We start from the raw sequence: 56,072 nt of genomic DNA on the forward strand, positions 1-56,072 counted from the left end.
ATGTGCGCGCCGATATTTTTGTAGCGGTGGCCACGGTCAATACCTATCTGCCGGTGGTCGATCTCACTATCAAGCCGCGCAAACTGCGGGGTGTGCCCTCCGAGGGGATGATCTGCTCCCTGGCGGAACTGGGGCTGGCCAAGGATTCTGAAGGCATTCACATTTTTGAGGCCGAGGGGCTGGAGCTGGGGCAGGACGTGCGCCCGCTGCTGGGACTGGATGACGTGGTTTTAGATGTCACCTCTACCGCCAACCGGGCCGACGCCCTTAGCATGGTGGGGATTGCCCGTGAAGTGGCGGCGATCACCGGAGCGACCCTGCGTCTGCCTGGGACTGAGGCGACCAAAATTCCCCACGGCAGCACCGCGCCCGCCATTGCCCTGACCGATGAAAAAGCCTGCCCGATCTACATTGGCACGGTGCTGGAGCGGATTGCCCTGGGGCCGTCCCCCCAGTGGCTGCAGCAGCGCCTGATGGCTGCGGGCACTCGACCTATCAATAATGTGGTGGATATCACCAACTATGTGCTGCTGGAGTGGGGGCAGCCGCTGCACGCCTTCGATCGCGATCGCCTGCTGACCACGGGTGATGGGCTGACCCTGGGCGTCCGCTACGCCCAGCCTGGCGAGACCCTGGTCACCCTCGACAGTCAGACGCGGCAGCTCCAGCCCGAGACACTGCTGATTACCGCCAACGATCAGCCCGTAGCCCTAGCCGGGGTGATGGGCGGCGAAGCCACCGAGGTGCACGATGGCACCCAGGCCATTTTGCTGGAGGCGGCTTGCTTTGATGCGGCGGCAATTCGCAAGTCGGCCCGGAGCCAGGGGTTACGCACCGAGGCCTCGGCCCGCTACGAGCGCGGCGTCAACCCGGCGGAGCTGGGGCTGGCCTGCGATCGCGCCCTCCAGTTGCTGCAGGAGCTGACCGGGGCTACTGTGGTGGCCCAAACCGTGGGCACGACCGCCCTCGGGGCCGCCATTCCCGAGCGGGTGCTGACTCTGCGCCTGGCCCGGGTGACCCAGCTGCTGGGCCAGGTGGTCAATCTGGGGGACACCCCCCAGGCGTTGCCGCCCGACACCATTCAGCAGCTGCTGGTAACCCTGGGCTGCCGGGTGGCCCCCACCGACGATCCGGGGGTGTGGGCCGTGACGGTGCCCGCCTTCCGCTACCGCGACCTGGAGCGCGAGGTCGATCTCATCGAAGAAATTGCCCGCCTCTACGGCTACAATCACTTTGCCGACACCCTGCCCCAGAAGGCGGTGGGCGGCTATCTGTCGGTGGAGGCCGCCCTGCGCCGCCGCCTGCGGGAGGCCTGTCGCGCGGCGGGGCTGACCGAGCTGCTGCACTACTCGCTGACCAAACCTATCAGCGATCGTCAGGTCACTCTGGCCAACCCCCTTTTCCCAGAATACTCAGCCCTGCGGCAGGACCTGATCGACGGGCTGATCGATGCCTATGCGTTTAACCTCAACCAGGGCAATGGCCCCCTCCACGGCTTTGAGACCGGCCACATTTTCTGGCAGGACGAGGACGGCATCCACGAAGCCGAAGCGGTGGGCGGCATTGTCGGCGGCGACGGGAGATCGAGCCAGTGGGTGACCAGCGGTCAGCCCCAGCCGCTCACCTGGTACGAAGCCAAGGGAATTTTAGATAGCGTGTTCCATCGGCTGGGGCTGGCGGTGGACTACCGCGCCGATCGTACCGACCCGCGCTTTCACCCCGGCCGCACGGCGTCGCTGTGGGTGCGGGGGCGGCTGGAGCTGGGTCGCTTTGGTCAGCTCCATCCCCAGCTGCGCCAGCAGCGTCAGCTGCCCGCCGAGGTGTATGTATTTCAGCTCAACTGGTTGGCCCTGGCCACCTGCCTGGTGCCGGTGTTGCAAAAGTCGGTCAGGTTTGCCCCCTACTCGACCTTCCCGGCCAGCGATCGCGACCTGGCCTTCTACGCTCCCCTGGCGGTGTCGGTGGCCGACCTGACCACCGCCATGACCAAAGCCGGGGGCAAGCTGCTGGAGTCGGTGGCCCTGTTTGATGAGTACCGGGGCACATCCGTCCCCGAGGGCCAGCGCAGTCTCGCCTTTCGCCTGATCTATCGCTCCCAGGAGCAGACCCTCACCGACGATGCCGTCGATCCGGTCCACCAGAAGGTGCGGGCCGCCCTGGAGAAGCAGTTTGGCGTCACCCTGCGCAGTTAGGCAGGCAGCACGGTTTCCAGCAGCGCCGTGGCCAGAAACGCAGCACCAATGCCGCAGATCACCAGACCAGCGGGCTGGATGGAAACGGCACTGGTTCGCTGGGTGAGCTGTCGCCCAACCCAAAAGGCCGCGATCGCGATCGCCAGCTGAATTGCTGTAAAGCCGATTAAATAGGCCACCAGCGGCATGGTCTGAGCCCCAAAAATGGCCTCGCCGTAGGCAAAGCCGTGGAAAAGCCCCGCGATCGCCGCCAGCCCCGCCAGCCCAGCACTCTGGGGCCGGTCTTTGCGAGCCAGCAGCAGACCAAAGCCCAGCACCGACCCGGCGATGATGGGTTCAGCCATCGGTAGGGTGATCTCAGCCAGGTGCAGGCCCGTGCCCACCATGGCGGTCAGCACAAAAACCACGGGGATGGCGATGCCCCAGGCGCTGACCGCCGCCAGCAGCCCCAGCGCCACCACAAAGGCCAGGTGGTCAAAGCCAATTACCGGGTGCCCCAACCCTGACAGAAACCCCTCGACAGCGGTGGTGGGCACCTGCCCCCCGGTTGGGTGGTGGGCCAGACCGGGCCGCGGCAGCAGCAGCAGGGCGGCGATCCCACCCACCAGGCCCTGACCGATCAGCGGTGAGCGGAAGGCAGCCCTGATGAACCCCAGGGCAGACATGCAATTATTCATCCGTACCTCGCAGACGAAACTAGAACTACAGCGGCGATCGGCGGGCATTCTGGCTCGGTCAACTTTGGATTGGTGATTTTGGATTTTGGCGCAGTAGTTTGTCAGCCAAAATCGACCATCTAAAAGCCAAAATTTCCTCACAGCTGCGGGACAGCGGCAGGCTTGCACTGCACTTTCCCCGTTACCTCCGGTGGCTGATCCCCACCGGAACCGACAGCGCCCAAGCATCATAACACCGGGGGAAGGTCGCCCCGCCGTTGGTTTATCAATAGTGACCTTGGGCGAATTGAGGGGATGGTGCGGCTCGAACCGCCCTATCGACGGACAAAGCCTTAACGGGATTGCGTTAGCATCAATCTGTCCAGGGACGCACAAGGCCAGGGACGCACAAGGCCAGGGACGCACAAGGGACGAAGCCTTAATGGGATTGCGTTAGCATCGATCTATCGGTATCTCGGTTAACAATGGTTTCATCGTCTCGTTTGGCCCGGCAAAGAGAAATTGTCGAAGTCGTGCTGAGCCACGGCTGGGACTACATGCGACGGCTGCTGGTCGGCGGCCAGGCCGATGAGCCCGAGCTACCGCCCCCGGCCGTGCTGCGCAACATTTTGACTGACCTGGGGCCGGTGTACGTCAAGCTGGGGCAGCTGTTGAGCACCCGCCCCGACCTCATGCCCCCGGCCTACATTGAGGAACTCAGCAGCCTCCAGAGCACAGTTCCAGCTGTAGACCCCAAAGAAATCGAAATTCACATTCGCCAGTCCCTCGCGGCTGCCCCAGAGGAGCTGTTTGAGCGGCTTGAGTACCACGCGATCGCCGCAGGTTCGATCGCCCAAACCCACAAGGCGGTGCTCAAGGATGGTCGCCAGGTAGCGCTCAAGGTGCAACGCCCCGGCATTGAGCGCCAGGTCGATCGCGACATGACGTTGATTCGCGACATTGCCAGGCTGGTGTCGGCTACCCAGTTTGGCCAGCGCTACAACGTAGTCGAACTGGCCGAAGAATTTGCCGATGCCCTCAACGCCGAACTCGACTTCACCACCGAGGCTACCTATACCGATCAGCTGCGGCTCAACCTATCCAAAAGCGCCTGGTACGATGCTGGAAAGCTCATCGTGCCGGAGATCTACTGGGAACTCACCAACTCCAAAATTATGGCGATGGAGTGGCTGGAGGGCACTCCCCTGCTCAAGGCCGACCTGCGGGCCGAAGATGTCCACAGCAACAGCCTGGGACTACGAGCCCAGGCCACAACGTTGCTGTTTCGAGCCTTCTTTAAGCAGTATTTCGTCGATGGCTTCTTTCACGCCGACCCTCACCCCGGCAACATTTTTTACTTAGAAGACGGTCGCTTGGCCCTGCTGGACTGCGGCATGATGGGCCATATGGATCCACGTACCCGCACAACCATGACGGAGATGGTGCTGGCCATTGTCAATTGCGACGCCCAGCGCTGTGCCCAGCTCACTTTGCAGCTGGCCGAACCTCTCAAGCCCGTGAACCTGGCTCGGCTGGAGAGCGACTACACTCGCCTGCTGGGTCGCTATTACGGCCTCAGCCTAGAGCAGATCAACACCGCCGAAATTTTTGGCGAAATTTTGGCGGCAGGCATTCGCAACAACCTGCGCTGGCCTGCCAATGTGGGGCTATTTACCAAATCGCTGGCCAACCTGGAGGGGGCGGCTCGCCAGTTTAACCCCGGTGTGAACCTGATCGACGAAGTGCGCCCGCTGATGGCTGATTTGTTCCGGCAGCAGCTGGTCGGTGACGATCCGCTGCTGGCGCTGCTGCGCACGGGGTTAGAGTTTCGCAACCTGTCGCTCAGTTCACCGCGCCAGGTGGGCTTTTTGCTCGATCGCCTCAGCTCTGAGCAGCTCACCCTAAACCTCAAGATTCAGGGGGTGGACGACCTGCGGCGCAGCCTCGATGAGGCCTCTACGCGGCAGTCGTTTAGCATTGTGGTGGCCGCTTTAATCGTGGGAGCGGCGATCGTGGCTACGGGCCGCCAGTCGCCCCAGGGGCAGATTCTCAGCATTGTTTTATTCGCGGCGGCTAGCTTCTTTGGCCTGTGGTTGCTGTTTAGCATTGTGCGCCCCAGGCGGCGACGGTAGCGATCGCCGCTGTTTAGAGTTTTGTATCTACTAGCTGACGCGGATCGGTCGATGGAGGATGCCATCCAGCCTGCACCCACAGGGCACGAGCTTCTAGAATGGGGCGATCGCCAGTGTAGCGATTATCGTTGACGTCGAGGCGATCGCAGGTCGCCCTACCAACCGCTGTGACTCCGTAAATTTGGATGCCATCCGCGCTCCAAATAAAATGGTCAGCCCAGTTTTGCTGGCGGGGATGAAACAGAGGCAGCATAGCCAAGGTTTCGCGATCGCGTCCCACAATGAAGTTATAGCGGCGTTGGTTGCAGCGGCTACAGGCTAACGCCAGGTTATGTAAATCATCTGAACCACCCAGTGATCGGGGATAGATGTGGTCAATGGTGAAACGGGCAGTACTAATTTTTTCGGGAGAGTGGCAGTACTCACAAAGGCGGTTAGCCCGCTGGCGCACCTGTTGTTTGAGCGCTGACGAGATGGGCATTACTGAGCCAGCAGCAGGGAGTTAAGGTAAGTGAATAAACGATCAAGCTCGTTGATAGAGGCAAGTTCGTTCGCCTCTTCAGTGGTGAGAACACCCAACTTATTTCTCTCAAGCAAATCTTCTAGCCGATTTTGAAGGGCATCGGTGAACCTAAAGAATCGCAAGTTATCGACGGTTTCTACCGTAATGCCGGTTTCCAGAACTGATTGAGGACTAACGACAACTTGGATCATAGGTGGGTAAACGCAGAAATATTGACTCGATCTGAGTTTTGCCTTTGTTCTATCTTAGCCAGGGTAGAGAGTTTAAAGTTTGGAGGCAAAAAGCCGGTTAAACCCTTTCCCTAGCCCTTCTGGGCTTTGTACTTATCCTTAAACAGGGCCTGCTGGGTTTTGTGGTCGACAATGGGGGCTGGGTAGTCGCCGCGATCGCCCGCCGCAATCTTCCCTGTCACGAGGGCTCCGGTATCTAATGACCTGAGTTCGGGCACCCACTGGCGAATGTATTCGGCCTCCGCGTCATACTTTTGGGCCTGGCTGGCGGGGTTAAAAATGCGCAGCGGTTTGGGGTCCATGCCGCTGGAGGCGCTCCACTGCCAGCCGCCGTTGTTGGCCGACAGATCGCCATCCACCAGGTGCTGCATGAAGTACTTCTCGCCCCACTGCCAGTTGACGATCAGGTCCTTGGTCAAAAAGCTGGCCACAATCATGCGGCAGCGGTTGTGCATCCAGCCAATCTCGTTGAGCTGACGCATGGCGGCATCGACGATGGGGTAGCCGGTGCGGCCCTCGCACCAGGCGGCAAAGTGGTCTTCGTTGTTGACCCAGGGAAAGTCTTTGAGGGGCGATCGGTAGGGACCATCGGCCAGCTCCGGGAAGAAATACATCACGTGCTGATAAAACTCTCGCCAGGCCAGTTCCTGCTGCCAGGTTTGCACGTTGTCGCGGGTTTCGTCGCTGCGGCAGCGACCGTAGGCGGCATCGGCGGCTGCCCACACGGTGCGAATGCCCACCGCCCCAAATTTGAGCGCCGCGCTGAGGCGTGAGGTGCCATCTACAAAGGGAAAGTCGCGCTGCTCATCGTAGGCGGCAATGGCGCGATCGTCATCGCAAAAGGCCTCCAGCCGCTCCAGTGCCCCCTGCTCCCCAGGCTCTACCGGAAACCCATTCTGCCAGCTAAAGCCCAGATTGGCGGCGTTGGGCAACTCGATGCAGCCAACCGCCGCCGCCGCTTTTTTTTGCCTGGCGTTCAGGGGTTGCAGCCCTTTGGGCTCCGGCAGTGGAGCCGCCTTAGCCCGCTTGATCCAGTTGCGCCAGAAGGGCGTGTAGACGGTGTAGGGATCCCCCGCCCCGGTGCGGACATCCCCCGGTGCGTGCAGCAGCTGATCCCAAAAAGTGGTGTGAAATTCAATACCGGCTTCCTTGAGCGCCTGGGCCACACAGGTATCCCGTTGGCGCGAGTAAGGCTCTACATCGCGGTTCCAGTAGATGGCATCGGCTTCCAGGGCCAGGGCCAGGGCCGGAACTTTTTGGCGTGGGTCGCCCTGGAGAATCAACAGCTGCCCGCCCGCCTCGGCATAGGCGGTCCGGAGCGCCTCCAGGCAGCCCACCATGTAGGCCACCCGGGCTGGGGCCACATCACCGTTTTGCAGAATGCCGGGATCTAGACAGAAGACGCCCACCACCTGAGGGGTGCGATCGCGCGCCGTCGTCAGACCCACATTATCGCCCAGGCGCAGATCGCGGCGGTGCCAGAACAACACTAAGTCGGCCATAGATGCAGCCCCAACAACCCCACACAAACGGCTCTAGTCAACGAATATTCAGTATAACGACATTGGCAATTGGGGTTGGGCAGCTTCTATCATGGGGCTGATTCTGTCCGCCAGTCGAGCTTATTGAGGAGAACAACCATGCTGCAAAACAAGCAAATCATCATGCGCACCTTCAACGGCTACCTGGACTTTTTAGCCGAAAGCCAGCCCTCAATCGCTCCCGAAACTGCCTGCCAGGTAGCCGCAATGCTGACCCAGGCCGAATTTAACCTTCAGCTCGCCGAAAACAGCCGCAAGGCCTAGGGACGTCATGCCCCTCTGTATTAAGCAACGTCAAAAATCGTTGCTGGAGCGATCGCCCCCCTTGAGAACCAAATTTTCACAAACTAAACTGTAAATATAGCTACAGTTTGCTCAGCAAGTTTGCCAATTTTCGTGCAACCAGGCTGAGGGTAGCGTCGCAGACGTATCGATACCCTTGACGTGGAGTTTGTGTTATGAAGCTGTCCTACCGTGGTGCCCAGTACGAAATGCAGCTGCCCCAGGTGCAAAGCGATAGTGTAGAAACCGTTGGCACCTATCGAGGGGCCCCGGCAACCTGGCGTCACCTGAACCGCCACAGGAGCCATCACCATGAGGTGGAAATGACTTACCGTGGCGTGAAATATAGCCAATCGGTCTAGGGCCTGTCATCCATTCTGGCCAATACCCCATTGTCATGGTCAATAGGGATGATTGATGACAGCCCCTGAGGCGATTCCTTTGCTATCTCCGCTGGGGGCGAGCTGACTGTCAGCCCGCCCTTTTTTGGGGCTGGAAAAAGTTGCCCCAGGAGGTCGCTCAGGCGAGAAAATACCTGGGCCGCCGCCTGAAGAGAGCGTTTGAGTCAAATTACTACGCAGCGACCATACCTGTGGCTACTACCTATCGTTTAGGATCCTGAAACCCATAAGCAAACCAATCCAATACCAATCGGTTTGATTACGAATCCCGTTCAGCCAAGCCGCAAAAAGGCAAGACAGGCTTCAGGTTTTCCCGTAGTATCAAGATTGTGTTAGATCTACTCACGGCAAGTCCTGGAAACCTTATCCCAAGGCTGTTCCGTGGGTTATAGATCGACGTAGAATCTGTATTTGACGAGAGGATAGCACCATGGCAACCTATAAGGTTACGCTGATCAACGAGGCTGAAGGGCTCAACCAAACCATCGACGTTGACGACGATACCTATATTCTTGACGCCGCCGAAGAACAGGGCCTCGACCTGCCCTACTCCTGCCGGGCTGGGGCTTGCTCCACCTGCGCCGGTAAAATCACCGCTGGTACTGTCGATCAATCCGATCAGTCCTTCCTGGATGACGATCAGATTGGTGCCGGGTACGTGTTGACCTGTGTTGCCTACCCCACCTCTGACTGCACCATCTTGACCCACCAGGAAGAAGAACTCTACTAAATCGTTGGCTGTTCCTGCTGCGGGCCACACCGTTCGTCGACACCCAGCGGGAATAGGTTTCTAACCTGAGTTTTTCCAGCAAAAAGGGCGATGCTTAAACCAAAAGCATCGCCCTTTTTTAGTGCTTTGAGTTGGCAGGTGACGCCGGGAGTCGCTGCGCTACTTAGCTGCAGCGACGCACTGTTCGACCAGGGCCGCTACTTTATCGACATTTTGCCAGCCCAGAATCTCAGTCACTTTCTTTTCCAGGTTTTTGTAGGAGCGGAAAAATTCGGCAATCTCGTCCAGGCGGTGGGGTGCGACATCATCCAGCGACTTGACGTGGGAGTAGCGGGGGTCCTCAGCGGGTACGCAGAGAATTTTCTCATCGCGATCGCCGCCGTCGATCATTTCCAGCATGCCGATGGGCCGAGCCGCAATCACGCATCCCGGAAAGGTAGGCTCATCCATCAGCACCATGCCATCAAGGGGATCGCCGTCGTCAGCCAGGGTGTTGGGCACAAAGCCATAGTCGTAGGGGTACTTTACCGACGAAAACAGCACCCGATCGAGAATAAATGCGTTTAGCTCTTTGTCGAATTCGTACTTATTTTTGCTGCCGCCAACAATTTCGACCAGCACATTCAGCAGTCCAGGCTCGGGCTGGGCTGGAATCCGGGATAGGTCCACAACGATACTCCAAGGAATAGTAAATTGACATTACAGAGTAGGCTACATGGCTGGAGCACTATTGCATACCAGGGCGTACCAAAGGGCACGGCGGCTTGGCTCCAGCAGGTGCCCTTCCGACATAGTATTCTACGGGGCAGCGACCCCTTTTCCGCAAGGTTTTGCCCGCTTAGGGCGCGTCATCAACTCTGGCAAACAAGTCTTCACTACCAGCGCCGCCACGCCCGGCCCCAAACCCAGGCAGAGGTTGTAACCCCTGACGCTTACACCTTCAGCGGTTAATGAAACACAGCCCCTGGCCTTTGGGCGGGGGCTGTGTTTTAAGGCACGACTCTAGACAGTCTCAGACCCTGGATAAATTCCTGGGCTCGCTCGTACCCTGGCTGGGGACCACAGCTGCGGATCGGAACTGTCTTAACGCCCTGCCGAAGTCGGAGCTGCAAAGGCAGGCGGCTGTTCTAGGTTGGCTGTAGCTGATGAAAAGTGGGCCACCATAAACAGCGGCAACGTCAGGGTTAGTACCGCAATTAATACGCCCAATACACTGGATGACGGACTGGGAGGTTCCCCCGGAGGGGTGTCAGGTTGACTGGCAGAATCCATACATTAATCACAGAAATCAGCAAGGGATAAACGCTTGAGGTTGGGGCATAGCCGCCAAAGCCCAAACAATCCCACATATCCAACCCTCGGGGCAGACCTCGGCTGAGGCCACCGCTATCGTGCGCTCATCATGGACGAGATTATCGACGACATCGAGGTGGAAAACGGTTCCATCAAAACCTTATGCAAGGTTATAGCAATCAATCCATGACATTGATCATCCCCAGGACTTAACTTGGGATAGTTTTAGCGTACAGGGTTTAAACCAATCCTAAATCTAGCATTCCCGACCGTGGGCAGAAATTACGGATATTACGCTGGGGTGAGGGGATGGGTGGGCGAGTGGATGGGTGGGCGAGTGGATGGGTGGGCGAGGGGATGGGTGGGCGAGTCGGTGAGTTGGTGAGGGGATGAGTTGGCGTACCTGATTATCACTCTCCACAATCACCCGCCTACCCACCTACCCGCCTACCCGCCTACCCACCCGCTTTACTTCCCTTGCCCCTCCAGCAGTGCGCGGATTGCCCGCAGTTCTTGCAGCATCTGCCGCATCAGCTCGTGGGTGAGGGTTTCGGCGGGGGGCTGAACCTGAATAGTGGGATGCAGACCCAGGACTTCTTCGGCAAATCGACGCACCTCCTGGGGCCTGAACTCCAGGGGCGCATCCTTGTCCCGGCGGATTTCGGGGTTGAGCTTGGTTTGGTCGTAGGGGGGGTTGAGAATGTCGGGATGGGTGTTGGCATAGCGGTACACCGAGGCCCGCGATCGATTGAGGAACTTTTGCACCTCATCTACCGACAGCAGCGGGGGGGGCTTGGCTGCCGCTGAGCTACCGGGCGTGGGGTAGGATGATGGGTCGGAGGAGGGATCAGCAAAGCTCGGGTCGGGGGTCATAGGGCCAGGTACAGCAAATCTGTGGCTACTTTATCAGGTTCGTCTGGACTCCAGCGAGGTCTGTAACAGAGCATGCCAAAGGACGATCGGGCTGGGAAAGGTGTGCTAAAACCGTGGCTATATAAATTTTGAGTAGGGCAGGAACTGGGGTGAAGGGCGATCACAAGCGGGCTAAGCGGCACATTCGGTGGCGAAATCTCTCGGGTTTAGCCGCGGTGATGTTTGGGGTAGGGGCCCTGGCCGGGTTGAGTGCGTCCCGCTGGTCGCCCAACCCGTCGCCAGGGGCTGGGGGCGAAATTGCGCCGGCCCTGCGGCTGAGCCAGGTTCCCCAGCCCCTGATGTTTAACGGTCGCCCTCAGCTCAGTCCCCTGCCCCAGTTTGAGGAGGTGTGGGAGTGCCAGGTGGCTGTGGTGGGTGGCTCCCTGGGAGGGGTCGCCGCCGCCGCCCACGCCATGGCCCTGGGTGCCACCACCTGCCTGATTGAAGTGGCCCCCTGGCTGGGGGGCCAGGTCAGCGCCCAGGGGGTGTCGGCCCTGGACGAGTCGCTGAGAATGCGCCAGGCCAACAACCTCTCCCCCAGCTGGCAGCGGTTTCGCCAGCTGATCAAACAGCAGGCGGCTGAGCTGCCTGTCTGGAGCCCCGGCGGCACCTCGCGACCGGTGACCGACATCAACAGCTGCTGGGTTGGGGCCCTGTGCTTTCCGCCCCAGGTCGGGGCCATTGCCTCCGAGCAGTTTCTGGCGTCGACCAACCCCAGTGCCCCCGCCAGCCGTTGGGCCACCATGACCGCCTTTAAAGGGGCCGAGTTCGACGCCACAGGGCGACGGATTACGGCGGTGTACGGGGTTCGTCGGGTGCCCAAAAACCCAAACCACAAACCCCTGGGACGGCTATCTGCGGAGCTGGCCGAATGGTATAGCTGGTCTCCCACGGCCGATTTCGATCGCGTCCCCGTCAAGCTCCAGCCTCCCGCCGGCGAGCGCATGATTGTGATCGATGCCACCGATACCGGCGAGCTGGTGGCCTGGGCTAAGGTGCCCTACCGCCTGGGCTCTGAGTCAAAGGCCACCACCGGCGAGCCCAATGGGGCGGCCTTTGACAATCCCGACTGTACCCAGGCCTTCACCTACCCCTTTGCGATTGGCGTCCACAATGACGGGGGCGACAGCCTGGCGGCGCTGTCGCGGCTGCAGCCCACCTACGCCCTCCACGAATATCACGGCATTTTCGACCTGGAGGGGTTCCCGTTCTTTGCGGGCAAGAGCGTATTTAACTACCGGCGCATCGTCAGTCAGACGCGCAACAACCCCTACACCAGCGCCCCCGCCCCCGGCGATATCTCGATGATTAACTGGAACCGGGGGAACGACTGGAACTGGGTAGACACCCCGCTGGTGCTTAACGCCGCCGCCCTGGAGGCCTCCGGGCAGCACCAGAACTGGTTGGGGGGGCTGTCTCAGTCAGCGCTAAAATTTGGCGAAGAGAATGCCCTGGTCTTTGCCCGCTGGATTCTCGAAACCCAGGCCAACCCAGACTATCCCCTCACTTACCTCTACGGGGACGACAGTCCTATGGGCACGCTGTCCGGGCTCAGCATGGTGCCCTACTTTCGCGAAGGGCGTCGCATTCTGGGCCGCCCGGCCTACGGCCAGGCGGAGTTCATGATTCGTGAAAATGACCTGCGCTACGACTTCCCCGGCCAGCGCAACTTTAGCGCTACCGCCGTGGGCCTGACCCACTACGCGATCGATATCCACGGCTGCCGCTACCGCAACTGGCAACCTTCAGGAGATGCTGTCAGCGCCCCCGCCCAGGAGCCCCGCGTCAGACCCGTACAAATTCCGCTAGAAAGCTTGATTCCCCAGGGGATCGATAACCTGCTGATCGGCGGGAAGGCCATGGCCACCACCCACATTGCCAATGCCTCGACCCGCATTCACTACGGCGAGTGGCAGGCCGGGGCGGCAGCGGGGGTGACCGCTGGTTGGCTGATATCGCCCAATACGCCGGTCAATGACCCGGCAGAGGTGATCCCGGGCGGGTCTATGGGCGTGCTGCAGGATGTGATTGGCCGCCAGGGCATCAGAATTGGCTGGTAGCGGCGGGATGCCACCGCTGCTGGGTAGGCCAGGAAAGCAGCGGGGCTAGCTCATCTCCGGCGAATTGAATAGCGCAAACACCTGTCGGCAGCAGCGACGTAGCCGCTCCCGGCAGGTGGGATCGGGGATGACGTCCCCTGAAAAGGCCCAGTCGTCGATCGTTGAAAGGCCCCAGCGTTTACCGCGATGGTCAAACCCCGCCAGGTCGAGGCCAATCACCCGGCGGGGGGCGGCGCAATCCTTGCGGGAATCGCCTCTGGACCCAGCACTCTGCCCATCCCCCGCCTCGGGATCGCTGTACAGCCGAATTTGCACCAGCAGACTGCGACACTGAAACAGCCGACTGACCCCTGGAAAGTGAAACCCAAGGTCGATGGAATCGGGATCGACCAGATCGCGGGTATCAGGATCGTTGGCCCAGGGCTTGAGATCGGCCCGGAGGTCGGGCAACTCTGCCTTGAAAAGGCCCACCACGGCGGCTATTTTGCTGGCAAATTCGATGCTGTTAGCCTGTTCTGCTGCGTTCACGCGACCTGCAACGATAGTAAAGGAGCTATAAGCATAGACTAGCGCTCCTGGCTGAACCGTCAACTGGATAACCCATGGCCCAGAACATTGGTCCAATCCATGGACCTAAGCCATGGGCATCAGGGGTTGCCCTACCGCTGAGGAGGCAGCACGGCGCGGCAGGTGTCGAGCATGCGGTGGTCGTTGTCGCTGATGGTGTCGATCGCAAAGTAGCCGTTGAGCCCAAAGGGAGCCAGATTTCCGGTGGCGTCACTGCTGGCCACCGCCGACTCCTCAGCCAGCGCCAGGCTGTAGGGATAGGCTTCCTGGTCGTAGCTGTTGACGATGGTCATGGCCAGATCGCTGCCCTCCACCTGACCGTAGAAACAGTCGAAGGAAGAGCTGGGGTAGTACAGGGCACCATACACGCGATCGCCTGTGCGCTCCAGCACCACGTAGCCCTGACCAATTTGATCGGGCTGGGCCACCTGACCAAAGAGGTGTCGGCCTGAGGCGGGCATCGCCGCCGTTTGAGCCACCTGGGCGATCTGCCCCTGGACGACCTCGGACTCAACGCCCATCTCGGCCTGAACCGCAGCGGCAGTGCCCAGGGTCGCGATCGCGGCGGTACCCATCAACAGGTAAGACAGGGGATGGCGACTCGAGTTCCAACCCTGGCTTAAAAAAGGTTTTACCAGGGAGGAAAATAATTTGGATTGCAGCAGTTTGATATCCATTTCCTCATCCCCTTTATCTAATTTTTGGCACTGATTGGCCCTAACCCAACCCGTACAGAAATCACGGCTTGATATTCTCTCAGCGCTCCCAGAACCCATGGCTCTGGACGGTTCAGAGCCTCTGCCCTAGTCTCAATGTAGTAGACCCCGGTAACTCCGCAGATCGCTTTAACGTGAACCGTAACAACTCTTTGTTAGCAGTTAGATTTGAGCTGCGCTTGACCCCGAAAAGCCTAATTTTGCGTTTGCACCCAGGGGCGATCGCGCACAATTACGCAGCCATGCCAATAAGTACAGTTTTAGGCCAATGACCAGAAAGCACATCCTCCCATAGGCCAGATTGGCAACTGGCTAGCGATCGGCCTGTTCCCAGGGCAATGCCCAGATTGGGCTGTAGAGAGCCAGGGACTCGGGGTAAAATTAAGAAACTGGTTTTCAGACTTTTAGGAGACAGTAATGGAGGGTTCCTCCACTTCCTTTGACGATGTCCGAGTGCCCCTCAAGCTGCTGCTATTCATTGACAAGCGGCCCAGTCTGGCCCGGCAGATGCGCCAGATCAAGCAGTATCTGAAAACCCTGGAGGCTCATTTTGAATTCAACCTCGATGTCGTTGACATCGGCGAACAGCCCTACTTGGCCGAGCACTACAAGCTGGTAGCCAGTCCGGCCCTGATTAAAATTGCTCCTGCGCCGCAGCAGATGCTGACCGGCAGCGACATTGTCAATCAGCTGGAGCGATGGTGGCCCAAATGGCAGCAGGAACACCTCGACGCCATTAATCAGGCGGCGTTCACCTCCGACCCCCTCAACGACCCCCTGGCCGAGGAGGATAATTCCCTCAACCATTCTGCCGAGCTAATGAAGCTCTCAGACGAAATCTTTCGCCTCAACCAGACAAGGGAAGAACTGGAGGCTCAGCTGCGCTTCAAGGACCGCATCATCTCGATGATGGCCCACGACCTGCGCAACCCGCTCACCGCTGCCTCAATTGCGATCGAAACCCTGGAACTGGGCTACGCCCCTGACCAGACCCGCGCCCTCACCCTTAAACCCGAGCTGACCGGCCAGCTGCTCAAGCACGCAAAGACCCAGATTCGCGCCATCAACCGCATGATCACCGATATCCTCAAGGCGGCCCGCGGTGCTTCTATGGAGCTGCAGCTGGTGCCCCAGGAGCTTGACCTGTCTCACCTGTGCTTGGAGGTGGTCGATGCGTTTCAAAATCGACTGCGCGAAAAGGACCAGGTGCTGACCACTGAAATTCCCCAGGACCTGCCCTCGGTCTACGCCGATGGCACCCAGGTCAAGCGGGTGATCACTAACCTGCTCGATAATGCCATCAAGTACACTCCCCCCTCGGGCCAAGTCTCAATTGTGGCCCTGCACCGCACCACCCAAAAGGTACAGGTTTCAGTGGCCGACACTGGCCCCGGTATTCCCTCCGAAAACCGCGATCGCATCTTTGAAGAAAGTTACCGTCTCCAGCGGGATGTGACCCAGGAGGGCTACGGGTTGGGGCTGGCCCTTTGCCAGCGGATTGTGCGCGCCCACTACGGTCAAATTTGGGTGGATTCCGCTCCGGGCGAGGGCAGCTCCTTTTATTTCACCCTGCCCGTCTACCGCGCCTAGGGCGTGTCATCAATTGTGGCCAAAAGCCCGGTATATGGAGCCTTGCCACGCCCAACCCAAAAGCCCGGCTAGGGGCTGTAACCCTGGTTTTTTTGAGCGTTTAGCCGCTAATGATGACAGCCCCTAGCCCAGATCTCAATCTCAACCCAGGCTTTTGAGGCCAAAGGCCAAAGCCTGTGGCAAGATAGGGGCCATGATCAAGCGGTTTTTGCACTACCTCAATCCTGCGATGTGGGTCAGATCGTTGTCCATCTACGGCAACGGTCGTCTCTGGCGCGAGGTGTCGCTCCAGGCCGCTCGATCGCGCTGGGCGGAGGTGGCGGCGGCGATTGCCTTTCTGTGGTTGCTGGGGCTGCTAGGGCTGAGCTTTGTGCTGCTGCACCTGGAGCTACGCTACCCGTTGCCGCAGCCGATCCTGCCCCTGGCCCACGGGCTGCGCACCAGCCTGGCGATCGCCATGGTGGATCCCAACGCCGACGGACTAAAGGCCTGGATCCTGGGGCTGGTGGGCATGGGGGCCTGGGGTTGTCTGGTGGGCGGCAGCCAAAAGCTGCTTCAGCTAGTCGCCGTCGCCCCCAGTGGTGCCGTCCGGGTAGTGACCTGGCGCACGCGACTTCTGCCCTGGGGCCTGACGCTTCTGGGTCTGGCGCTGGCGGGCCTAGTCCTGAGCCTGATCGGGGGGACAGTCTCGTCTCAAACCGGCTGGACGGCTGGAATCTGGCGCTTGGGGCGCTGGGCGATCGCCCTTGCCAGCGTTGCTCTGGGCCTGGCGGTGATCTATCGCCTTGCCCCTCGGGCCTGGACCCCAGGGCTGTCCCTCTGGCCCGGCATCCGGCTGGTGCTGCTACTGGGGCTCATGGGTCTGGGGCTACAGCACTGGGGCCTGGCCTGGCTGAACCACCAAACGGTCGCTTACAGGTCGATTCTGGCCCTCGGCCTCCAGCTGGTAACACTCTACGGCCTGATTGTGCTGGTGCCGATGGGGTCACAGGTCAACCTCAGTGCCCTGCGCCACCGCAGACAGGACAGCCGCCCCTGGGGCAGTCCTCCCCTGACCACCCCTCCCCCATCTTTTGAGTCGTTCAAAATCAACCGCCGCCACTGAGAGACCCCGGCCATGGGGGTCACTTCCCCTGTCGCTCACCTTTCCTGAAAAACGTCCTGAAAAACGGGTCTACTGAAACCCTGGTCATCCGTCAGTCAGGTCGCAACCTGCCGGGTGCGGCAACGCTACCGAATTCGCTGCAGACTGCTGACGATGCCAAGGCCAAAGCAGACCAAAATCAGCAGCCAGATCACCACGCCCGGCAAAAAGGCCAGCACTGACAGCCCCCTCAGTATCCATAGGGCAGCCGTTACGCCCAGGGCGATTAAAAACAGCTTGGTGAGCGGTTGCAGCGGATAACGACGGCGGGCCATAACAGCAGTAACTCCGTTTGTAAAGCTTTTCCTGGGCTAGGGGTAAACCTTAGCAGCCTTTGGTAAAAGCGTCGTAATGATCCTACCGATTCTCGACTTCCCCAAGACAGTCTGGCTTTTAATAGGGACAACCGATGGTGCAGCGGTAGCACGGGCTCAGCGCATTAGCTTTTGCGTTGTAACTTTTACTAGGGTAGCGAGCTAGACCGCAAATGGGGCTCGAGGTGTTGTCCCATAGGGAACCCGACCTGAACCATCGGCTTCAGTAGATCGGCCGGCCCAGGCTCTGGCATTGAGATCAGGGCGCGTCTTTAAGAGGAGTAGAGCAGTGGTTGTCAGTGAAGCACAAGAAATCGGCGGGGTCGGTCCGGCAACGGACTGCTTAAATCAGTTTTCGGCTGGGGATCAGGTCGCCCTGCTGCGAGGCGATGTCCTGCTTCAGTCGCAGACCCAGCGGCGGGGCGGAGCGGTAACCGCCTACATATACGTGCCCCTGGCCCGCCCTCAGATCTGGTCCCAGGTGACCAACTACAGCCGCTGGACCCAGTACTTTCCAAACATTACCCACAGCGAAGTGCTGGAGACCGTAAAAACTGCCACCCAGCGGTACCGCCGTCTCTACCAGGTGGGGCGCAAGGGGTTTATGCTGCTGACCGCCCAGGTTGAGATTTACCTCAACGTGGTTGAAACTGCCTGCGAAGCGATTCAGTTTCGCCTGGAGCAGGGCACCTTCTCCCATTTCGCAGCCGATCTGCATCTGCAAGACTTCAACCAGGGCACCCTGCTGAGCTACTCCGTCCAGGCGGCTCCAACCATCCCGGTGCCTGCTTTTCTAATTGAGCAGGCGATCAAGACCGACCTCCCCGGCAACATGAAGCAGATGCGGCAAATTTTGTGTGCGCGCTACGGAAAGGCTTGACCAACGGGGGAAAAGCCCCTAGCTGTAGCGCTCTACAAACGCCCGCCCAGCGGACATGGCGGCACTGCTAGTCGTGTAGAAGGTGCCGTCGCTGAGCACGTCTAAATCGGGGTTGACGATCCAGCACTGGTAGCCCCGGTCTTTGCTGTGGCTGACGCCAATGATCCAACCGGTCATGGCCGAAATTTGCACTACCGAATCTGTGTCCATGGCCATGTTCTCCCCTGGGCCCAAGACCTGGCCTCACCCCGCCCCCAGGCTAGCCGGTCAGAGTGAATGCCTGCGGTGCTATGGTAGGGCAGATTCAGTTTAGCGTTGGCAAAGCCGCTAACTTTCTTCCCATTTGCCTCAGCCCCTTAACCTACTTCTGTGGCGATGAGCAACCAGACCCTCAACCTCGACGATCGCCTCTACCGCTACCTGGTCAGTCACTCGGTGCACGAGCCCGAAGTGCTGGCTGCCCTGCGCCAGGAGACTGCCCAGCACCCCATGGCCCAAATGCAGATCGCCCCAGAACAGGGGCAGTTTATGGCCCTACTGGTGCAGCTGCTGGGGGTGACCAAGGCGCTGGAGGTGGGGGTGTTTACCGGCTACAGCGCGCTGCGGGTGGCGCTGGCGATGCCGCCGGAGGGCAGGCTGGTGGCCTGCGATGTCAGCGAGGAGTACACGGCGATCGCCCGTCGCTACTGGCAGCAGGCGGGAGTGGCCGACAAAATTGACCTGCGGCTTGCCCCCGCCGCCGACACCCTGACTCAGCTGATCGAGGCTGGCGAGGCCAACAGTTTTGACTTTGCCTTCATTGACGCCGACAAGAGCGGCTACCCCACCTACTACGAACTGGCGCTACGGCTGGTGCGCCCCGGCGGCCTGATCGCCGTAGACAATGTGCTGTGGTCGGGCCGGGTGGCTGACCCTGAGGTGAGCGACAGTCGCACCGCCGTCCTGCGCCGCTTCAACGAGGCCCTTTACAGTGACGATCGCGTGGTCACCAGCCTGGTGCCCATTGCCGATGGCCTGACCCTGGCGATGAAGCGGGGCTAGAGACTGTCATCAATGAGTTGCTACCCCCCCCTACTTGCCGATGCAGAAGCGGCTGAAGATTTCGTCGAGCATGGATTCGGTGATCTCGTCGCCGGTAATGCTGCCCAAAGCCGCGATCGCCGTCCGCAGGTCGATCGTCCAAAAGTCGAGGGGCAGCTGGTTGGCAATGGTCTGCTGCACCTGGTCCAGGGCGGTACGGGCCTGGACCAGCGCGGCGGCCTGGCGCTGGTTGACCGTAAATTCCAGGTTGCCGGGGCTGAGGCGATCGGCGTGGATGGCCTGTAAAATAGCCTCCTCCAGGGCCTCAATGCCCCGCTGCTGGGCGGCGGCGGTGGGCACAACGGGCAAGCCTGGCGGCAGTCCCAGGGGCTTTAGCCCCTCCCCCGACACCAGATCGACCTTGTTGAGCACCAAAATCACCGGTCGATAGCCCCGCGGAGTCGGTCCCTGTCCCTCGCACACCGACTCGTAGAGCCGGGCATCGGCGCGGGTCCAGCCAGCGGCCGCATCGACGGTGAAGAGGACCAGGTCTGCCCCCTGGGCCGCCTGGCGCGATCGCGCGATGCCCAGCTGCTCCACCGGGTCGCTGGCCTCGCGAATGCCCGCCGTGTCCAGCACCTGAATGGGAATGCCGCCCACCACCAGCTGCGACTCCACCACGTCGCGGGTGGTGCCGGGCAGGTCGGTGACAATGGCGCGATCGCAGCGGCTCCAGGCGTTGAGTAGGCTCGACTTGCCCACGTTGGGGCGACCCACAATGGCCACCTTCAGCCCGGTGCGCAGCAGTTCCCCCGACTCGGCGGTGGCCAGAATGCGATCGACTTCGCCCAGCGCCTGGTCAACCTGCTGGCGCACCAGGGCCTCCTCCAGGGGCGGCAGATCATCTTCAAAGTCAATCCGGGCTTCGACCTCGGCCAGGATGTCTAAACAGCGCGATCGCAGCTGGCGAATCGGCTGAGTAAGTTTCCCCTGCACCCCCGCCAGAGCCGTTTTCGCCGCCAGGGTCGACTGGGCCGCCACCAGGTCGGCCACCCCCTCCGCCTGGGTCAAATCCAGCCGTCCGTTCAGAAAGGCCCGCAGGGTAAACTCTCCGGCTGCGGCCAGCCGCGCCCCCTGCCCCAGGCAGAGCTGCAGCACCTGCTGTACCGCCATCAGCCCGCCGTGGCAGTGGAATTCCACCACGTCTTCGCGGGTGTAGGAGCGGGGAGCCAGCATCAGCAGCAGCAGCGCTTCGTCGACGGGCTGCCGGGTGGGTGGGTCAACCACCTGGCCGTAGAGAATTCGGTGGCTCTCCCAGGGCTGTTTCCCAGGTGCTCGAAACAGGGTGCGGGCGATCGCCACGGCTGTGGCCCCCGATAGCCGCACAATACCCACGCTGCCCTGCTGAGGAGAGATGGCGGTGGCGATCGCCGCGATCGTCTCGCCCTGAGTGACTGAGGGTAACGCCACCACTGGAGCGGCGGCATTGCTGCCATCCATACCGTCTATCCCAAACGAGTGAAGTGATGCTGAAGCTTCCAAATTAAGCCTGATAAACCGCCAGTCTGGTGGGTAGAATAGAAAAAAATCTTTACCTGTCTCTAAGCTTTCAGGGCTGAGTTATGGGGCTGAGCAACTGGGGACACCCCCAGAGCCTTGAGGCCAGAGCCCCAGGATAGTTTACCAAGCCGCCGTTACCGGCGGTCTGCCCTAAACACCAAGCTTCGCCTGTTCTCATTTTCCCTGGTTGCCTGGGGAAAGCCAACCTCTGGTGTAACCGCCACTATGACCACACCGTCCACGACGACTACCCCCCCATCTGACCCCCCTCTCACGGCTCTAGTTTCTAGCCCAAAGCCCGCCATGCGCAAAATGACTCACCCCCAGTGGCGGCGGCAGCTTCGTTACCTGTACCTGCGGTTTTTGCGCCTCCAGGGCACCCCTGAGCAGCTGGCGCGGGGGCTGGCCTCGGGGGTCTTTTCCGGCTGCTTTCCCCTGTTTGGGTTCCAGATCATCATTGGGGTAGCCGTTGCCACCGGGCTGCGGGGCAATCGAATTATGGCGGCGGCGGCCACCTGGGTCAGCAATCCCTTCACCTATGTGCCTATCTTTGCCTTTAACTACCAGGTGGGGCTGTGGCTGCTGGGCGGTAGCGCCACCGAGGCGTTTCAAGATTTAGACAGCCTGAGAGGCTGGATGGATATGGGCACCGAAGTGTCAGTACGGCTGATGCTGGGCAGCACCGTAGTGGGTTTGGTGGCCGGTGTGCTCAGCTACTTTGGCGGCCTACCGCTGATTCGCCGGATGCGGTCGCGTCAGCTAGCCCGCCAGTCGCGCCCGATCGATCGGCCCTAAGAGTATTCCATCTAAATAAACGTCCCCTTTGAGGTCGCCAACTCGGCCCGTTGGGCCTGTTGGCCCTAAACTCTGGATAAGTATTTAGCTGGAACACTCTAAAGCACCTTGTCGAGCCCATAGATCAGCGACTTGAGCGCCATCACCCGGCGAATGCACAGCAGTACACCGGGCATAAAGCTGGCGCGATCGCTGGTGTCATGGCGCAGGGTGTAGAGCTGCCCTGGCGAACCGAACAAAATCTCCTGGTGGGCAATCAGCCCCGGCAGCCGCACGCTGTGAATATTGATGCCCTCAGCGGTTGCCCCACCCCGGGCACCGGGGATCGTCTCGGTTTCTTTCACCAGTGGGGTATTAAAGGAGTGCTGCACCTCCGCCAGCATCTGGGCGGTTTGGACGGCGGTGCCGCTGGGGGCATCGGCTTTCTGGTTGTGGTGCAGTTCAATGATTTCCACATTGTCAAAGTACTGGGCCGCCTGCTGGGCCGCCTGCTGCATCAGCACCACCCCAATCGAGAAATTGGGCACGATCAGGCAGCCAATGCTGGCCTTGTCGGCAAACTCTGCCAGGTCGCGAATCTGGCTGTTGCTGAGGCCCGTGGTCCCGACAACCGGGCGCACTCCGTAGGCGATCGCGGCTCGCACCGACTCATACACGCTGTCGGGGTGGGTAAAGTCGACCATCACCGCCAGGCCCTCGCTCTGGGCCGCTACCAGAGTGGCCTCCAGATCGGTCATGATGGGCACCTCCAGAGGCTGGTAGCCGATCGCCTCGCCAACGTCCTGACCCAGCTGAGCCGGATTTTTGTCGACGGCTCCCACTAGGGTCATATCCTCAGCCTGGGCCACGGCTTTAATCACCTCGCGGCCCATCTTGCCGCAGGCACCGTTGACCACAACAGGAATGGTGGATTGGGTAGACATAAAGAAATCTGCTTAGGTTGAATTGCTGACCCGCTGGTCAGATCTGAACACTGAAGCCTTTTGGGGAAGAGGGCACCACACTCAGCCAGCCGCCACCCAACCTACGGGAACCCTAATTTTTAGCTTTGACGCTGCTCTAGGGCGTGTCATCAATCGTGGCCACAGGCTCAGTGTAACAAGCTTGCCACGCCCGACCCAAACCGCAGCCCAGGGGCTGTAACTCTTGGTTGTTAGCGTTTAGCCGCTAATGGATGGCAACGCCTAGCCCCAGCTTACTGAAACTTGCGCTCCAGCGACTTGAGGTATTCGGTATTGACTCCAGACTCCCGGGGCAAGGCGATTTTGCCGGTGCGGGCAATTTCGCGAATGCCAAAGCGATTGAGCACCTGCACTATGGCTACCATCTTGCCGGGGTCACCCACCACCTCCAGGGTGAGCGAGTCCTCCGACACGTCTACCACCCGCGCCCGAAAGATTTGGGCAAATTCAATAATCTCAGATCGATTGGTGCTGGTGGCGTTGACCTTGAGCAGCATCAGTTCGCGCTCGACGCAGGGGGTGTCGGTAACGTCATTGACCTTGAGCACGTTGATCAGCTTGTAGAGCTGCTTGGTCAGCTGCTCGATCACAGCATCGTCCCCGGGCACCACCATGGTGATGCGAGAAATGCCGCCGGTTTCCGCTGGCCCTACCGCCAGACTCTCAATGTTAAAGCCGCGCCGGGCAAACAGTCCGGCGATGCGACTCAGCACTCCGGCCTCGTCTTCGACCAAGACCGAGAGCGTGTGTTTAATCGCCTGCTGGGGGGCTACCGCCGAACCGGGCAGCGTGGAGGGGTTAACCATAGGGCTGGACCTGGGGAGTTGATCGCGGACATGGGCACCAAAGCCCATCCGCGCGAAGGACAAACCTAGCAAACCTCAATAATATCTTGAAAAGTCCGGTCTTAAAACTAGTTCCTCGGCCCGGTCAGCCCTCTGAGGGTTGCGATGGGAGTCCTTACCGGCCTTCATCTGGCCTGCAAAGCTCGGCTCTCCTCTCCCAGATTGGGTATCCTTGAGGCACCACTACCGTCGCCGCACTCTGCATGAGCTTATCTGGCCCAGTTCAAGATATTCAGTCCCTGCGGGGGCGGTTGCTCGACATCATCAACCTGCGTCCTGGGGAAGAGGAGCGGACGCTGCTGATGTTCGCTTTCTACACCGCCACATCGATGGGCATTTTGTGGCTGGAGGTCAGCTCTGCGGCGCTGTTTTTGGGGGCCTACGGGGCATCGAGCCTGCCTTGGATCTACATTTTTAGTGCCGGGGTAGGGCTGGGCTTGAGCGTGGTGTATTCCTGGCTGCAGCGGCTGTTTCCGCTGCGCCGGGTGATTGTGATCATCGCGCTGCTGATGGCCCTCCCCATCCTGGGGTTTCGCTGGGGGCTGACGGTGGAGTGGCTGGCGGCTCCCATGGTGTTTTCAATGCGGCTGTGGATTGAGGCGATCTACGGGCTCAACGATCTCAACCTGTCGGTGACCGCCAACCAGTTGTTCAACATTCGCGAAATTAAGCGGGCTTTTCCCATCATTAGCAGCGGCAACCTGGTCGCCGACGTGATTAGCGGGTTTTCGGTCTACCTGCTGCTGCAGTGGATCGGGCTGCAAAACGTGCTGCTGCTGTCCTTTGTGGTGATGGTGACTGGAGCGGCCCTTTTGTATCACCTCAGCCGCAACTACGAGCACGCCTTCCCGGACTCGCCCCGGCGCCAGGCGGAAGATGCCGAGGCGGTGGAGAGCTACCGATCGCGGCAGCGGCTCCAGGGGCCAATTCGGCAGTACGTGGTGCTGCTGTTTGCGTTCTTTGTACTGGCCCAGATGCTGCTGTTTTCGATCGAGTTCCAGTTCTTTTCCCAGCTGGAAGCCAACCTGGATGTGGACGCGATCGCGGCCTTTTTGGGCTTCTTTAGCGGCCTGCTGGGGCTGATCGAGCTATTCACCCAGTGGTTTACCTCCAGCCGTCTGATCGAGCGGGAAGGGGTGTTTAAGGTGGCCCTGGTGCTGCCCTCGGTAATTGGGGGGCTGGGGCTGCTCACCCTGGCCCTGAGCTATCCGAGCTGGCTGTCGGCGTCGGCCCTGTTTGTGGGGCTGGTGGGGCTGAAATTTTTTGATGAGTGGCTGCGCTGCACCCTGGTGGCCACTACCCGGCCCATCCTGTTTCAGCCCATCCCTGACCAGGTACGCAGCACGGTGCAATCGTGGGTGAGCGGAATTGCCGAGCCCCTGGCGATGGGCGGCATGGGGATTGCCATTCTGCTGATCATTGCCCTGTGCAACCGCGTCGGCCTGAGCGATCCGCTGATTCAGGCGAGGCTGTTTTTGGTGGGCACGGTGGCGGCGGCGCTGGTGTGGTTTGTGATTATGGTGCTGCTGCGATCGCGCTACCTGAACCTGCTGGTGCGGGGGGCTGAACGCGGCCTGCTGAGCTTCTCCGATGCCAACCTGCGGGTGCTGAAGCGGGCCTTTATTGAACAGCTGGAGCAGCCGGGGCTGGAGGCCAACAAGCGATCGTGCATTGAGCTGCTCAGCCACATCGATCCCCAAAATGTCGGCGAGATCCTGGCCCCGCGCCTGGCTGAGCTGCCCCCCGGGCTCCAGCGTCAGAGTCTGGAGGCCATGCTGGAGCACCCCAACGGCGCCTATACCGAGCAGGTGCAGGCGTTGCTGCGACGGCCCAACCAGACCCCAGAAATTTTGGCCCTGGCGCTGCGCTACGTGTGGCTGGCGGAGGCCACCTTTAACATCAACGACCTGCGCCCCTACCTGCAGCCCGAGGTGGATGCGGTGGTGCGGGGCACGGCAGCGTCGCTGATGCTGCGGCGCGGAAACTCCCAGGAGCGGGCGGAGGCCACGGCCACCCTACGTAAAATGCTGGTCCACGACGAGGAGCGCGAGCGGGTGATGGGCTGCCGCGCCCTGGGCGAAGCCGACTACATGGAGTCGCTCAGCATCTACATCGACGACCTGCTGCAGGATCCGTCGCTGCGGGTGCGGCGGGCGCTGCTGGAGGCGATCGCCGCCACCCAGTATAAAAAATACTACCCGTCGCTGCTCAAGGCCCTGCAGTACAAATCGACCCGCGAGGCGGCGGTCAACGCCCTCACCCGGCTGGGCAATGAGGCGCTGCCCATGCTGCAGGAACTAGCTCTCGACCACTACCGACCCGAGATCTTGCGCAACCAGGCCTGGCAGGTGATCGGCAACATTGGCACCCTGCCGGCTCTCGACTTTTTGATTCAAAACCTGATCACCACCTGGGGCAGCACCCGCCGCCACATTCTGCGAATTTTGCTCAGCCTCTACCAGGAGTCGGGGGTGAAGCGATCGTCGCTGATCGACGGTGCCCTCGATCGCATGCTGGGGCGGGGCGGCATCGAAGATCTGCTCAACACCGAGCTGGCCTTCGCCGGCCAGATGCTGGCCGCCAAAATCGATCTGGCCCCTAATCGGGTGGCGGGGGTCGAGGGTGACCTGCTGCGCGAGGCCCTCGACGGACTTCAGAGCGACGCCATCGATCGCCTGTTTATGCTGCTGCGGTTTGTCTCCCCGGCCCAGGCCATCCAGGCTGCCCAGGTCAGCCTCAGCGGCTCGGCCTCCAGCTGGGCCCGGGGGATCGAAATTCTCGACAACGTGGTGGATGTGGCCAACAAGCGATCGATTTTGCTGCTGCTCGATCGCCGCCCCGACGCCGAGAAGCTGAAGCAGCTGGCCCTGGCGACGCCGCTGATTGTCTATCAGCCGCTTCCCCCCGGCGATCGCCTGCGGCAGCTGCTGGACCTGCGGAACTTTTTGTCCGACTGGGCCACGGCCTGCTGCTTTCACCTGGCTCGGGTGCAGCGGTGGAACCTCACCGCCGAGCACACCCTGGCGTTGCTGCAACACCCCACCGGCTTTGTGCGCGAGGCGGTGCTGGCCTACCTGGCTGTGGCCTCGCCCCGCGCCCTGCGGGAACTGCTGCCGGTTCTGCAGCAGGACTCCGACCGGCTGGTGCTGGCACAGATTAAACAGATGATCACCACCTATAATTTGGAGCCGAGCCCTCCCCTGTAGCCCCCTTGCTGAGATACAGCCGCACCGCCTGGTTTTTCTGCCCTCCACCCGTATGCTAAACAGCGTCGAACGACTTCTTTTCATCCGCAACGTCTCCATGTTCAAGGAACTGCGAGACGACTTTTTGGTGCGGCTGGCCTCGGTGATGGACGAGGTGTTCTACGAGGGCAACTACACCATCATCACCCAGGGACAGGAGGGGCGATCGATGTACATTGTGGTGTCGGGGCAGGTTAGCGTGCACATCGGCGGCCAGCAGGTGGCTCAGCTCAAGCAGGGTGAATGCTTTGGGGAAATGTCGGTGTTTGACGCCGAGCCGCGATCGGCCTCGGTCACCACCCTGGACCCCTGCTCCTGCCTGGTGCTCACCCAGCAGCAGCTCTACGATGCGATCGACGAAACTCCGGGCATTGCCGTCAACGTCATTCGGCTGCTCTCGCGCCGGATTCGGGAGCTCAACCAGGATCTCAACCAGGTTAAGCAGCAGCTGACTCAGCCTTCTCCCTTTCCCCAGACCCGCCCTCAGTGGTACCAACCCCTGCCCTTTCCCACCACTGATCCCCTGGCCCGTCCGGGCAGCTAAATCTAGTGCTGCGTCAACGCTAGGAATTAGGGTGCCATAGGGTGCAGTCGCGCAGCAAAGCACCGCGAGTAAGGCCATCCCAAGAATGGCCTTATCCCAGGTTTTAGGTTTGACAGAGCACTAGGGCGTGTCATCAGTCAGCCTCAAATGCCGCAAGCACCGGGAGAATAGGCGAATCAACCCAAACTGAAGGAACCCACCCTACCTGGAGATGCCCTCGCCATCCGGCGATGGAGGAGACGGTTGATCGGGTCTACCTACTTCATGGAGCTTACCGGATCGGCGATGTAGGTAAAGTCGGGTTCAGAGTTCCAGGGGCCACGCTCGTCTTTGCCGTCGCCGTTAGTAGAGAGGTTGTAGTAAAGCTCTACGGTCTCATCGGGCGGGATGTTGCCAAACATTGGGTCGGTGAGTTTGCCCATGGCGTCGAGGGCGTTCATGAACATTTTGGTGTGCGAAATTTCGCGTGTCAGCAGGTGAGTCAGGGTTTTCTTAGTGCCCTCGTCGGTGGCCAGTTTGATCAACGACTCATAGGTTTGGCGAGCCCCGGCCTCAGCGGCAATATTGGCCCGCAGATCTCGCACCACATCGCCCCCTTCGTTGAGGTAGCTGGCCGTCCAGTTGTTGCCCTGGCTGTCGAGGAAGTGAGGCCCCATACCGCGCACAGCAAACAGGGTGCTGTTGTAGGCCGGAGTTTGATCGGTGTTTTTAGTGTGAATCTCAATCAGCTTGCCGACCATCTCCAGGTGGCCAAACTCTTCTACAGCGATGTCTTGGAGCATGTCTTTGATGCCCGCATCCTCAACGTGAAAAGACTGCACCCAGTACTGGAGTGCAGCAGAAAGTTCCCCGGTAGCCCCCCCAAACTGCTCTAGCAAAAGCTGAGCAAAAACGGGATCAGGCTCGTTGACCTGAACGGTATGGACCGGATCTTTCTTGTGAAAAAACATAGATATCCTCAGTGTTTCTGGCCATTTGACTCAGCCAGTTGTATTTGCATAGTGACCCGCTCCAGGGCCAACTATGCTCTGTAGATGGATAGACATAGCGATCGCGCCCAACTCTGCCTGGGGACGCTGAATACCCCCTCAGCCTGGATGGCACGCCCTAGTACTCTGCGGCAGCAGTCAGCTAACTGTTCCTGAAACCTGACACCCAACACCTGGCCCCCCCAGTCAGGGTTGCTCTATTGCTGCTAGCCAGTACTAGCTTTATGGTCAGAACAATTTTTTCCAATCTCTATCAACCCTTCGCGACAACCTGGGCAAGCTAACGATACGATGCCGTTTTTGAGGACTCGCCCATGGGGGTACTGATACTGCTAGTGGCCGTGCTGCTGATTGCAGCGGTCTTTTTTGTCAATGTCTACAACCGCTTAGTGACGGGGCGCAATCGCTACCAGAACGCCTATTCCCAAATTGATGTCCAGCTGCGGCGGCGCTACGACCTGATTCCCAACCTGGTGGAGAGCGTCAAGGGCTATATGGCCCACGAGAAAGAGACCCTGGCGGCGGTGATCAATGCCCGCAACAGCGCCATGGGCGCCAGTCGTCAGGCGGCCCAGGCACCGGGCGATCCTCGCGCGATGCAGCAGCTGGCGGTGGCGGAGGGGGCGCTCGACAATGTCCTGGGGCGGTTTTTTGCTCTCTCGGAGGCCTATCCCGACATCAAGGCCAACCAGAATATGGCCCAGCTGATTGAAGAACTGCGCTCCACCGAAAACCGAATTGCCTTTGCCCGCCAGGCCTTTAACGACGCGGTCACCCTCTACAACACCCAGCGGGAGATGTTCCCGGGCAATTTGGTAGCGGGCAGCTTCAACTTTAACCCCGCTCAGCTGCTGGAGGAGAGCACTCCAGAGGTCAAAGACGTGCCTCGGGTTTCCTTTACCTAGCCATGAACTTCTTTGAGCACCAGGACCAGGCTCGCCGCAACACCACCAAGCTGCTGCTGCTGTTTGGTCTGTCGATCGCGGTGATTATCCTGGCTTTCTACGGGGTGGCGATCGTCATTCTGTCCGCTGAAGCCACTGGCCCAGCGCCACTCTGGCGACCGGGGGTGTTGTTTTGGGTCGCCACTGGCACCGTCGCCTTCATGGCCGTGGGCAGCTCCACCAAAATGGCCCAGCTCAGCCAGGGGGGGCACAGCGTGGCCCAGGGGCTGGGCGGGCGACAGCTCGACCCGCTGACCGCAGACCCCGCTGAGCAGCGCCTGGTCAACGTGATCAGCGAGATGGCCCTGGCCTCGGGCACCCCCATCCCGGCCATTTACCTGCTCGACAACGAGCCCGGGATCAACGCCTTTGCCGCTGGCCACACCGCCGACGATGCTGTGATTGGCGTCACCCGGGGCTGCCTCGACCAGCTCAGCCGCGACGAGTTACAGGGGGTGATTGGCCACGAGTTCAGCCACATTCTCAACGGCGACATGGGCCTCAACCTGAAGCTGATTGGGGTCATCCACGGCCTGCTGCTGATCTACATTGCCGGGCGGGTTATTTTGCGAGTGGGCTACTACTCCGGCGGGTTACCGCGGCGTTCGAAGGACGACAAGGGTGGCGGGGCGATGTTTGCAGCCGCCCTGGCCATGCTGGTGATCGGCTACCTGGGGGTGCTGGGGGGACGGTTGATCAAAAGTGCGGTGTCCCGCGAGCGCGAGTTTTTGGCCGATGCGGCGGCGGTGCAGTACACCCGCAATCCCGAGGGCATTGCTGGAGCGCTGCGCAAGATTGGCCAGCTCTCGGCGGGGTCTACGGTGACCTCGCCGATGGCTGAAACCGCCAGTCATTTGTTCTTTGGCGAGGCCAACGGCACTCTGTCGTTTCTGGGCGGCTGGTTTGCCACCCACCCACCCCTGGGGGAACGGCTGCGGCGCTTGGGTCAGCACCCTCTGCCCCAGGACGCTACCTTGATCGATGTGCCGATGCCAACCCTGTCCCCCCTGGAAGAGTCGCTGGCGATGGGGTTTCAGGCAGGCACCCCAACCGCTGTGGCGGCGGGCACCCCGGTTGTCCCCTCAGCGGATCAGTTCATCACCACCCTGGGCACTATCGATGTCCGGCGGCTGGCCCAGGTGCGATCGCTGCTCGACCAGCTACCCGCCGAAGTTAAGACCGCCCTCCAGGACCCCGCCGATGCGGCCAACCTGGTGTATGCCCTGCTGGTGAGGACCAAGCCTGCCCTCCAGGCGCAACAGATTGAGTACCTGACGGCTACCCATGGTCCAGACTGCAAACAGAGGGTAGGGCAGCTATACAACTGGGTTCGTTCCCTGGAACCGGGGCAGGACCTGCTGCTCCTGGAGGCGCTAATCCCGCCCCTGAAGCAGCTTGAGCCGGAGGCGGGGCGGCAATTTATGCAGACGGCTAAGGCCCTCAGCCAGCCCGGCGGACGGCTGCTGCTGGCCAACTATCCGCTACAGCTGGTGCTGCGCAAGCGCCTGGCTGGTGCGTCCACCCGGGGGACAGAGGCCGTTTCCGACAGCCTGAGCGATCGCTGGGGCGATGCCCTCAACCTGCTGGCCCTGCTGGCCCGGGTGGGCCATACCCGCCCTGAGGATGCCCTCTATGCTTTTAAGCTGGGCCTCTCGCAGCTGCCGGGGGCCAAAAAGCAGCCCTCTCCTAACCAGCTGCCGACGGTCAGCAGTGGGGACCTCAACACCAGCCTGGGCCGCCTGGAGCTGGTCAGCCCCAAACTGAAGCAGGCCATCGTCGATGCCTGCGCCCACACGGTGCTGGCCGACAACGACGTTACCCCGGCCGAAATGACCCTGCTGCGGGCCGTCGTCATCACCCTCGACTGCCCCGCTCCCCCTTTTCTCAAATAATCCGGCCCCTCCCCCTGAAGGATTGCTTCAGGATCGCAAAACCCGGTTTTTGCCTCTCTGATCTAGTAGTCTGCTAAGCCAAAGATGACAGGTTGGTGGGGCTCACGGTGCACGGTGTACGGTTCACGGCAGTCTTTAAGCCGTACACCGTGTACCCTGAACCGTTAGACGGTTGGAGCCTGTCACAATCAGGTTGGTTAAGTACCAGCCTGTGGTAGGCTTTCTGGCCGAGAAACCGGGTCAGCGTTCCGTGGGGGTCTGCTATAATTAAAAACTGCGCTATTGTGCCGTTTGATTACCCTTGGAGAATAACCATGGCCCGTCATTGTGAATTGACCGGAAAGAAAGCGAACAACGCCTTTTCGATCTCCCACTCCCACCGTCGCACCAAGCGCCTCCAGGAGGCCAACCTGCAAGAAAAGCGCGTGTGGTGGCCCCAGGGCAAGCGCTGGGTCAAGCTGCGCCTGTCGACCAAGGCGATTAAAACCCTGCAAACCAAGGGTCTAGATGCCATGGCCAAAGAAGCCGGCATCAACCTGAACAAGTACTAAGTCTGACGTTTGGCCAGCTAGCTTCGGCGGCGCAGTAGCGCCAGCCCCGCCGCCACAATACCCACAGCGAAGGCCGTGCCTGGTTCAGGTACGGCCTTCGCTGTAGCCTGACGCTGAACCGCCATGAAAAACCTGAACACCACCGATTCTCCAGGGGCCAGCCCCCGATCGAACTGGAGCGCTGCGGTGGCATCGCCAGTGAAGGGACCAGGGCTATTTTGAAAATTGGTGGCCGGAGGGTTGTACAACTCGGCCAGCAGCTGACCGTAGGGGCCAATCTGGACCGCCGTGGGGACCTGATCGACCCTAAGGGTGGCCAGGGCTCCGCTGGGGTCGGTTTGGGTCAGGGTATCCCCCGCGAAAAGGGCGGTGTCGTCGTCGAGCACGCCATCGAACTGGAGGTCGTAGTCGATGTATTTGAACAGTCTGACGTCGAGCCAGTCGGTGCCGGTATTGGTGAGGGTAACGGTTTCCTGGCGGGCGGCGCGGAAGCTGCCGGGCAAACCCCCCAGCAGCACCGAATCGATGGAAAAGTTGAGGTTGGCGCCAAAGGTGGAGAAGGTGGCGCTGAAGCGATCGTTGGCGGGCTGGCTGAAGACTACGGGCCGCAGATCTTCGAGCCGCAGATCGCGGGACAGTAAGCCATCGCCAAAATTGAGAAAGTACAGATCGGTAAACAGGGTTTCGACCCCGTCTACCAGCCAGGATTGGGCTTCGCTGAAGCGCAGCGGGTCAACCCGGTAAACTGAGTTGCCGTCGCTCAGCTCAATTATATTGGGAGGCGGGGGGGCGGCTAAATTGGAAGGCAGGGGGGCGGCAACGGCCTGCCCTGGTGGTAGAACCGTGGCCAGGGCCACCGCCACGCCCAGGCTGGTTAGGGTGCTAGTAGACCAATCAGGCATGGTGAGTACGGCGGGGGAATCGAACAACTGAGACCGGTCTGGACGCTGGGGGAATGGCCAGCCAGGAGGCATACCTGCGATCGCAAGTAGCGCTAGTCTTCCCCAGCCTAGACAGGTCACCCTGGTTCTGGAATCTGATCGGTTAGAGTATTCACGGAATCCTTAAGCGAACTTTATCAACCATTAGGTAGAACCAGGGTTCTGACGTAGCCAAAACGACGCTTTAGATCGGCCACAGCCAACCCTTTCCGTAAAAACTGGGGTGTTCTGAGTTCCTGCTGAGGCAGTAACGTAGACCCAGGGATCGTTGAGCGGGTTCCTTAGCACCTTAACGTCACCGGTCCGCTGGTCTGCCGATGCTGGTCTACCCATGACTGATCGTCCGTCTCCTCCCATACTTGACCCGCGCCGGGCGGTGCAGCGGGTGCTGCTGATTACCCTTGCCCTCAACCTGACAGTGGTGGGGCTCAAGGCTACGGTGGGCTGGTTAACTGGGTCCCTAAGTCTGCTAGCCGACGCCCTGCACAGCGTTACCGACAGCGCCAACAACGTGCTGGGCCTGGCCACCAACCGCCTGGCCGATCCCCACCCCGATCGCGATCATCCCTATGGCCATCAAAAGTTTGAGGCGATTGGAGCCCTGGGAATCGCCGCTTTTTTAGGCATTGCCTGCTTTGAAATTCTCAAAACAGCTGTAGAGCGCATTGTTGGAGGGGGTAACTCGGTGACCCTGGGGGCTACTGCCCTCTGGATCATGCTGGTTGTGCTGGGGATTAACGTGTTTGTGGCCTTCTACGAGCGGCGGGTGGGCCTTGCCCTCAACAGCAAAATTCTGGTGGCAGACGCCCGCCACACTATGGGCGACATCTGGACCACGATTGTGGTGCTGGCGGGTCTGATTGGGGTATGGCAGGGGCTGACCTGGCTGGATGTGGCCCTGGCATTTCCGGTGGCGCTGCTGGTGTTTAAAAGCGGTTGGACCGTGCTGCGCGAAAACCTGCCCTGGCTGGTGGACGAAATGGCGATCGCTCCCGAAGCCATTCACGCTCAGGTTATGCAGGTGCCGGGGGTAGTCAACTGCCATAACATCGCCTCCCGAGGGCTGCTGGGGCGACAGGTGTTTATCGACATGCACCTGGTGGTCAAGCCCACCGATATTCAGGCGGCCCACGCCATCACTGAAGCGGTGGAAGAGCGGCTGGAGGAGGCCTACGGCCCGGCCCGAATTACGATTCACGTCGAGCCCAGGGAATATACCGAGGAGGAAATTACCTACTGAGGGGTACCCCTTTGACGGCAGGGTTGAGCCACTACTCCCCCTGTAGGGTCAGGGTGAGGCGGCGATACTGGCTGGCTTGGGCCGGAAGCCAGGCGGCGGTGCCGTTGCGACAGGCCGTGTCTAAATCAGCGGGTAATGTTGTGCAGGGTTCTACTACCACCACGTAGTGATCTCGCCAGCCACCGTAGCTCTGAAACATCCACACATAGGGGAAATCTTGCCGATCGAATGTCATCAGCAGAGTAGACTGGCTGCGCCGATGACGAATGCCGCAGTAGCCCTCCGCCAGTTCAGAGGTGTAGTAAAACTCCTGCAGCCGAGACTCCGGCGGCGGAATGACGCGCAGATCAATCGCCTCGCCCGTTGCGTTGAGGGCTTTGGGGAAGCGGGTTTTCCCCGGCTGCCCAATCACCTTGCTGAACTCTAAAAACGCCGGTTCTACCCAGCAGTCGGGCAGCAAAATCTCGTCGCCGGCCTCGATCGCGATCGCGGCGTGGTGCTTAAACAAAAAGGGAATGGCCTGCTCTGACTGATTGTGAAATCGGTAGACCAGGGTGGCCTGGGGCAGGCGGGCATCGAGCTGAATCGTTTTTTCCACCTGCACGGGCACCGTCTGACACTGGTAGGCCAGGGTGAGGCAGGTCGGCGATTGCTCCCGGATTTCCCAGGCCTGGGACCACAGTTCGCCGTGGTCCACCAGATCGCGGTCCCGAAAGGGGCCAGCGGCATCGTTGGGAAACACCTCATCCCACCCGCCGCTCCAGTGATCGTCAAAGGAAGCACCCACCGGCAGCGATCGCGTCGCCCCAGCGCGATAGTCGGGGGGATGCCAGAGCCAGCGGTGGCCGGTGCTGAGGTCCTCCAGCTGATCGATGCGCCCCCCCAGATCGGGGCGAACCGTGAGGCGAATCCCATCATTCTCCAGGGTCAATCCCTGGGCTGGTGCGACCGTTTCCAGTGTCATGCCACCCTGTCCCTCTGGCGTTTTTGGTCCCTAAAGGCTACCGGCTGTTCCGAACGAGCTGACTGTATCCAAAGAGGGATTTTGCCGAGCGAAAATTGCTATGCCTACCCCATCATGGCCGGGGAACCTCCAGCCTTTAGTCAATCTGGGATGACCAGTTCCACGCCTGACCTAAACGACGGGCTGATGATTTTGAGCGTTTATCAGCTAATTGATGACAGCCCCTAGGGAACCTGGGCCCTGAGCACGGCATCAGTTGTGGCATCGGCGGCAAACAAGTGCTCCACCCGCAGCGAGGCCAGCGTGATGTCCTGGGGGGTGCCAAAGGTTGTAAACATGCTGAAAAAGGCCAGTTCGCCGTACTGGGTGGCGTAGCGGGTGGTCAGCACCGGGGCGGTGGGGGCTGTCCACTCGACACCCAGACTGGACTGGCCGAGGCGAGTCTGAAGCATGGCGGCAAAGGCCTCCACCCTGGGGGTAAGGGTGGGTTGGGCGATCGCCTCGTGCCGCAGGTGGGCCAGCAGCACCGGGCCTACCTCATGCAAATTCACGATTGGCTTGGCAAAACCCTCGGGATGAGCAAGCCAGTCCAGCAGATTGATGGCCGGGGTGTCGGCCCACTCATCCACCCCTGGTACTAGGGCCGTGGCCAGCCACCGCGCCCCGCGGTTCAGGCGCAGCAAATTCCACTGGGCGTCGATGACCAGCGCCGGCATTGGGTCGTGGGCAGAGAGCAGCTGCTGTAGGGCACTGTTCCCCTGGCCCAGGGCCGGATCGTCCAGCGGGGCATCGCCGTAGATTGGCGCATAGCCCGCCTGCACCATGGCCTTGTTTCTGACCACCAGCGGGGCGTCTAGATCCTGCAGCCAGGCGATCAGCAGCTTCCGACTGGGCCTGGCGCGGCCACGTTCCACAAAGCTGACGTGCCGCTGCGATACCCCCAGGCGCAGGGATAGCTCTAGCTGGCTCAACCGCCGAGCTTGACGTACCTGGCGCAGGGTGGCGGCCAGGGAGGGAGTAAGCGTGTCCATAGCCAAATTGAACCACAACCCAGCCGCTGTGCAATTACCTGGGAGGTAATTGCTTCGATGACCTGGACGCTCAATACTGAACCTACCCTTACCAGAGAGGTTTAGCGATGCAGCGCAGCTTGATTGTCATTACCCTGCTTCTGTTCGGAGCCCTCACCGCTGTGGCGCTGTGGCAGCACGGCTACTGGGGCATCCTGGCGCCCAATTTTCAAAGTCTCGGGGCAGCCCAGGTGTTTGCAGACCTGGTAATTGCCCTGGTGCTGGTGCTGATTTGGCTATGGCACGATGCCAAAGCGATAGGGCGCAATCCTTGGCCCTGGATTGGGGTAACGCTGGCCGCAGGGGCATTTGGGCCGCTAATCTATCTGCTCACGCGCAAGGCACCAGAGGTGGATCAGGGCCGCGATCGCTGGCCCGCAGCTGTAGAAAAACTGCCCTGAACCCCAGTCCGTAACTTCAAGCGGTTACGGGTTGGTGGCGATCGCGATCGCTTTTTCCACCGCCATCAGCGCCTGCTGCACCTCGTCCGCCGTCACGTTCAGCGGCGGCACAAAGCGCACCACCTGCGGCCCGGCGGGAACCAGCAGCAGCCCCTGCTCCATGGCGGCTTTGACAATGTCTACCGACTTAATCGCTGAGTCAGGCCGCAGCACCAGGCCGTTGATCAGGCCCCAGCCGCGCACCTGCTCCAGCAGAGTCGGATACTGCTGCACCAGCCTTTGCAGGCCAACCCGCAGCTGTTCGCCGCGCCGCTTGACGTTGCCCAGCAGGTTCTCGGCCTCCAGGGTTTCGCACACCGTCAGCCCCACTTTGCAGGCAAAGGGGTTACCGCCAAAGGTGCTGGCGTGGTCGCCGGGCTCAAATACCGAGCAGTGCGCCTTGCACAGCAACGCCCCGATGGGGATGCCGCCCCCCAGTCCCTTGGCGGAGGTGAAGATATCGGGCTCAATGCCCAGGTTCTCGAACCCCCAGAGGGTGCCGGTGCGACCCATGCCCACCTGCACCTCGTCGAGAATTAGCAGAATGCCCGTTTCGTCGCAGAGTTGGCGAATGCGCTGGAAGTAGGCGGCCTCGCCGGGGCACACGCCCCCTTCCCCCTGCAGAGCTTCGAGCATGATGGCCGCCACCTGGGGGGTGCCTGCGTCCAGCTCGGCCACCAGCGCCTCCAGGGCGGCGGTGTCGTTGTAGGGCACGTAGGCGAACCCCGGCATCAGCGGGTCAAAGTTCTTTTGGTACTTGGGCTGGCCCGTGGCGGTAACGGTAGCCAGGGTGCGCCCGTGGAAGCTGGCCTTGGCCGTGATAATCAACGGATTGGCAATGCCCCGCTGGGTGTGAGCGTACTTGCGGGCCAGCTTGATCGCGCCCTCGTTGGCCTCGGCCCCGGAGTTGCAGAAAAAGGCGCGATCGGCGCAGGAGTGACTGACCAACCAGTGGGCCAGGGCCCCCTGCTCCGGGATGTAGTAGAGGTTGGAGACGTGGTGCAGGGTCTGGATCTGCTTGGTAACGGCCTCGACCATGGCCGGGTGAGCGTGGCCCAGGGTGCAGGTGGCAATGCCCGCCACAAAGTCGAGATAGCGCCGGCCCTGGTCGTCCCACACCACACTGCCTCGGCCCCGGGTCAGCGCGATCGGGAAGCGCCCGTAGGTGGTCATCACGTCAGCATCGAACTGGGCTGGCGAGAACGGGGGGGCACTGGTGGAGGGGCTGAACGACTTGAGGGAGTTTTGGACGAGGGATTTGAGCATCACGGGGGGAGTGGGGGAATGGATGGGTAGGAGGGTAGGGGAGTGGCGGGTGGGCAAGTGGGCGGGTGGCAGAAAGGGAGCTATTGGTCAGGATGCTTGAGAAACCGATGCCCTAGGGGTTTGCATTTCAAGCTCTGCGTAGCAGCCCTAGACCTCATTTTAATCGCCCTCTACGTGGCAATCATGCCGCTCGCCGACGCTATGGCAATGGATCGAGCATAGCGGAAAGCCCAGGAAAATCAAGAATCATCCTGGGCTGATTGGCATCGAGTTAGGGGCGAGTGAAGGGCTGGCGCGATTTGCCACTCTGCCGAATGGTCCGCAGCTTTTCGTTCAGGTAGGCCAGGTTCTGGGGTTCGCCGCCGTAGCGCCAGCGCACGTAGGCGTGGGTGATTTCGTTCGCCGCTTGGGCAGTCTGGGCTCTGGTCTGCTGGTAGAGGCGCTGGCCGTACTCGATAGGGGTTTCGGTGGGGCCTTTGTCGAGGCCCTGGTGGGAAAACCAGGTCAGCATTTGTTGATATAACCGCTCGGTGGGGGGCAGTTGACGCAGCTTGCGGTAGCGCCAGCTGTGGCGCAGGCCCAGAAAGGCCAGCCAGGCGACAAAGCCCAGGGCGGTGGCGATCGCGATCCCCACCATAATGCCAATCCAGCCCAGGTTGAGCAGTGCTTCAAAGCTGCGCACCAGGTAGGCAATGCCGTCGCTGAGCAGGGTGATCAGGCCATCGACCAACCCCACCAGGGGGGAGGGCAGCCAACCGGCCAGCCAGTTCCAGAATTGCCGCACCAGGCTAAAGGCTTGGTGCTCGCGCAGACTGGGGGGAATTAGCTCGTGCCCCGGAATTGGGTCGAAGCCAAACCAGCCGTACTGGGGAAAGTACACCTCGGTAATGGCGTAGGCGTCGGTATTTCGCACCACGTAGAAGCCGGTGAAGGGGTTGAAGTCACCCTGGCCAAACCCGGCCACCAGCCGGGCCGGAATGTCGATCGATCGCAGCATGATGGTCAGCACCGTGGAAAAGTGGTCGGGGTAGCCACCTTCGGTACCGAACAAAAAGCTCTCGACCAGGTCCTGGTCGGGATTAAAAAAGGGCAGCTCGGGCTGGATCGTGTAGCGCTGTTTGAGGGCCTGGGTCAGGTAGAGGGCCTTTTCGTAGTTGTCGGTCAGGGGGGTGGGGGAGGTGGCCAACAGCTCTTCGGTTTTGGCCCGCACCGGCTCTAGAATCTCCTCCGGTACCTGCAGGTAATGGGAACGAATGCCGGGGGGGTACTGGGTTCCGGCGGCCCGTAGCTGGGTGCGATCGCGGTAGGGTACCCGCGACACCGCTGAGTAGGTCATACCCTCCTGCAAAATCACCGGCGACCGGAGGCTGCCCTCGGCGTCAATGGCGATCTCACGGGTGGGAAAGTACAGCTCCTTCACCTGGTACATGGCCGGGATCAGGTTGGGCAGCTCGCTGACCAGGGTGTAGGTCTGCACAATCTCCCGATGGCGGGCCAGGGTGGGGTCCATGGGCAAAAAGGTCTGAGCCGAAAACCGCGATCGCCGCAGGGTTTGGGTGTCGTCGTTGCGGGAGATGTCCCAGCCCTGGCCTGTGTAGGTGTCAAAGGCCAGCACCCGCCAAAAGCCCGGCGCCTGCGACCTGACCCGCATCACCACCTGGGGGGTCATGGTGCCGCGCAGGTTCTGGTTCATGCGCTGGTTGAAGCCGTAGTAGGAGATGGTGTCAATTACGCCCGGTCCTGTGGCTTTGCCCTGCCCCTGAATGGTGCCTGCGCCTTCGCCAAAGCCCTCGCCGTCGTCGCCCTGGTTGTTGCGGTAGGCCGAGTTGAGGATCTCCTCACCGGAAAAATCCCCTGGCGTATCGATTACCGAGCTGACCGGAAAATTCTGGATTTGGTACCCCGGCAGCCGCGGCAGCGAGATAAAAATCAGCAGCCCCAGAGCCACCACTAGAGCCACCAGCCCCAGCAGCCGACCCAGGGTAGGTCGCAGCTTGCCTCCCGCCCAAGCGGAGGCCCCCAGCCCCAGCCGCGACTGGTAGTCAAGCCCCAGCACCGGGATAGCCACAACTAAAAACAGCAGCAGCAGCGGCGCAAAGGCCAGGGTTTGGCTGATGGTGGCCGCCACCCCCAGCAGAATCAGGCCAATCATCATTGAGTAGCCCAGGTCTTTGCGGCGGGGCAGGTCAAAGCTGTGCAGCACCTGCAGCTGCACCAGCAGTTCCGCCAGCACAATCCGGGTATCGCCGGGAGCTTCGAGCAGCCGCGAGAAGAAGGCGGCCAGAGCCATCAGCATGCCAATGGCAATGAAGAACTTGATCGCCACGTTGCGATCGCGGCGTCGCTGCCAGCTAAAGATGGCCCCCACTGCGCTGAGGGGGATAGCCAGCAGGTTCCACCACGAAGCCACCGTCACCCCGGCAGCGGCCACCACCACCGAGCAAATCCCCAGGGTGACTAAACCCTGCACCAACGCCCGTAGCAAACGCGAATCTTCAATTTCGTCGGGGGGAATGGGGCGGGCTAAAGGAGAAGAGGCCAGCCAGCGCGAAGCGACCATAGACATAACCGCAGTAGAGTCGCCTCCATGCTAACCGCTGGGCTAACCGCTGGGCCAGCCCCTGCCCAGAGCCCCCTCGCTACTCGGCAACCATCACCTGAAAGCTCAGGGGTAACCCCTGGGACTGCTCCAAATTGACATCGAGCCGATGGTAAGCGCCGGGCTGTGTGGCCAGCCGCAGCACCAGTTCGCCAGGGGTAGAGCGCTCAGACCCGGCTGTCTCATTCACACTCGTCAGGACCAGGCTGCCCCCCGCTGGCAGCACAGCCCTCACCTCCAGCTGGGCCTGACTGTAGGTAGCCTCTAGGCTCAGCAGACCAGAGCTGGTCAGCCAGGCCTGCTCCTGGCGGGGGCTATGCTCAGACACCGTCAGCGACAGCGCCTCAAAGATATCCTGGGCCGCCAGCATGGCCAGAGCCATTTGCTGCTGGGGGGAGGCGCTGGCATAGTCCAACTGGTGCAGCGTTTCGGTCTGGGCAGACCGATAGGCAGGCCGGGCGACCAGGCCCGCAATGTACTCCAGGGTCTGGGGCTGGTCAGGGAAAAAGGATTCGACTGCGGCCACCAGCCGCAGGCCGGTTTGTCGAACGTCGGCGGCGACCTGCTGACACTGGTTGAGCAGGTCGGCCAGCACGTCCTCAGGCATACCAGCGGGAACCGACAGGTTCTTGAGATGGTCTAACCAAATTGAGGTGCCGGAGTGCAGGGCATCGGGGTAATCCTGTAGTCCCTTCTCCCAGGGGAAAAGCGGCGGGCGGTGGGCAATTTCTTGCCGCAGGCGGCGCTTCAAAAGGGCTTCAAAATGAGGTTGCACAGTGGATAGGTCTCCAGAGTCAAAGACAGGGGTATAGGTGGCGTTGCTCGCGTCGTTATTCAAATCCGCTGGCGCTGGGGTAGATGTTTCATCGCCAGAGTAGGTCGGGGGCGCAGAGGTGGACTCGGCCTCCTCTGGCTCAGCCGGATCGGCGTCAACAGCGGGGGAAAAGCGAGGTCCTGATGGTGAATAATCCGCCGAAAGTGGCTCTAGCAATAGCTTTAGCAGGAGGTCATCGGGGATACCTGAGTCTCTATTCATGGCCTGCTGAGGTCTGTCCGGATGGATGTTGGAGAGATGTTCAAACGTTACGAATCTCCCAGGCATGCTCTAGGAGTTTAGTCCATTGCTTTTGAAACTGGGTGGTGGTCATGCCCAAGATTTTAGCCGCTTCGCCGTCGGCTACGCCCTGCTGTTTAAGGGCCAGGAGTTTGGTTTGCTTGGCGCTCAGGGTATCTTGCAGCTGCTGCCACTGCTGAGCCGTTAGTCCCAGATTGGTTTCCAGACCAGCCTCTAGCCACTCGTGCACCAGTTCCCAATGGTGGGAAAGGGCGAAGCGCAGCAGATGATATTTAAAGCGCTGCTGTAGGTAATCACGCTGGCGTGGGGTGAGGTTGAGCAGCGCCTCGATTTCCTGGGTAGGCAGATCGAGCAGCCGCAGGGTGAAGTAGTCGGCACACTCATCCTGGTTGCGCGCTTTGAGGTAGGCCAGCAGCTCTTCGACCACCCGCCCGCGCAGGGAGTTTTCGGGCAAATCTTCGGCCTGAACGATCATCTCCTCCCGCACCCGCTGGTGAGACGCCGCCGGACGCAGGTCGTCGCCTTCGCCGCCGTAGTCGGTAGCTTGCTCGATGTCTATGGCTACTTCGGGGGGCTGCTGCTTGGAGAAGGTCTGAGCCCGCAGGATAATCAGCTGCTGGTTGCGCCGACCGGGCAGCGGAATGCGGCGCTTGCCGTAGCGCTCTGAAAAGGCCATAAACTCGGCTAGTTCCAGCAGGGTGCGGGGCTGGTAGCGATCGCCCAGCTGGTTCTCGCGCCGGAAGGCATTCAGCGCCTCGACGTAGAACCCCTGCAAAAAGTCTTCGATCAGCGCCAGGCGGGCCTGGTAGCTGGTTTGCACCTGGGGCGGCGTGATGTAGCGGTAGACAATGGCGCTGAGAGTGCTGTGGAGCTCGACCCGGCCCTGCCGCGACCCCAGGCCGTAGTACTTTATACACTGATCTAGCCGATGCTTGCCCAGGGAGCGGGCCCAGGCTTCAACATCGCCGGAGGACTGTATGCGATCGCTCTCCTGGCAGATGCGATGTACCTCCTGGGCCAAGCGCTGGGCCATAACCCGACACCCAGACTCCGGGGCCCCGGTAACCACCTTTAATTCCTGGCAGAAATGCTGGCTAAGCGAATCCACACTCAACGCACAGATACCCTGACTCAATCTGGCTATCCTCAAAAAGCTACACAGAACCGTGAAGCGATATTTCAGGTATTGGTGACATGGTGGATGCGCCCGCCGCAACCTCGGCAAGGGCGATCGCTGCCGCTCGACCCTTGCTAAACTTAACCCTACGTTAGTAAAGAATCAAACTTTCGGTAGATCTCAATTGAGGTTGCAGGCTACTCAGCAGTCTAACATCTGTCCGTAAATTTATGGATGCAGGGCGACACACCCCCCTGCGCTAAAGTGATGCTAGATCGGGTGTAACGGCAGGCGACTGCATGCCCAGCCCTAATGCTGGATCTCAACCATCATTCGGTACCTCTCCTATGGATCTCGATGCCCAAATTGCTTCCCTCCAGCAAAGTGCCCCCAACGATGGGGTCACAGCCAATGCGATCGCAACCCTGGCACCGACCCTAAAAGCGATCGCAGGTCAGCTCAAGCACGAGCAGTACTACGTGCTGCAAACTCTGGAGCAGGGCTGGATGATGACGACTCTCAGTAACCGCAGTCAGCCCAACACGCAAAAAAATATTGTCTACGCCTATCCCACCCTACAAGATGCAGCAACGGGGCAGGCTGCCATTAAAGATCCCCAGGTAATGGCACTGCCGGTGCCGGTCGTCCATATTCTGTTTCAGCTGCTGGCCATGCAGCCCATCGATAGCCTAATTTTCTTCGAGACCCCAGGCCAGGTCAGTCAGGGCGTTGAGATTCGCCGCCAGGACATGCAGGCCCTGATTCAGGCTCAGCTTCAGCAGGCCCAGCAGGGCAGCACGGTACCCCCAGATATGGCCTAAGCCGCGATCTTTCTCTCCCATGACCCAGAAATGTGCTATGTTAAGAGGCCCAAGGGCGATTAGCACAGTGGTAGCGCGCTTCCTTCACACGGAAGAGGTCACTGGTTCGAAACCAGTATCGCCCATACAACCAAAACCACTGAACTCTTTGGTTAGAGAGCGAAAAGGTCCAAACATCAAAGGGTTTCAGGTCGAATGGGGTGTCCGAGGTAAGAACAGGCTTGGATAGACCCATCGTTCAGAGTACATAGGTTAGGCTTGCCCCGTCCTCAACGATGCCCTCGAGCAAAGCCTAGACCTCAGCAAGCACCTGATCCACCATTCCACTGCTCCCTTCTTCACACGGGTCGCAGGGGCTATGGCGGTTGCCCAGGAGGTGGAACCCGGGGGATCTGCTGACCCATGAAACTGTCCGATGAAATACAGCAAAATTCGGGCAACCTAGGCTGAAACCTCGCCTCGGCAGTCTACCTTCCACTAGGGTTATGCGGTTCCTCTTCTGTAACCGTCCCAGGAATTTAACGAAGGCTTAGGGATTTTGGGCTAGGAGTCCCGGTAAGGTGAAGCGATGAGCGACGAGATCGAGATAGCTGGAATCCGAGTTCCGAGGGCCGACTGGGAAGCGACCCCCGCTAGCATCCAAATGTTAGTGCGGGTTCTGAGTGAGCGGCTGATGGCGTTGGAAGAGAAAGTCAATCAGAATTCACAGAATTCATCAAAACCACCGTCAACGGATGGCTTTGGCAAAGGTGTTAAAGCCAAAGGGAAAGGCAAGAAAGCCCCGCGAGAGCAGAGCGGGAAAACTGCTCCTCGCGAAGCTCGAAAACTATATCCCGCCGAAGATTGTCGAGCCGTCCATGAGGTGATTCCCCCGGCCTGCGACGCCTGTGGAGCTAGCTTATCAGGCCACGATTCTCATCCTCACCGCCATCAAGTGATAGAAGTGCCACCGGTTAAACCCGAGGTGGTGGAGTATCGATTGCATGGCCTGAGGTGCCCGTGCTGCGACACGGTAACCCGCGCCGAGCTGCCGTCGGGGGTCTCTGCCCTGGGCTATGGTGAACGACTGACGGCGATGGTGGCCTTGCTGAGTGGGGGGTACCGGCTGAGCTATCGGCAGGTGTGTGCGGTGATGGACGACCTCTTCGGGGTGCGCCTCTCTCGTGGTGGCATCGGGCGTTTGCGGCAAGAAATCAGTGACGCGGTGAGTCCGGCGGTGGAGGAGGCCAAGGCCTACGTGCAGAGCCAACCCGTGATGCATAGTGATGAAACCAGTTACCCCCAAGGCAATCGAGACGGGGGAAATCCCCAGCGCACTAAAGGCTGGCTATGGGTGCTGGTGACGCCGCTGGTGAGTTTTTTCGAGGTGGTGCTCAGTCGGTCACAGGCGACTGCTAAAGCCCTGATTGGTGAAGAGTTTTCAGGAATTGTCACCTCTGACCGCTACAGCGCCTACCGGTGGATTGAGGTGACCCGATGGCAGGTGTGCTGGGCGCATCTGAAGCGAGACTTCACCGCCATGGCAGACCGTAGCGGCGTCTCGCGTGAGATTGGCGAGGCGCTGCTGAGGCGGCAGCGGCGATTATTTCGCTGGTGGCACCGGGTGCGTGATGGCACCTTGGTACGCTCCGACTTTATCGAGTTCGTCAAACCCTTGCGGGCTGGCTTTAACAGGTCGGCCCCGACCACCAGCGCAAACCTGGCCCCCGGCCAAATTTGCCGCGCCCGCTCCAGGGTGACGACGGTGCGCCGGTGGCTGAGTTCGGGGTGCACCTGCACCCGCTGGGGCGGGGCGTCTAGCTCGTCAATCAGCAGCTCCAGCATGCGAAAGCGATCGCCCAGGTCGGTCTGGTGGGCTTTAAACGGGTTGTTGGCCGTCCACACCGCCACGTGGTCAAACTGGGTGGCCAGCCAGGCCAAAATGGCTGCGTGTCCCCGATGGGGCGGGTCGGCGCTGGTGCCAAACAGGGCAACGTGGAGCCCGGTGGCGCGATCGGTGGAACGTTCCGGTGAGGTCATGGCGGCCATCCTCAGGACTGGGACTGGGGCTGCGGGCCGCGACGGGTGCGCGCCGTCAGCTCGGCTAGGGCATCGGAGAGGGCGACGGGGTAGGCGGCGGGCTGCTCCAGAGAACCCTTCAAGGATCGCTACGAGACCTACTACCGGCAGCGCATGCTGCAGAAGTTGGGATTTGAGCAGCTAGACGCCGATCTGGCCACCGCCCTGGTCAATCAGACGATCGACCTGCTCAGTGCCGTCCAGGTGGCATCTTTACTTCCTCAATTTGAGCCCGAGCAGGAGGACTCTCTGGAGGCTCATGGTCAGCCTCTCTCTCTAGCTTAGAAAGTTCGATGAGGGACGCTTACCCTCTTCTCAAGTATTCTCCCATTTCCCCTATCGCTCCCACCTGGGACAGCAGCTGTGTAGATCGAGCATCAGGCTTCACCAAGCCCTACAAGACCGACTACCTGTTGCCACCCCCCGAGGTCATGGACATTAGCCACGTCCCGCAGGATGAGGCTTTGCAGCTTCGATCGCAACCGATTAGCTGGGGTAAATTTCTGCCTCAGCCGATGATGAGAGTCCAGTTCTTTAAAACTTTTCTAGAAGGATGAGTTGAGGATGATGATCTTTGGTGGTTGGGCGGTCTTCACCGTCGGCACTCTGGTTGAAATAGATCAGGAACTATTGAATACCGTTTTTGGACAGCAAAATCGGCTCTTCTCTTTTCTGTTGAGCCTTTTGTGGTTAATGATTGGCATAGGAGCTAAAACCTTTTGGGATAAGTTGGTGGAACGACAGGAAGCGCTGGCCAAACTGCGACGGGACAAAAAACTGGAGATTTTAGAAAGACAGCTCAGCGAGTTCTATTGGCCTCTATATTGGAGGCTTGAAAAAGACAACTTGATTTGGCAGAAGGTTTTCATTAAAGAAAACCAGCTATCAGCGGACATCCGAGAACGATTAGAAACCCACTTCATCTTGCCAAATCACAGGGCCATTTTGGAAGTTCTAGAAAACAAGATACATTTGGCACGGGCATCCAAAGAGCTGAATAACCAAATCTTTCTATATATTCGTCATATTGCCGTTTATCAAGCCCTTCGAGAGGCAGGAATTTTAGACAAAGATCCTATGGATTTCAATGAACCTTTTCCGCAAGACCTGTTTCGGTTAATCAATGAGAAGAAAGATGCTCTTCAGGCCGACTATGATCAACTCTTAGATCTTGAGAGGGATAAATCTAAAAAACGCCACAGGTTCCGGGTTTAGAGCATCCTGCGATCGCACGGGTTAGCTGAGCTATAGCCCCAATGGCGCTGGCTTGTCCAAAGGCCGCGCCAGAACCCACGTCCAGGATAGAACCCACCTAGAGAATTGAGATGGAATACTCGCTGGCTAGAGGACCAAAGCCCTGGTAGCTTTGCCAAGCCTGCACAAAAATATAAAGTGAGAGCAGCGCGAGCATCGATCGGAATAGAAGACTCACCATCTGATCGGGCAATTTGGGCAAAAAGCGGGTGCTAAACTGCACCCCCACCAAACCGCCGACGCCTAAAATTAGCCCCGGCACCACTAAGATATTGCCCGCCACCCCGTGGCCAATGCAGGCGGAAATCGCGGTAATCACAATCACCCCCAGACTGGTCTGAATGGCGGTTTTGATCGGCTCCGCCAACAGCAAAATTTGCAGCGGCACCATAATCACACCGCCACCAACACCGAACAGCCCGGCGAGAAACCCCGCCAGTCCGCCGGTAACCAACCGCGCCATCAGGGGTGTCATCAGCTTGGACGGGTTGACCCCGCTACCTACCAGGCGTTTGCGCAACTCCACTAAGTAGATGTTGACCAACAGCAATACCCCAAAGGCTGCCAGCAAAATATAGGGTAAAACCTTGCCCGCCAAAAAAGCGCCAATCTGAGCCGTAATCACAGCGGGCAACCCCAGCAAAATTACCCGCCGCCAGCTCAAAAATCCCATCCGCCAGTTTTGAATGCTGCCCGCCGTGGAGGTGACTAAAATCGCCAGGCTACTGGTTGCCACCGACTGTACCGGCGCAAAGCCAAAAGCTACCAGCATGGGCACCAAAACAACGCCTCCGCCAATGCCCAGAAACCCCGCCAAAACACCCGAAAATATGCCTCCCAGCGCCAGTAACGCAATGTCGTAATCGTCCATGCCAAACCAATGAATTACAAAACAAAATCCTCAACACAGAGCCCCAACTGGGGCAAGCTCACAACTTAAAAACAGATGCCTTGTAGGTTGGGTGACGCACCAGCAGAGCTCAGCAGAGCCAGTCCTGGCGTTGGGTTACCCTACGTTTCACCCAACCTACCGTCGCTCAGTAGTTGGTTACCCGCCTGCGCCGGGGGCGCGCCATGAGCTTAATGGCGGGGGTGCTCAGCATCGCAAAAGCCAGCATCAAAAAACCGATTACCTCAAGGGAGCCATTTTCTGCGATCGCACCCAGGTAGAGCACCGGCATCGACACCAGGGCAATAACTCCGGCAATGGTCTGTAGCTTCGTCGAAAAACTCATTCGCATCGTCAAAATCTCCTTGGGTTTATCATCAGCGGACCCATTGCAGGTCCCTTAAAAAATCGCGTGGGGTGATTGCCCAAAGCCGATGGAGCTGGGCAAATCACCCACCCTTCAACGGTCAGGCAACTATCAGAGCCACCAGGCCAATCACAGCCCCAATCAGCAGCGCCAGGGGTAGTGTCACCTTCAAAACCTCCCCCTCTTTGCCCAGGATGCCAGCGGTGGTGGTGCCCAGCAGCACGTTGCCCGGAGCAATCATATTGCCCGCGGCCCCCCCCGCCGTTTGGGCACCCAAAATCGAAAACTCGTTGAGATTGGCCACCTGAGCCGTCACCTGCTGAAAGCTGCCAAATAGGGCATTGGAAGCCAGGTTAGAACTGGTCATAAACGCCCCCAAAATCCCGATGTAGGGGGAGAGAAAGGGATAGGCAGAGCCGGCGAACTCCGCCACCCCGTAGGCTAAAACCTCGGCCTGACCAGTGCCCCGCAGCACAAACGACATCGTCACCAGGGCCGACACCGCAATGATGGAAGGCACCGATTTTTCCAGGGTGCGGCCCCCAACCCGACGCAGGCTGCCAGGGCGCATTGCCCCCATCGTTGCAAATACCAGATAGCCAATCACCGCTGCCCCCAGCAAAAACGATCCGGCGTGGGTAAAGATTGTGACGCTGGTTTCAGTGGAGGCATTGGAGAAGCCCAGACCGGTTTCAGTCTCCGGAAAAGACAGCCCAAACCTGAAGAATTCAAGGACGTTTTTGACCGGGTCAATCAGCAAAATGCCGAAGGTCAAACCCAGTAGCGAGTAGTAGGGGGTAAACGCCCTGTGCACCCCCATATCGAGCTGACGCTCATCGTCCAGGGCCACCTGACCCCGAGGCACCTCGGTAAAGATGGGGCTGCGAGCAATGCGGGAGGGCCGCTGGTACTGGGGCAGCTTCCCGATCACAAAGATCAGGGCAAAGGCGACAATGCTGGCGATAAAGCCATTGATGGTGTCATTCCACTGGGACAGGGTGATGGTGAGCCCGCCCTGCACCAGGGAAATGGGAATCACCGCCAGCAGTCCCTCCCGCACACCGGCTAGTCGACCGTAGAGCCAGCACACCAGCAGCCCGCCACTAATGCTGATAATCCAGACAAATCCGGCGGCATAGAGCGCGGTAACGGCGGCATCGGCTTCGCTCAGGTTGGTGACCTCTTTGAGGGTGAGCCAGGCCACAGCCAGGGTGCCAAAGGTGTTGTTCCAGGCGTGGCCCACCAGGGGAATGATCACGGCGTAGAGGGGGCGCACCCCAATGCCTACCAGCAGGGGCGCCGCTACGGCAATGGGCACGCCAAAGCCGGTAATGCCCTGGAGGAACGAGGCAAATACCCAGCCAAAGGCCAAAATTTGGATCAGCCGGTTGGGGGAGAATCGCTCAATGCCGCGCCGGAAGGGCTCAAAGGCGTCGGCCTCCTGGGTCACCTCGTAGATCAAGATGGCGGAGATGACGATGTAGAGAATCAGAAAAGCGGCCCACAGCCCCTTGACGCTCTCCAGAGCCACCAGAGTGAGGGGGGCTCGGTATACCGTCAGGGCCGCCACCGTGGCCAGGGCCCAGCCGATGGGGCCAGCCTCGGCGGCTCCCCAGCGAAAGCCAATCATCAAAATCAGCAAAGCCGCGATGGGTAAAAAGGCAATCAGCCAATTTAGCCCGCTAACGTAGGATTCCATGGCAATACCTCTTGCGTTGAGTCAAACGGTCTCTGGACAAACTTTTGGGAATGAAACCCTGGGGCCAACCGGCACAGCTGAGTCGTCCGGGTATACAGCGATGGCGATTGCGTAGCGATCGCTGTATACCGCTGATTCCCAGCCCGTGCTACCAGCCCAGGGCAGTGCCGTCTCCCCTGGGGTCCGCCCCACCCCACAGCACCCCCGTCTCGGGGGGAATGTGGATCATCTGGGCGTGGCCCATCTGCTCGGCCCAGTCAGGCAGGGCCGCCACCGGGTGCCCGCGCCGGGCCAGTTCGGCCTGAATCGCTTCAGGAATGCGCCCCTCCAGCGAAAGGCGGCTGGTGCTTTCGCCCCAGGTACGCCCCTGCAACCAGCGGGGCCAATCGATCGCCGACTGAGGATCAAAACCAAAGTCGATCACCCGGGTCAGCAGAGCCACCTGGGTTTGGGGCTGCCCTTCGCCGCCCATAGTGCCCAGCACCCACTCCAGGTCGCCTGCGGGGTTGAGGGCCAGGGCCGGAATTAGGGTGTGAAAGGGGCGCTTGCCTGGGGCCAGGCAGTTGGCCTCGGCGGGGTTGAGGGAAAAGAACGAACCCCGGTTTTGCAGCACAATGCCGGTTTCACCTCCCACGACGCCACAGCCGTAGTCAAAGTACAGACTCTGAATGGTGGCGACGGCGTTGCCCTGGTCGTCCACCACGGCGCAGAAGGTGGTGTCCCCGTCGCCGATGCCGGGACCGTAGGCCCGGGCCTGGGCCATATCGATCAGGGGTCGCCGCCGGTCGGCGTAGGCCTTGCTGATCAGCTCCTGAATCGGAATGTTGACAAAGTCGGGGTCGCTGAGCCAGCGATCGCGGTCGGCAAAGGCCAGTTTGGTTACCTCCACCATCAGGTGGTAGTAGTCGGCGGTGTGGTGGCCGATGGACTGGAGGTCGTACTCCTCCAGCAGGTTGAGCATTTGCAGCACCGCAAACCCCTGGGTGTTGGGGGGCATTTCCAGCACCCGATAGCCCCGGTAGGTGGTGGCGATGGGCTCAACCCAGTCGCTGCGGTGGTTGGCAAAGTCGGCCGCGGTCAAAATGCCGCCCTGCTCCTTCAGGTGACGGGTGATTTCGGCGGCGATCGCCCCCCGGTAAAACGCCTCTCTGCCGCCCCTGGCAATGGCCCGGAGGCTCTGGCCCAGCCCCCCATTGGTCAGCACTGTGCCGCGATTGGGCACCTGCTGCTGAGGCAAAAAACAGCGCTGGGCAAAGGGATCCTGGCTGAGCAGATCGCGGTTGCGCCGGGTCCATAGCTCTTGGGAGGTGGAGACGGGGTAGCCCTGCTCGGCGTAGTCGATCGCGGCCTGGAGAATTTTGTCGAGGGGCAGGCGACCAAAGCGATCGTGGGCGGTGCACCAGGCATCGACAGTGCCCGGCACCGTGATCGCCGCCAGGGGACCCCGGCTGGGCAGCTCGGTATAGTGGCGATCGCGGTAGTACTCCAGGGTGGCCTGGGCCGCCGCCCGCCCCGAGCCATTGAGGCCGTGCACCTGACCGGTGGCGGCCTCGTAGATCAGCCAAAATGAGTCGCCCCCCAGCCCGGTCATGTGGGGATAGACCACGCCCAGGGTGCTGTTGAGCGCGATCGCAGCATCCACAGCGCTGCCGCCCATCTGCAACACGCGCAGCCCAGCCGCCGAGGCTAGCTGGTGGGGTGAGGCCACCATACCGTGGGTTCCCACCGCTGGGGGACGAGTTGGAACCTGAAACCCTGAAGCCATAACGACCAAAGAACCTAGACAGCAATGTGCGGAGCGGCAAAATATCGGAGCGGTATACAGGGACGACAGACCTGACCCGACTTACAAATCTGCAAACCCCTTATTAATCAGGTGCTCGAAAACAATTTTTAAAGTTTGACAAAGATTTATGACGTGTAACGGTATACAGAATCTTGAGATTCTTGACGCGAAGCATCCCTGTGCTGACGGAATAGTTCTTGGTCGAAGACGGTAGAGTATTCCTGAAATCCTTTGCTAGAGAGGATTTCAGGTCCACGGGAGCAGCTTCACAGTCAATCCAAAAAAGTTTTGCAGCGGTATACCAAACTTTTTTAGGCCCAAGCCTGTATACCAAGCCTGAATTTGTCCCAGGGTCAGGCTTCCTGGGAGAGTTCCAGAGCTTGAAGACGAATCAGTCCCCGCTCCTGATCGGCCAGCAGGTGGCGACTGATCAGATGCACCGCCTGCTCAATGTCCCGGTGGGCGATCGCTGTGTAGATCTGCCGATGCTGCTCGTGCATTTCCCGCACATCGGCATCTTCGCGGTGCAGCTGCACCCGAAACAGCAAAATCTTGTCCAAAATTTGATCGAGCAGCCCCAGCAGCCAGGGATTGCCCGAGCTTTCCGCAATCTGACGGTGAAACTGCCGGTTCAAACTGAGAAACTGATTGCGATCTAGCTTCAGCGCCCGGTCGTAGAGAGCGGCCTCGATTTGGGTCAGCACCAGGTCGATGCGCTTAATTTGCAGCGGCGTGGCGTGGCGACAAGCCCCCGATACCGCCACCCGCTCCAGGGCAATGCGGCATTCGTACAGATGAGCAATGTCCGTCGGCGAAAACCGAGTTACCGATAACCCCCCCTGCTGGTCGAGCTGCAAAAGCCCCTCGAGCTGCAACTGCCGCATTGCCTCTCGAATGGGCGTGCGGCTGACCGCCAGGCGCTCCGCCAGGCTGCTCTCAACCATCCGTTGCCCCGGCACAATCTCACCCGACAAGATGGCCGCTCGCAATTTTTCGTAGGCCTGTTCGTAGAGTGGTTTGGGGCGCTTGCCCTGGGGTGACTCGTTACTCAAAGGGGTTAAGTTTGTTGCTGGGCTGTAAAGGGACAAGCCTGAAAACCTTACTTGGCTGACTCTAGCCAACCACTAACGAAAGAATACATCATGAATGGCCGCAACTTTATTGCATTGCATACCAGCGGGACAGCTGAGCCCCTCACCATTACCCGCTATCTGCTCCCCCTGCCGCCCCCGCTGGAGCAACATGACTCCTCCGCTCCCATATCGCTTCAGAGTGAAGGTTCAAAGCCGCTTAGGACAGCGATCGCGCCTCCGGTCTTCCCCCGGTTTCCCTCACTACAGCCCCAGGGGCCGCCCTGAGGCGCTGTCTTTCTAACCCAGGGTCTCTCTGTAGCCCTTAGCGCCAAACCATTTGGTACCAACCCAATCCACCCTGGGGGCTGTTATAAATTAGCTGCCAAACGTCCAAAAATCATGGGTTACAGCCCCTAGCCTGTCGTTTGGGTCGGGCCTGGCAACGCTGGATATACCGGGCTTTCGACCACAATGGATGACACGCCCTAAGGTATTGTCCCGTGATCATGCAGCCGTCTTGTGCGTCATAGTAGCCCCTGAGCCTATGGTTACGAACATTTACTGAAATGGTAGCTTGCGGACTGCCTAACGTTCCGTAAAACTCACCATGTGCTGGGCCAAATATTCAGGAAATATGTAAATCAACACAGAAAACAGGGTCTACCACCGGCTACAAAACCCTTATTCCTCTCAAAGCGATGTTGTTCTACTTTGTTCCTGCTGGTTTCGTATTTGCCTTTTGCTCAAATTTCCTGTTGGCTGAGTATTCGAATCCCAGGGATTTAGAAAGCTGGCTGTTTATTCTTTTGGCATCCTTGCTTTGGCCTATTTGCCTGCCCTCCATGCTCAAGAAGCAGTATGCCAACTGGCGAAAGCTTTCAGGGGAAGCATCCTAAAACGTCAGGTGTTAAGTTAGACCAAGGGATGAAAGGCTTTATCCCTGCAAGCTATAGGTGACTCCTTTTGCATCTACCCGAACAAGACCTCCCAGGCTTCTGCTTGGGAGGTCTTGCCGTAAGGTCTTGACACTACGCTGAAACCCTGTGGCCAGACATCCAGTAGCCCCAGTCATCCCTGGAGAGATGGCAACAGGCGGCATCCTATAGCCATCTCCAGAACTGTTGGGACATGACCCATGCCCCTGAAGCGATGGCTGTACGTCATTGCGCCGCCCCAGTTTTTGCCTTTGGAAGAGGCCAATGTCCTCAGCGCAATGGCCATCGCTATAGTTAGAAATGCGGCCGCTCCGCAATCCACCGTTCAGGACAGGTCGCCTGACGATAGGGTGAGCAGAAAGGCGAGGTTGGCTGTGGCTTCCAGAGCATGGGGGGCATTGGCCGCCATCACAATAAATACGCCGGGTTCCAGGGCGATGAGGTGCCCCTCCAGGGTGAGGGTACCGCTGCCCGAGATGACCTGTAGCGTCGCGTTGCGGGTGGACGTGTGCTCCGAGATTTCGGTCCCTGCCGCCAGGCAGAACAGGCTGTACTGACAGGTCTTGTCCTTCCAAATGACTTTATTTAGGACGCCGGAGGTGGGGAACTCTAGGTGTTCGTGGAGTTGGAGGGTGGTGCTGGTTGGGGTGATGAGCATGGGAGGGGATGGGTTTGAGGTGGATGGGTGGGCGGGTCTCTGGGCCTCCCCTCCTGGCAGGGGTAGGGGTGGGTGGGACTTAAATGTCAGGTGTTGGGTTTGGGGTAATTAAGGTGCAAGGTCAAACCATGTGCCTTGCACCGTGTCCCCTTACTGCGGCTTCTGGGCGCAGAGAACGATATACCCCAGGTGGTTGGCGTGACGATGGAAGACCTGGCGCATGGTGAGGATGCGATCGCGCAGGACCGGGCGAGTCAGCATGTTCCAGCCGATGGTAAGCAGGGTGGCCAGGCCTTCTTCCTGGGCGATGCGCTGGGGGTTGAGTAGGGCCATGGGGCCGGTGGCGTGGCACTGGACGGTGAGACCCGCCTGGTGGCAGGCCGCGATCCAGGCGTCGCTAGAGAGGGGTTGGGCGTTGACGCGAATGGCGGTGGTCAGGTCCCTTCGGATAGTCTCGGCATTGGGGCCGTCAGCCATGAGTTCGTGGCTGAGGAAGCGGCCACCGGGCCGGAGGCGATCGCCTATGCCCTTTAGCACGTTGGCTTTGCCAGGGGGCGACTGCATAGTCAAAATCGCTTCGGCCAGCACACAGTCAAAGGTGTCGCTCACCTGGTCGAGATGGAAAATATCGCCCTCGCGGATGGTGACCTGGTCACTCAGCCCGGCTTTGGCCACATTGGCGCGAGCCTGGGCAACGCTGTCCGGATTTTTCTCGATGCCGACGACCCGGACGCCGTAGCGCTGGGCCAGGGCGATCGCGCTGTGGCCAAAACTGGCGGCCAGTTCCAGCACCGTTTCCCCCGGCTGCAAATTGGCCCAACTTAGCAGTTGCTCGGTGGCCCCATAGCCGCCGGGGCGGAGGGCCTGTTTGCCAGCCGCCGCCAAAACCTGGTGCCCTGGGGCAATTTGAAGGGGAATGGAGGTTTGAACCATGGTCTTGCCCTGAGTGCGATGGCTTAAGTTTGACAAAGCTGCTCAGGGAGTTCTATGAGGTAGCTCATAGTGACCCAAAAATGGCAGTGACCCACACCCTTGACCCAGGCTATGACCCGTCCCGGAACCGTCGCTGAACTTCAGCAAATCCCGCTCTTTGCCGCCCTGGAACCCACCCTGCTCGATCCCCTGGCCGCCGCCAGTCGCCTGACCGACTACGCCGCCGATGCGGTGGTATTTGAGGAAGGGGATGCCTTGCCAGCCTGTCTGCACCTGCTGGTCTCGGGGCAGCTAAGGGTGACCAGGGTGGCCGCCTCTGGCAAGGAGACAATTCTGCGCCTGCTGCCGCCGGGGGAAGTGTTTGCCGCCCCGGCGCTATTTGGCAATGGTCGCGCTCCGGCCAGGGTGGTGGCGGCGGCCCCCGCCACGGTGCTTGCGCTGGAACGACAGGCGCTCCTCCAGGGGTTTGCTCAGACGCCAGAATTGGCGGTACACCTGCTGGTAGTGTTCAACCAGCGCCTCCAGGAACTCCACCACCGGGTACACGGGCTGGTTTCTGAGCGGGCAATTGTGCGGCTGGTGCACTACCTGGAGCACGTGGCTGCCGAGCAGGGCACCGTGGTCGTAGCTGAGGGAGAGGAACTCAATGCACGGCTCACCTACTACCAGATTGCTCGCACCATTGGCATTACCTACGAAGAGTGTGTGCGGCTGTTCAAACAGCTGCGGCCGTTGGTGACCTATCGCCGGGGCGGGCAAATTACGGTGGTGGATTGGGCGAGGTTAAACGCAGCGAGTGGGGAAGGGGCATAGCCGATCCGTGATCTCTGTCACCCAACTTGATAACTCAAGCACTGGCCCGCTGTAGATGGGCAAGGGAACGCAGCAGGTTGCTGGCGCTGTGGTTGAAGTAATGCTCGGTAAGCGTATCTTCGCCACCCCAAATGGGTATCCATCCCCCAATTCGAGTAAAGATATCGTACACAATGAAACCGGCTACCTTTCCCCTTTTTCCGCTTGCAGAGTAGAGCATCTGGCAGGGGTAAGCAATGTTGCCAATCATTAGGGGAATCATGCCAATAAAAAAGGCCAGCCAGGGAATTTCTTTGCCTTCAGCGGTAGCCTGAAAGATCCGAAAGCCGGTATAGACGGTTCTGGAAAAAGCTCCGCCCATCAAGATAATTATTCCCAGGGTTAGTTCATTGATAAAGCCCGCCAGATAGACGAGTGGAAACAGGCCATACTCGATGATCTTGACAAATACCTTCATCCCCAGGTGAGCGCCAAAATCACTAAGGTAATCAGTGCCGCTCTCCTGGTCTAAACGATTGAGCAGAGCTTCGCATTCCTCAGGGGTCAGCTGGTCGCGATCGCACC

General features: G+C 60.0%; 52 protein-coding genes, 1 tRNA gene, 2 pseudogenes and 1 riboswitch (2 of these 56 only partly in view). Of the genes and pseudogenes, 25 read left to right on the forward strand and 30 right to left on the reverse strand.

All coding sequences use genetic code 11. The features are described 5' to 3' along the window. Positions 1-2,192, forward strand: partial view of a phenylalanine--tRNA ligase subunit beta gene (pheT, locus tag NF78_RS23415; protein WP_035992132.1) — the 3' portion only. The gene continues 247 nt to the left of window position 1, outside the view; the window shows 2,192 of its 2,439 coding nt (coding positions 248-2,439); the start codon falls outside the window, past its left edge; it ends in the stop codon at positions 2,190-2,192. On the opposite strand, the gene NF78_RS23420 is transcribed toward pheT, so the two are convergent. Beyond that, positions 2,189-2,869, reverse strand: a complete 681-nt coding sequence (locus tag NF78_RS23420) for a HupE/UreJ family protein (protein WP_035992137.1) — start codon at positions 2,867-2,869, stop codon at positions 2,189-2,191. The genes pheT and NF78_RS23420 overlap by 4 nt on opposite strands. Positions 2,870-2,890: 21 nt before the next feature. Next, a riboswitch (cobalamin riboswitch) is annotated at positions 2,891-3,099 on the reverse strand. Positions 3,100-3,333: 234 nt separating this feature from the next. On the opposite strand from NF78_RS23420, the gene NF78_RS23425 reads away from it, so the two are divergent. Then, a complete protein-coding gene (locus tag NF78_RS23425; protein WP_035992138.1) occupies positions 3,334-4,980 on the forward strand; it encodes an ABC1 kinase family protein in 1,647 nt (548 codons plus the stop codon). Positions 4,981-4,993: 13 nt separating this feature from the next. Here the strand turns inward: NF78_RS23425 and NF78_RS23430 are convergent, their stop codons facing one another. From NF78_RS23430 to NF78_RS23440, 3 genes are all read right to left on the reverse strand, one after another. Further along, the gene (locus tag NF78_RS23430) at positions 4,994-5,461 is read right to left on the reverse strand and encodes an HNH endonuclease (protein ID WP_035992142.1); all 468 of its coding nucleotides are present in this window, start codon (positions 5,459-5,461) and stop codon (positions 4,994-4,996) included. Beyond that, on the reverse strand, positions 5,461-5,694 hold the full coding sequence (locus NF78_RS23435) for a hypothetical protein (protein ID WP_035992145.1): 234 nt from the start codon (positions 5,692-5,694) through the stop codon (positions 5,461-5,463). The genes NF78_RS23430 and NF78_RS23435 overlap by 1 nt, the downstream gene beginning before the upstream one ends. Before the next feature lie 110 nt (positions 5,695-5,804). Then, on the reverse strand, positions 5,805-7,235 hold the full coding sequence (locus NF78_RS23440; RefSeq protein ID WP_035992146.1) for an FAD-binding domain-containing protein: 1,431 nt from the start codon (positions 7,233-7,235) through the stop codon (positions 5,805-5,807). Between the two features lie 138 nt (positions 7,236-7,373). Here NF78_RS23440 and NF78_RS31495 point away from each other — a divergent pair, with 138 nt between their 5' ends. The 3 genes from NF78_RS31495 to NF78_RS23450 all read left to right on the forward strand — a co-directional run bounded on the left by NF78_RS31495 (position 7,374) and on the right by NF78_RS23450 (position 8,687). Next, complete coding sequence (locus tag NF78_RS31495) at positions 7,374-7,538, forward strand: hypothetical protein (protein WP_156119935.1); 165 nt, start codon at positions 7,374-7,376, stop codon at positions 7,536-7,538. Between the two features lie 194 nt (positions 7,539-7,732). Beyond that, positions 7,733-7,918 carry a DUF4278 domain-containing protein gene (locus tag NF78_RS23445; RefSeq protein WP_035992147.1) on the forward strand — a complete coding sequence of 62 codons (186 nt, stop codon included), beginning with the start codon at positions 7,733-7,735 and terminating at the stop codon, positions 7,916-7,918. Positions 7,919-8,387: 469 nt separating this feature from the next. Continuing rightward, on the forward strand, positions 8,388-8,687 hold the full coding sequence (locus NF78_RS23450) for a ferredoxin (RefSeq protein WP_035992149.1): 300 nt from the start codon (positions 8,388-8,390) through the stop codon (positions 8,685-8,687). Positions 8,688-8,846: 159 nt separating this feature from the next. On the opposite strand, the gene NF78_RS23455 is transcribed toward NF78_RS23450, so the two are convergent. Continuing rightward, positions 8,847-9,356 carry an inorganic diphosphatase gene (locus tag NF78_RS23455; protein ID WP_035992150.1) on the reverse strand — a complete coding sequence of 170 codons (510 nt, stop codon included), beginning with the start codon at positions 9,354-9,356 and terminating at the stop codon, positions 8,847-8,849. Between the two features lie 1,092 nt (positions 9,357-10,448). Next, complete coding sequence (locus tag NF78_RS23460) at positions 10,449-10,853, reverse strand: helix-turn-helix domain-containing protein (protein ID WP_225885405.1); 405 nt, start codon at positions 10,851-10,853, stop codon at positions 10,449-10,451. Between the two features lie 149 nt (positions 10,854-11,002). Here NF78_RS23460 and NF78_RS23465 point away from each other — a divergent pair, with 149 nt between their 5' ends. Then, positions 11,003-12,952, forward strand: a complete 1,950-nt coding sequence (locus NF78_RS23465; protein WP_035992155.1) for an FAD-dependent oxidoreductase — start codon at positions 11,003-11,005, stop codon at positions 12,950-12,952. A 45-nt stretch (positions 12,953-12,997) separates the two neighbouring features. Here the strand turns inward: NF78_RS23465 and NF78_RS23470 are convergent, their stop codons facing one another. Together NF78_RS23470 and NF78_RS23475 are read right to left on the reverse strand one after the other, a co-directional pair. Further along, positions 12,998-13,480 carry a hypothetical protein gene (locus tag NF78_RS23470; RefSeq protein WP_035992157.1) on the reverse strand — a complete coding sequence of 161 codons (483 nt, stop codon included), beginning with the start codon at positions 13,478-13,480 and terminating at the stop codon, positions 12,998-13,000. Between the two features lie 131 nt (positions 13,481-13,611). Next, a complete protein-coding gene (locus NF78_RS23475) occupies positions 13,612-14,196 on the reverse strand; it encodes a hypothetical protein (protein ID WP_052050876.1) in 585 nt (194 codons plus the stop codon). A 456-nt stretch (positions 14,197-14,652) separates the two neighbouring features. On the opposite strand from NF78_RS23475, the gene NF78_RS23480 reads away from it, so the two are divergent. Further along, entirely contained in the window at positions 14,653-15,825 is a 1,173-nt protein-coding gene (locus NF78_RS23480) for a histidine kinase (RefSeq protein ID WP_035992158.1), read from the forward strand. 193 nt (positions 15,826-16,018) lie between these two features. Then, positions 16,019-16,930, forward strand: a complete 912-nt coding sequence (locus NF78_RS23485; protein ID WP_035992159.1) for a hypothetical protein — start codon at positions 16,019-16,021, stop codon at positions 16,928-16,930. A 125-nt stretch (positions 16,931-17,055) separates the two neighbouring features. Here the strand turns inward: NF78_RS23485 and NF78_RS23490 are convergent, their stop codons facing one another. Next, positions 17,056-17,244, reverse strand: coding sequence for a hypothetical protein (locus NF78_RS23490; protein WP_035992166.1), 189 nt, complete (start codon positions 17,242-17,244; stop codon positions 17,056-17,058). 328 nt (positions 17,245-17,572) lie between these two features. Between NF78_RS23490 and NF78_RS23495 the strand changes: the two genes are divergently transcribed. Next, complete coding sequence (locus tag NF78_RS23495; protein WP_035992169.1) at positions 17,573-18,163, forward strand: SRPBCC family protein; 591 nt, start codon at positions 17,573-17,575, stop codon at positions 18,161-18,163. Between the two features lie 18 nt (positions 18,164-18,181). On the opposite strand, the gene NF78_RS23500 is transcribed toward NF78_RS23495, so the two are convergent. Then, a complete protein-coding gene (locus NF78_RS23500) occupies positions 18,182-18,373 on the reverse strand; it encodes a hypothetical protein (protein ID WP_035993818.1) in 192 nt (63 codons plus the stop codon). A gap of 165 nt (positions 18,374-18,538) precedes the next feature. Here NF78_RS23500 and NF78_RS23505 point away from each other — a divergent pair, with 165 nt between their 5' ends. Continuing rightward, entirely contained in the window at positions 18,539-19,204 is a 666-nt protein-coding gene (locus NF78_RS23505; RefSeq protein WP_035992172.1) for a class I SAM-dependent methyltransferase, read from the forward strand. A 30-nt stretch (positions 19,205-19,234) separates the two neighbouring features. On the opposite strand, the gene mnmE is transcribed toward NF78_RS23505, so the two are convergent. Then, on the reverse strand, positions 19,235-20,683 hold the full coding sequence (gene mnmE, locus NF78_RS23510) for a tRNA uridine-5-carboxymethylaminomethyl(34) synthesis GTPase MnmE (protein WP_052050877.1): 1,449 nt from the start codon (positions 20,681-20,683) through the stop codon (positions 19,235-19,237). Between the two features lie 363 nt (positions 20,684-21,046). Here mnmE and NF78_RS23515 point away from each other — a divergent pair, with 363 nt between their 5' ends. Then, entirely contained in the window at positions 21,047-21,538 is a 492-nt protein-coding gene (locus tag NF78_RS23515; RefSeq protein WP_035992175.1) for a DUF2062 domain-containing protein, read from the forward strand. A 98-nt stretch (positions 21,539-21,636) separates the two neighbouring features. Here NF78_RS23515 and dapB read toward each other — a convergent pair whose 3' ends face one another. Further along, positions 21,637-22,461 carry a 4-hydroxy-tetrahydrodipicolinate reductase gene (gene dapB, locus NF78_RS23520; protein ID WP_035992178.1) on the reverse strand — a complete coding sequence of 275 codons (825 nt, stop codon included), beginning with the start codon at positions 22,459-22,461 and terminating at the stop codon, positions 21,637-21,639. Between the two features lie 272 nt (positions 22,462-22,733). Continuing rightward, complete coding sequence (ilvN, locus tag NF78_RS23525) at positions 22,734-23,255, reverse strand: acetolactate synthase small subunit (RefSeq protein WP_035993822.1); 522 nt, start codon at positions 23,253-23,255, stop codon at positions 22,734-22,736. Positions 23,256-23,548: 293 nt separating this feature from the next. On the opposite strand from ilvN, the gene NF78_RS23530 reads away from it, so the two are divergent. Together NF78_RS23530 and NF78_RS23535 are read left to right on the forward strand one after the other, a co-directional pair. Further along, positions 23,549-26,551 (forward strand): HEAT repeat domain-containing protein, encoded by a 3,003-nt coding sequence (locus tag NF78_RS23530; protein ID WP_052050878.1) that lies wholly within the window; start codon positions 23,549-23,551, stop codon positions 26,549-26,551. A gap of 97 nt (positions 26,552-26,648) precedes the next feature. Continuing rightward, positions 26,649-27,134, forward strand: a complete 486-nt coding sequence (locus NF78_RS23535; protein WP_197065000.1) for a Crp/Fnr family transcriptional regulator — start codon at positions 26,649-26,651, stop codon at positions 27,132-27,134. 257 nt (positions 27,135-27,391) lie between these two features. Here the strand turns inward: NF78_RS23535 and NF78_RS23540 are convergent, their stop codons facing one another. Next, positions 27,392-28,084, reverse strand: coding sequence for a manganese catalase family protein (locus NF78_RS23540; RefSeq protein ID WP_035992182.1), 693 nt, complete (start codon positions 28,082-28,084; stop codon positions 27,392-27,394). 353 nt (positions 28,085-28,437) lie between these two features. Between NF78_RS23540 and NF78_RS23545 the strand changes: the two genes are divergently transcribed. From NF78_RS23545 to rpmB, 3 genes are all read left to right on the forward strand, one after another. After that, positions 28,438-29,028 (forward strand): LemA family protein, encoded by a 591-nt coding sequence (locus NF78_RS23545; RefSeq protein WP_035992184.1) that lies wholly within the window; start codon positions 28,438-28,440, stop codon positions 29,026-29,028. A 2-nt stretch (positions 29,029-29,030) separates the two neighbouring features. Further along, positions 29,031-30,959 (forward strand): M48 family metallopeptidase, encoded by a 1,929-nt coding sequence (locus tag NF78_RS23550; protein WP_035992186.1) that lies wholly within the window; start codon positions 29,031-29,033, stop codon positions 30,957-30,959. A 314-nt stretch (positions 30,960-31,273) separates the two neighbouring features. Further along, the gene (gene rpmB / locus NF78_RS23555; RefSeq protein ID WP_035992189.1) at positions 31,274-31,510 is read left to right on the forward strand and encodes a 50S ribosomal protein L28; all 237 of its coding nucleotides are present in this window, start codon (positions 31,274-31,276) and stop codon (positions 31,508-31,510) included. 17 nt (positions 31,511-31,527) lie between these two features. Here the strand turns inward: rpmB and NF78_RS23560 are convergent, their stop codons facing one another. Further along, the gene (locus NF78_RS23560; protein WP_197064947.1) at positions 31,528-32,412 is read right to left on the reverse strand and encodes a PEP-CTERM sorting domain-containing protein; all 885 of its coding nucleotides are present in this window, start codon (positions 32,410-32,412) and stop codon (positions 31,528-31,530) included. A gap of 370 nt (positions 32,413-32,782) precedes the next feature. Here NF78_RS23560 and NF78_RS23565 point away from each other — a divergent pair, with 370 nt between their 5' ends. After that, positions 32,783-33,691, forward strand: coding sequence for a cation diffusion facilitator family transporter (locus tag NF78_RS23565; protein ID WP_035992195.1), 909 nt, complete (start codon positions 32,783-32,785; stop codon positions 33,689-33,691). A gap of 31 nt (positions 33,692-33,722) precedes the next feature. Here the strand turns inward: NF78_RS23565 and NF78_RS23570 are convergent, their stop codons facing one another. Next, entirely contained in the window at positions 33,723-34,655 is a 933-nt protein-coding gene (locus NF78_RS23570) for a hypothetical protein (RefSeq protein WP_035992199.1), read from the reverse strand. Between the two features lie 224 nt (positions 34,656-34,879). Continuing rightward, entirely contained in the window at positions 34,880-35,686 is an 807-nt protein-coding gene (locus NF78_RS23575) for a helix-turn-helix domain-containing protein (RefSeq protein WP_035992202.1), read from the reverse strand. A 107-nt stretch (positions 35,687-35,793) separates the two neighbouring features. Between NF78_RS23575 and NF78_RS23580 the strand changes: the two genes are divergently transcribed. Further along, positions 35,794-36,126: a hypothetical protein gene (locus NF78_RS23580; RefSeq protein WP_052050880.1), complete on the forward strand. Its 333-nt coding sequence runs from the start codon at positions 35,794-35,796 to the stop codon at positions 36,124-36,126. A gap of 24 nt (positions 36,127-36,150) precedes the next feature. On the opposite strand, the gene NF78_RS23585 is transcribed toward NF78_RS23580, so the two are convergent. The 4 genes from NF78_RS23585 to hetZ all read right to left on the reverse strand — a co-directional run bounded on the left by NF78_RS23585 (position 36,151) and on the right by hetZ (position 42,213). Beyond that, positions 36,151-37,431, reverse strand: coding sequence for an aspartate aminotransferase family protein (locus NF78_RS23585; RefSeq protein WP_035992205.1), 1,281 nt, complete (start codon positions 37,429-37,431; stop codon positions 36,151-36,153). Between the two features lie 271 nt (positions 37,432-37,702). Beyond that, positions 37,703-39,991: a DUF3488 and DUF4129 domain-containing transglutaminase family protein gene (locus tag NF78_RS23590; RefSeq protein ID WP_052050881.1), complete on the reverse strand. Its 2,289-nt coding sequence runs from the start codon at positions 39,989-39,991 to the stop codon at positions 37,703-37,705. Between the two features lie 79 nt (positions 39,992-40,070). Continuing rightward, the gene (locus NF78_RS23595; RefSeq protein ID WP_156119937.1) at positions 40,071-41,066 is read right to left on the reverse strand and encodes a hypothetical protein; all 996 of its coding nucleotides are present in this window, start codon (positions 41,064-41,066) and stop codon (positions 40,071-40,073) included. A 40-nt stretch (positions 41,067-41,106) separates the two neighbouring features. Further along, on the reverse strand, positions 41,107-42,213 hold the full coding sequence (gene hetZ / locus NF78_RS23600) for a heterocyst differentiation protein HetZ (RefSeq protein ID WP_197064948.1): 1,107 nt from the start codon (positions 42,211-42,213) through the stop codon (positions 41,107-41,109). A 356-nt stretch (positions 42,214-42,569) separates the two neighbouring features. Between hetZ and NF78_RS23605 the strand changes: the two genes are divergently transcribed. The 3 genes and pseudogenes from NF78_RS23605 to tnpC form a co-directional block, all read left to right on the forward strand. Then, on the forward strand, positions 42,570-43,043 hold the full coding sequence (locus tag NF78_RS23605; protein WP_035992208.1) for a hypothetical protein: 474 nt from the start codon (positions 42,570-42,572) through the stop codon (positions 43,041-43,043). 53 nt (positions 43,044-43,096) lie between these two features. After that, positions 43,097-43,168: transfer RNA gene (locus NF78_RS23610), tRNA-Val, on the forward strand. A 518-nt stretch (positions 43,169-43,686) separates the two neighbouring features. After that, positions 43,687-44,658: pseudogene (gene tnpC / locus NF78_RS33575) on the forward strand (IS66 family transposase); the annotation flags it as partial. Here tnpC and NF78_RS32610 read toward each other — a convergent pair. Further along, positions 44,616-45,071 (reverse strand): annotated as a pseudogene (locus NF78_RS32610) (adenylyltransferase/cytidyltransferase family protein); the annotation flags it as partial. The pseudogenes tnpC and NF78_RS32610 overlap by 43 nt on opposite strands. 144 nt (positions 45,072-45,215) lie before the next feature. Between NF78_RS32610 and NF78_RS31505 the strand changes: the two are divergent. Then, the gene (locus tag NF78_RS31505; protein ID WP_156119938.1) at positions 45,216-45,386 is read left to right on the forward strand and encodes a hypothetical protein; all 171 of its coding nucleotides are present in this window, start codon (positions 45,216-45,218) and stop codon (positions 45,384-45,386) included. A gap of 279 nt (positions 45,387-45,665) precedes the next feature. Continuing rightward, the gene (locus NF78_RS23625; protein WP_052050884.1) at positions 45,666-46,316 is read left to right on the forward strand and encodes a hypothetical protein; all 651 of its coding nucleotides are present in this window, start codon (positions 45,666-45,668) and stop codon (positions 46,314-46,316) included. A gap of 97 nt (positions 46,317-46,413) precedes the next feature. Here the strand turns inward: NF78_RS23625 and NF78_RS23630 are convergent, their stop codons facing one another. The 5 genes from NF78_RS23630 to NF78_RS23650 form a co-directional block, all read right to left on the reverse strand. Continuing rightward, on the reverse strand, positions 46,414-47,226 hold the full coding sequence (locus NF78_RS23630; RefSeq protein WP_052050885.1) for a sulfite exporter TauE/SafE family protein: 813 nt from the start codon (positions 47,224-47,226) through the stop codon (positions 46,414-46,416). A 166-nt stretch (positions 47,227-47,392) separates the two neighbouring features. Further along, positions 47,393-47,596 (reverse strand): hypothetical protein, encoded by a 204-nt coding sequence (locus NF78_RS23635; RefSeq protein WP_156119939.1) that lies wholly within the window; start codon positions 47,594-47,596, stop codon positions 47,393-47,395. 115 nt (positions 47,597-47,711) lie between these two features. Then, positions 47,712-49,310, reverse strand: coding sequence for an L-lactate permease (locus NF78_RS23640; RefSeq protein ID WP_035992215.1), 1,599 nt, complete (start codon positions 49,308-49,310; stop codon positions 47,712-47,714). 148 nt (positions 49,311-49,458) lie between these two features. Further along, entirely contained in the window at positions 49,459-51,075 is a 1,617-nt protein-coding gene (gene ggt / locus NF78_RS23645; protein ID WP_035992217.1) for a gamma-glutamyltransferase, read from the reverse strand. Positions 51,076-51,449: 374 nt separating this feature from the next. Next, positions 51,450-52,148, reverse strand: coding sequence for a GntR family transcriptional regulator (locus NF78_RS23650; protein ID WP_035992220.1), 699 nt, complete (start codon positions 52,146-52,148; stop codon positions 51,450-51,452). Positions 52,149-52,867: 719 nt separating this feature from the next. Between NF78_RS23650 and NF78_RS31985 the strand changes: the two genes are divergently transcribed. Next, a complete protein-coding gene (locus tag NF78_RS31985) occupies positions 52,868-53,065 on the forward strand; it encodes a hypothetical protein (RefSeq protein ID WP_197064949.1) in 198 nt (65 codons plus the stop codon). Between the two features lie 364 nt (positions 53,066-53,429). Here the strand turns inward: NF78_RS31985 and NF78_RS23655 are convergent, their stop codons facing one another. Next, positions 53,430-53,762 carry a cupin domain-containing protein gene (locus tag NF78_RS23655; RefSeq protein WP_035992223.1) on the reverse strand — a complete coding sequence of 111 codons (333 nt, stop codon included), beginning with the start codon at positions 53,760-53,762 and terminating at the stop codon, positions 53,430-53,432. Between the two features lie 150 nt (positions 53,763-53,912). Then, entirely contained in the window at positions 53,913-54,695 is a 783-nt protein-coding gene (locus NF78_RS23660; protein WP_035992226.1) for an SAM-dependent methyltransferase, read from the reverse strand. A gap of 111 nt (positions 54,696-54,806) precedes the next feature. Here NF78_RS23660 and NF78_RS23665 point away from each other — a divergent pair, with 111 nt between their 5' ends. Continuing rightward, positions 54,807-55,508 carry a Crp/Fnr family transcriptional regulator gene (locus NF78_RS23665; protein ID WP_035992228.1) on the forward strand — a complete coding sequence of 234 codons (702 nt, stop codon included), beginning with the start codon at positions 54,807-54,809 and terminating at the stop codon, positions 55,506-55,508. A gap of 34 nt (positions 55,509-55,542) precedes the next feature. Here NF78_RS23665 and NF78_RS23670 read toward each other — a convergent pair whose 3' ends face one another. Continuing rightward, a protein-coding gene (locus tag NF78_RS23670; RefSeq protein ID WP_035992231.1) for a hypothetical protein crosses the window boundary here: on the reverse strand, positions 55,543-56,072 show its final stretch. Its footprint extends 1,072 nt past the window's final position; the window shows 530 of its 1,602 coding nt (coding positions 1,073-1,602); its start codon lies beyond the right edge, outside the window — the gene reads right to left on this strand; it ends in the stop codon at positions 55,543-55,545.

The organism is Leptolyngbya sp. KIOST-1 (assembly GCF_000763385.1).
Classification (GTDB): domain Bacteria; phylum Cyanobacteriota; class Cyanobacteriia; order Phormidesmidales; family Phormidesmidaceae; genus Nodosilinea.

What these genes read in the sequence shown, in the direction of transcription:
- NF78_RS23430 (WP_035992142.1), bottom strand. Translation starts at nt 5,461, where the DNA reads ATGCCCATCTCGTCAGCGCTCAAACAACAGGTGCGCCAGCGGGCTAAC.
- NF78_RS23540 (WP_035992182.1), bottom strand. Translation starts at nt 28,084, where the DNA reads ATGTTTTTTCACAAGAAAGATCCGGTCCATACCGTTCAGGTCAACGAG.
- NF78_RS23560 (WP_197064947.1), bottom strand. Translation starts at nt 32,412, where the DNA reads ATGCCTGATTGGTCTACTAGCACCCTAACCAGCCTGGGCGTGGCGGTG.
- NF78_RS23625 (WP_052050884.1), top strand. Translation starts at nt 45,666, where the DNA reads ATGATGATCTTTGGTGGTTGGGCGGTCTTCACCGTCGGCACTCTGGTT.
- NF78_RS23490 (WP_035992166.1), bottom strand. Translation starts at nt 17,244, where the DNA reads ATGGCCCGCCGTCGTTATCCGCTGCAACCGCTCACCAAGCTGTTTTTA.
- NF78_RS23515 (WP_035992175.1), top strand. Translation starts at nt 21,047, where the DNA reads ATGCGCAAAATGACTCACCCCCAGTGGCGGCGGCAGCTTCGTTACCTG.
- NF78_RS23435 (WP_035992145.1), bottom strand. Translation starts at nt 5,694, where the DNA reads ATGATCCAAGTTGTCGTTAGTCCTCAATCAGTTCTGGAAACCGGCATT.
- NF78_RS23590 (WP_052050881.1), bottom strand. Translation starts at nt 39,991, where the DNA reads ATGGTCGCTTCGCGCTGGCTGGCCTCTTCTCCTTTAGCCCGCCCCATT.
- NF78_RS23475 (WP_052050876.1), bottom strand. Translation starts at nt 14,196, where the DNA reads ATGGATATCAAACTGCTGCAATCCAAATTATTTTCCTCCCTGGTAAAA.
- NF78_RS23550 (WP_035992186.1), top strand. Translation starts at nt 29,031, where the DNA reads ATGAACTTCTTTGAGCACCAGGACCAGGCTCGCCGCAACACCACCAAG.
- NF78_RS23450 (WP_035992149.1), top strand. Translation starts at nt 8,388, where the DNA reads ATGGCAACCTATAAGGTTACGCTGATCAACGAGGCTGAAGGGCTCAAC.
- NF78_RS23595 (WP_156119937.1), bottom strand. Translation starts at nt 41,066, where the DNA reads ATGAATAGAGACTCAGGTATCCCCGATGACCTCCTGCTAAAGCTATTG.
- NF78_RS23655 (WP_035992223.1), bottom strand. Translation starts at nt 53,762, where the DNA reads ATGCTCATCACCCCAACCAGCACCACCCTCCAACTCCACGAACACCTA.
- NF78_RS23480 (WP_035992158.1), top strand. Translation starts at nt 14,653, where the DNA reads ATGGAGGGTTCCTCCACTTCCTTTGACGATGTCCGAGTGCCCCTCAAG.
- NF78_RS23635 (WP_156119939.1), bottom strand. Translation starts at nt 47,596, where the DNA reads ATGCGAATGAGTTTTTCGACGAAGCTACAGACCATTGCCGGAGTTATT.
- mnmE (WP_052050877.1), bottom strand. Translation starts at nt 20,683, where the DNA reads ATGGATGGCAGCAATGCCGCCGCTCCAGTGGTGGCGTTACCCTCAGTC.
- NF78_RS31505 (WP_156119938.1), top strand. Translation starts at nt 45,216, where the DNA reads ATGCTGCAGAAGTTGGGATTTGAGCAGCTAGACGCCGATCTGGCCACC.
- NF78_RS31985 (WP_197064949.1), top strand. Translation starts at nt 52,868, where the DNA reads ATGTTGTTCTACTTTGTTCCTGCTGGTTTCGTATTTGCCTTTTGCTCA.
- NF78_RS23420 (WP_035992137.1), bottom strand. Translation starts at nt 2,869, where the DNA reads ATGAATAATTGCATGTCTGCCCTGGGGTTCATCAGGGCTGCCTTCCGC.
- ggt (WP_035992217.1), bottom strand. Translation starts at nt 51,075, where the DNA reads ATGGCTTCAGGGTTTCAGGTTCCAACTCGTCCCCCAGCGGTGGGAACC.
- NF78_RS23535 (WP_197065000.1), top strand. Translation starts at nt 26,649, where the DNA reads ATGTTCAAGGAACTGCGAGACGACTTTTTGGTGCGGCTGGCCTCGGTG.
- NF78_RS23485 (WP_035992159.1), top strand. Translation starts at nt 16,019, where the DNA reads ATGATCAAGCGGTTTTTGCACTACCTCAATCCTGCGATGTGGGTCAGA.
- NF78_RS23580 (WP_052050880.1), top strand. Translation starts at nt 35,794, where the DNA reads ATGCAGCGCAGCTTGATTGTCATTACCCTGCTTCTGTTCGGAGCCCTC.
- NF78_RS23505 (WP_035992172.1), top strand. Translation starts at nt 18,539, where the DNA reads ATGAGCAACCAGACCCTCAACCTCGACGATCGCCTCTACCGCTACCTG.
- dapB (WP_035992178.1), bottom strand. Translation starts at nt 22,461, where the DNA reads ATGTCTACCCAATCCACCATTCCTGTTGTGGTCAACGGTGCCTGCGGC.
- NF78_RS23440 (WP_035992146.1), bottom strand. Translation starts at nt 7,235, where the DNA reads ATGGCCGACTTAGTGTTGTTCTGGCACCGCCGCGATCTGCGCCTGGGC.
- NF78_RS23570 (WP_035992199.1), bottom strand. Translation starts at nt 34,655, where the DNA reads ATGACACTGGAAACGGTCGCACCAGCCCAGGGATTGACCCTGGAGAAT.
- NF78_RS23530 (WP_052050878.1), top strand. Translation starts at nt 23,549, where the DNA reads ATGAGCTTATCTGGCCCAGTTCAAGATATTCAGTCCCTGCGGGGGCGG.
- NF78_RS23630 (WP_052050885.1), bottom strand. Translation starts at nt 47,226, where the DNA reads ATGGACGATTACGACATTGCGTTACTGGCGCTGGGAGGCATATTTTCG.
- NF78_RS23565 (WP_035992195.1), top strand. Translation starts at nt 32,783, where the DNA reads ATGACTGATCGTCCGTCTCCTCCCATACTTGACCCGCGCCGGGCGGTG.
- NF78_RS23500 (WP_035993818.1), bottom strand. Translation starts at nt 18,373, where the DNA reads ATGGACACAGATTCGGTAGTGCAAATTTCGGCCATGACCGGTTGGATC.
- NF78_RS23640 (WP_035992215.1), bottom strand. Translation starts at nt 49,310, where the DNA reads ATGGAATCCTACGTTAGCGGGCTAAATTGGCTGATTGCCTTTTTACCC.
- NF78_RS23605 (WP_035992208.1), top strand. Translation starts at nt 42,570, where the DNA reads ATGGATCTCGATGCCCAAATTGCTTCCCTCCAGCAAAGTGCCCCCAAC.
- NF78_RS23575 (WP_035992202.1), bottom strand. Translation starts at nt 35,686, where the DNA reads ATGGACACGCTTACTCCCTCCCTGGCCGCCACCCTGCGCCAGGTACGT.
- NF78_RS23665 (WP_035992228.1), top strand. Translation starts at nt 54,807, where the DNA reads ATGACCCGTCCCGGAACCGTCGCTGAACTTCAGCAAATCCCGCTCTTT.
- NF78_RS23445 (WP_035992147.1), top strand. Translation starts at nt 7,733, where the DNA reads ATGAAGCTGTCCTACCGTGGTGCCCAGTACGAAATGCAGCTGCCCCAG.
- NF78_RS23660 (WP_035992226.1), bottom strand. Translation starts at nt 54,695, where the DNA reads ATGGTTCAAACCTCCATTCCCCTTCAAATTGCCCCAGGGCACCAGGTT.
- NF78_RS23425 (WP_035992138.1), top strand. Translation starts at nt 3,334, where the DNA reads ATGGTTTCATCGTCTCGTTTGGCCCGGCAAAGAGAAATTGTCGAAGTC.
- NF78_RS23585 (WP_035992205.1), bottom strand. Translation starts at nt 37,431, where the DNA reads ATGCTCAAATCCCTCGTCCAAAACTCCCTCAAGTCGTTCAGCCCCTCC.
- NF78_RS23460 (WP_225885405.1), bottom strand. Translation starts at nt 10,853, where the DNA reads ATGACCCCCGACCCGAGCTTTGCTGATCCCTCCTCCGACCCATCATCC.
- NF78_RS31495 (WP_156119935.1), top strand. Translation starts at nt 7,374, where the DNA reads ATGCTGCAAAACAAGCAAATCATCATGCGCACCTTCAACGGCTACCTG.
- rpmB (WP_035992189.1), top strand. Translation starts at nt 31,274, where the DNA reads ATGGCCCGTCATTGTGAATTGACCGGAAAGAAAGCGAACAACGCCTTT.
- NF78_RS23545 (WP_035992184.1), top strand. Translation starts at nt 28,438, where the DNA reads ATGGGGGTACTGATACTGCTAGTGGCCGTGCTGCTGATTGCAGCGGTC.